This is a genomic window from Kluyvera sp. Awk 3 (assembly GCF_028069715.1).
Taxonomy (GTDB): domain Bacteria; phylum Pseudomonadota; class Gammaproteobacteria; order Enterobacterales; family Enterobacteriaceae; genus Kluyvera; species Kluyvera georgiana_A.
In genome coordinates this window covers 1-57671 of sequence record NZ_JANEWH010000001.1, presented here as the reverse complement: position 1 = coordinate 57671, position 57671 = coordinate 1, and the positions used below count along the sequence as shown (strand labels likewise).

The following is a 57671-nucleotide window of genomic DNA, read 5'->3' as shown; positions in this document are numbered from 1 at the left end:
CGGCTAATCCCCGACTGCCGTAGACCGTGTCGCCCGCCGTCCTGCAAGGTGGTGCTCATCCCTGCGCGAATAATCTCTAACACACGCCCTCCTTAGACGGCACAAAACGAACCCGATCGCCTGGCTGTAGTAGCGTCGCAGGCTCTCGCTGCGGGTCGAACAGGCGTAAATCGGTACGGCCAATGATTTGCCAGCCACCGGGGGTCGGCAGCGGATAGATTCCCGTCTGACTGCCGCCAATTCCCACCGATCCCGCGGGTACGGCAAGGCGCGGTTCCGCCCGTCGCGGCGTCGCCAGTTCAGTTGGCAGGCCGCCAAGATAGGGGAAACCAGGCTGGAAGCCGATAAAGTAGGTGATGTAGTCCGCCGACGCGTGGCGTTCAACAACCTGCTGTTCACTCAGGCCAGTATGCCGCGCCACATCCGCTAAATCAGGGCCGTGCTCACCGCCATAAATCACCGGGATCTCTATCTGCCGTGAGTCCAGAGTCACCGCTTCGCTCTCTTCCCACCAGCGCTGTAAACGCTCGATGGCATCCAGCGCCAACGACGCCGGGTTACGAAGCATCACGGTGATGTTGTTCATCCCCGGAATCACTTCAACCACTTCGGGCACTCCCGCCAGACGTTGCGCCAGCCCCCAAATCCGTTGCTGGCTTTCCAGCGTCAGCGGCGGTTCCAGCTCCAGAACCACCGCGCTCTCTCCTAACAGATAACACCGCGCTCGCTGCACGTTTTCACCTTTACTCATGCTGGGTTGCAGAGGCCGATGGATGTTAAAGTCGGCCACCATTTCCATTTACAATTCAGCAATAATGCAAATGTGTCAATGTCTTCAGTTTGGATCTGTACGAGCGAATCCGGTTATCTGAACGACGAGCAGTAAAAAGCCCGCATTATGCGGGCTTGATATATTTGGCAAATTCGCGCTTAGCGTGAACGCTTACTTGCTTTTCTTAATGTGTTTAATCAAACGCTTACGTTTACGCATCTGAGTCGGCGTCAAGGTATTGCGTTTATTCGCATACGGGTTCTCGCCTTCCTTGAACTGAATGCGGATAGGGGTGCCCATCACGTCCAGCGATTTGCGGAAGTAGTTCATCAGATAGCGCTTGTAAGAATCCGGCAGGTCTTTTACCTGGTTGCCGTGAATCACCACAATCGGCGGGTTATAACCACCGGCGTGGGCGTATTTCAGCTTCACGCGACGACCGCGCACCAGCGGCGGCTGGTGATCTTCAGCAGCCATGGTCATGATGCGGGTCAGCATCGCTGTCCCCACGCGGCGGGTGGAGCTGTCATAAGCTTCACGAATAGATTCAAACAGGTTACCAACACCGCTGCCGTGCAGCGCAGAGATGAAGTGCACGCGCGCAAAGTCGATAAAGCCCAGACGGTAGTCGAGGGTCTCTTTCACCTGCTCTTTCACTTCCATGCTCAGGCCGTCCCACTTGTTGACGACGATGACCAGTGAGCGCCCACTATTGAGGATAAAGCCGAGCAGAGACAGATCCTGATCGGAAATGCCTTCACGCGCATCAATCACCAGCAGACAGACGTTAGCGTCTTCAATGGCCTGCAATGTTTTGATAACCGAGAATTTTTCTACCGTATCCGTCACTTTACCGCGCTTACGTACCCCGGCGGTGTCGATGAGCACGTATTCACGCTCATCGCGTTCCATCGGGATATAGATGCTGTCACGGGTGGTGCCCGGCATGTCATAGACCACCACGCGGTCTTCGCCGAGGATACGGTTAGTTAGCGTTGACTTACCTACGTTCGGACGGCCAACGATAGCGATTTTGATCGGCAGATCCTGCGGATTGAAGTCGTCTTCCGGCTCTTCTTCGCCTTCGCCATTTTCCGCCTCAAACTGCGCCCAGTACTCTGCGTCTTCGTCCACCTCTTCTGGCGGATTAACGTCATCCACGAATGGCAGCAACACCTGCTCCAGCAACGTGGTTACGCCACGGCCATGAGAGGCAGCGATCGGGTGAATGTCACCGAGGCCCAGCGACCAGAAATCGGCGACGGCCTGATCCGGATCGATACCATCGGTTTTATTCGCCACCAGGAAAGTCGGCTTTTCACGCGCGCGCAGATGGTTAGCAATGGCCTGGTCCGCCGGCATCAGCCCGGCGCGCGCATCAACCATGAACAGTACAACGTCGGCTTCTTCAATCGCCAGCAGCGACTGTTCCGCCATGCGCGTTTCCACGCCTTCTTCCGTGCCGTCGATACCGCCGGTATCGATACAGATAAATTCACGCCCTTCAACTTCAGCACGACCGTACTTACGGTCACGAGTCAGACCCGGGAAATCCGCAACCAGCGCATCACGAGTGCGCGTCAGGCGGTTAAATAGCGTGGATTTTCCAACATTAGGGCGCCCGACAAGCGCGACCACAGGTACCATGTTAAAGCCTCATTTACTCAAAATCTAAAAATAGCAAACGGCCCCTGATTAAACAGGAGCCGCCAATAGAGTTACGACAGCCGAAATTAACGCGTAATCGCGTAAACCGTGCCGTCTTTTGCCTGAATCAGCAGTTTACCGTCGGCGACCACCGGTTCCGTCAGGAAGCCGGAGCTGTCAACTTTCTGCTGCGCTTCAAAGCGCCCGTCTTCCGGGTTAACCCAATGCATGTAGCCTTCGCTATCGCCGACAACCAGGCTGCCGTTATACAGCGCCGGTGCGGTCAGCAGACGGTGCAGCAGATCGCTCTGCGTCCACAGGGTCACGCCGCCGTCGGTGGTCAGTGCCAGAATACGGTCATTCTGATCGACGATGTAGATGCGGTTGCCGTCAACGATGAAATCATTCACCGAACCCAGCTCGCGTTTCCACAGAATCTGGCCGCTGCGCAGATCCAGCGCCGTCAGGTTACCATTGTAGGCTAAGGCGTAAACCACGCCATTCACGATAACCGGCGTGGTATCCACGTCGCTCAAACGGTCGATTTCGGTCGTGCCGGTCGCCTGGGAGATACGCTGCTGCCAAATCAGCTGGCCTTGCTGCATCAGGACCGCGCTCACGCGACCGTTATCGCCGCCAACAATCGCCGCGCCATAGGCCACAGCCGGTGCAGATTCGCCGCGCAGAGAGAGCGCTGGCATATCCAGGTTCACCGTCCACTTCACGACGCCACTGTTTTCATCCAGCGCCTGCAGCTGGCCGTTACTGGTGTGAACCAGCACCAGGCCATCGCTCGCCGTTGGGCGAGAGAGAACTTCACCCGCCGCGGTGGTCTGCCAGACGATAGAACCGTCGCCCGCGTCCAGCGCATAAACCTGCGCTTTTTCGCTGCCGACGTACACGTGGCCGCCGGAAACGGTCAGACCGCCGGAAAGCAGCGCCGGTTTACGAGAGAACCAGCCGTCTTTTTCCGCCAGATTCACGGACCAGACTTCTTTACCGTCATCCGCATTGACCGCTTTCACGGTGCCTTTACGGTCGGCGGCATACACCACGCTATCCGCATAAGCCGGATGCAGGTTGGAGTAGAAATCGCCAATCCCGCTACCGACGGAAACGTCCCAGGCGGTAGACGGAGTAAACTGGTTCTCTACGGTCGGCAGCGGAGACATTTTCACAACGTCTTCTTCGCCGCTGAACAATGAACAACCACTCAACAGAGTGACAGAAAGCAGTCCTGGCAAAAGTAGTTTACGCAATTGCATCGGGTCCCTCTCAGACGGACAAATTATTAATTTTCATGCGCATCATTTCACTGAGCGCCGGAGATGCATCGCTCTTAGCGCCAGCTTCCCACGCTGCACGCGCGCCCTGCTTGTCACCTTTACTGAGCAGGATTTCCCCGCGTAAATCAGCAACAATCGCCGTCCAGCCTTCGCCCTTCACGCCTTCCAGCGTTTTCAGCGCCGCATCAGCCTGCTTCATTTGCAGCTGAACGCGCGCCAGACGCAGGTTGATAACCGACTTCAGGTTGTCATCAGAAGCGGCAGCCAGCCCTTGCTGCAGCTGCTTTTCCGCCTGTGCCAAATCGTTTTTATCGACGAAGACCTGCGCCAGTTCCAGAGAAGCAAACGACCCGTAGGTGTTTTTGGTTTCGGCGGCGAATTTCTCTGCCGAGGCCAGCGCTTCCGGTTTCCCTGAGCTAAGTGAAGAAACGGCATTTTCGTAGGCCATGGAAGATTCCCGGGCCGAGTCTACCTGATGAGAGTTCCAGTAGCGCCAGCCGACTAGCGCACCGATCCCCAAAATTACCCCAACGGCCAGCGCTTTGCCATTTTCGGCAAAGAAGTTTTTAATCGCTTCAACCTGATCGTTTTCGTTATGAATTTCCACGCAGCCCTTCTCCTGATAATGATGTCCTGGAGATTAACCCAGAATAGTGCGCAAATGCGCGGCAACGCCTTCCTGCGTTACGGTTGTCTGCTCGCCAGAGCGCAAATCCTTCACGACAACAGTGGCTTGCTCAACCTCAGACTCACCCAGAACCAGGGCAATACGAGCACCCCATTTATCCGCGCGGGCAAACTGCTTCTTAAAGTTGCCGCCGCCATGGTTCGTCATCAGCTTCACGTCCGGTAACGCATCACGCACCTGCTCGGCCAGGCGCATTGCGGCTGACTGAGTTCCGGTACCTGAGGCGACCAGGTATATATCGACAACAGGATCGGCTTTAAATTCCGGATTAACTGCCTGAACTAATAAAACAAGTCGTTCCAGGCCCATAGCGAAGCCTACGGCTGGGGTCGCACGACCGCCCAGTTGCTCAACCAGACCGTCGTAACGGCCACCTGCACAGACGGTACCCTGTGAGCCCAGGCTGTTGGTGACCCACTCAAATACGGTGCGGTTATAGTAATCCAGACCACGTACCAGACGCTGGTTCACGGTATAGGCAATACCGGCGGCATCCAGCTGCGCGCACAGGCCAGCAAAGTGCTCGCGGGACTCTTCATCCAGGTAGTCGCCAAGCTTCGGCGCATCGTTTAACAGCGCCTGCACGTCCGGATTTTTAGAATCCAGCACGCGCAGCGGGTTGCTGTACATACGGCGCTTGCAGTCTTCATCCAGCACTTCAACGTGTTGTTCGAGGAAGGCGACCAATGCATCGCGGTAATTGGCGCGCGCGTCCAATGAACCGATAGAGTTCAGTTCCAGATTAACGTGTTCAGCAATACCCAGCGCACGCCACCAGCGCGCGGTCAGCATGATCAGCTCCGCATCAATATCCGGCCCCTGCAGACCAAACACTTCCGCCCCCAGCTGATGGAACTGGCGGTAACGGCCTTTCTGCGGACGCTCGTGGCGGAACATCGGCCCGATGTACCACAGACGCTGCTCCTGATTGTACAGAAGACCATGTTCGATGCCGGCGCGTACGCAGCCCGCAGTCCCTTCTGGACGCAGCGTCAGGCTATCGCCATTGCGGTCTTCAAAGGTGTACATCTCTTTTTCAACCACGTCGGTCACTTCACCGATTGCGCGCTTGAATAACGGGGTCTGCTCTACAATCGGCAAACGGATTTCGCTGTAACCGTAGCTGCCGAGCACCTGCTTAAGTGTGCCTTCAATGCGCTGCCAGATGGCGGTTTCGCCAGGCAGATAATCGTTCATGCCGCGAATGGCTTGAATGTTTTTTGCCACGTTAATTCTCTTTATATATAAAAATGAACCCTCGGCGCAGAACACGCCCGCGGGGTTCAATCATACACGGGAAGCAAGCGGCTTCCCATCTCGTTATTTTTCAACCTGCTGAACGTCGATACGGCGAGCTTCATCCAGCACCGACGCTTTCGCGCGAATTCTGGCTTCAAGCTGGCTAATCATATCATCGTTGTCCAGGCGGTCTTTACGCACGCCGTCTTCATACAGGCCGCTTTTCTTATTGCCGCCGGTGACACCCAGCGTCGACACCAGCGCTTCGCCAGGGCCATTCACCACGCAGCCGATGATGGAGACGTCCATCGGGGTGATGATATCTTCCAGGCGCTGCTCCAGCGCGTTCACCGTACCGATCACGTCAAATTCCTGACGGGAACAGGTTGGGCAAGCGATGAAGTTGATCCCACGCGCGCGGATGCGCAGCGACTTCAGGATATCGAAACCGACTTTGATCTCTTCAACCGGATCGGCTGCCAGCGAAACGCGAAGCGTGTCGCCGATGCCTTCGGACAGCAGCAGCCCGAGGCCGATTGCGGACTTGACCGCACCGCTGCGCGCGCCGCCCGCTTCGGTGATCCCAAGATGCAGCGGCTGATCGATCTGTTTAGCCAAAAGACGATAAGACTCCACTGCCAGGAACACATCGGAAGCCTTCACGCTGACTTTGAACTGATCGAAGTTCAGACGATCGAGATGATCGACATGGCGCATCGCCGATTCCAGCAGCGCCTGCGGGGTTGGCTCGCCGTATTTTTCCTGAAGATCTTTTTCCAGCGATCCGGCGTTAACGCCGATACGGATCGGGATGTTTTTATCGCGCGCACAGTCAACAACCATGCGGATACGCTCTTCGTTGCCGATGTTGCCCGGGTTAATACGCAGGCAGTCGACGCCGTACTCCGCGACTTTCAGCGCAATACGGTAGTCAAAATGGATATCGGCGACCAGCGGAACGTTCACCTGCTGTTTGATAAGCTTGAACGCTTCTGCGGCGTCCATCGTCGGCACGGAGACGCGGACAATGTCCGCACCCACGCGTTCTAACGCTCTGATTTGATTAACCGTCGCTTCGACATCCGTCGTACGCGTATTGGTCATTGACTGGACGGCGATAGGTGCCCCATCGCCGATCGGCACGTTCCCAACGTAAATGCGTGTGGATTTTCTACGTTGAATAGGAGCCTGGTTGTGCATGAAAAATCTCCCGCATTACGCGTCTGTTATTGTGCCGGTGATTGTTCAGCACTCACGGTCAGGCGCGCAACCTGGTTAGTTCTGATAAAACGACTCAGATCGACCGGTTTACCCTGGAATTCGATCTGCACTGCAGCCGGTGCGCCAATTTTCAGTTTATAAGGCGTCTGACCGGTCAGATTCAGATTGCCACCTTTACGTTGCAGGCCGCTGAACAGTTTTTTACCGGTGGCGTCGGTCACTTCCAGCCAGCAGTCGGCGGAGAAGTTCATGACCAGCGCGTTAGCGTCAGCCACCGGCGCGGCGGTTTGTGCCGGGTCGGTCGGCAGCGCGCCAGGGGTCGCGGTCTGCGGTGCAGGGGTGGTCTGCGCGGTGGTGGTATCAACGTTAGCCTGAGACGGCGCCACCACGGCATTATTCTGGGCGGTTGCGGCTGGCGCAGCGGTGTCTGCCGGCGCCTGCGCGGAAGTATCCGCCGGTGCAGCGGCGCTGGAATTCGGCGCGCCCGCGGTATCGGTGGTTGCCGGAGACGAGGTCGCATCTGCGCCCGTATTCAGCGGAATATTTTGTGAATCGCTGCCGTTGGCCTTCAGCTCAACGGAGGATTGGTCAGCCATGGTCGAGATTTCTTCCTGCTGCGCTTTGTGGTTCTGCCACCACCAGGCGACGGTTAATCCCACCACCACGAACAGCACCAGCCAGGTAAAGCTCATCAGCCAGCCATCGCGTTTTTTACGACGTTTGCCCAGAGAGAAGCTCTGCATCGGCGCGACTTTCGCTGCGCGAACCGGCGCCTGCTTTTCCATCATCGGCAGCAGCTCTTCCTCAGGAATATGCACGAGGCGAGCGTAAGAGCGGATATAACCACGCAAGAATGTTGAAGCGAGTTCAGCAGGCGCCTTATCTTCTTCAATATCACGAACGGTGGAAACCTTCAGGCACAAGCGTTCTGCGACGGCTTGCTGGCTGAGTCCGAGTTGTTCACGGGCATTACGCAAACGGACACCCGTAGTTTGTGCTTCTTGTTGGTCGTGGTTGGTTTCAGTATTCATTCGCTACAACTGCTGATTCGTGAAATTTAAGGTTCTGATGCGAAGCCGTTCTCGCACCGCGAAACATCCGGTCGTGTTATCGAACAGACAGACAAGCTGCCCGGTATACCCTACTCCAAAACAGCGTCAAAAGCCCTATTCACGCTGTCGATGTAACGCTACATACTGCCTCAATACTTGATGAAACGCACCGTAATTATTAACCAGATCAGTACGTTTCGCCTAATCCTTAAGCACTTAACTTTGCGTGCGCCATTTCTGACGCACGCGGCGCGGGATTACACCGTTTTCACGGCGATGGATTCACCCTGCATACGCTTGCGCATGGTACGTTTGGTACGGTCAATAACATCACCGGCCAACTGGCCGCAGGCGGCATCGATATCGTCACCGCGGGTCTTACGTACGATGGTGGTAAAGCCATAACCCATCAGTACCTTACAGAAGCGATCGATGCGGCTGTTGGAGCTACGACCATACGGCGCGCCCGGGAACGGGTTCCACGGAATCAGGTTGATTTTGCACGGCGTGTCTTTCAGCAGTTCAGCCAGCTCATGCGCGTGCTCGGTACCGTCGTTGATATGGTCCAGCATGACGTATTCGATGGTCACGCGGCCCTGGTTGGCGTTGGACTTCGAAATGTAGCCGCGAACGGACTCCAGGAAGGTGGCAATATTGTACTTTTTGTTGATCGGTACAATTTCATCACGAATGGTGTCGTTCGGCGCATGCAGAGAGATAGCCAGCGCAACGTCAATCATGTCGCCCAGTTTATCCAGCGCAGGCACTACGCCAGAAGTAGACAGCGTCACGCGACGTTTAGACAGACCAAAACCGAAATCATCGAGCATGATTTCCATGGCCGGGACCACGTTGGTCAGGTTCAGCAGCGGTTCGCCCATCCCCATCATCACCACGTTGGTGATCGGACGTACGCCGGTGGTTTTGACTGCGCCGACGATTTTCGCCGCGCGCCACACCTGGCCGATAATTTCCGATACCCGCAGGTTACGGTTGAAACCCTGCTGAGCCGTAGAGCAGAATTTACACTCTAACGCGCAGCCGACCTGTGAGGAGACGCACAGGGTCGCACGATCGTCTTCCGGGATATAAACGGTTTCAACGCGCTGATCGCCGACGGCAATCGCCCATTTGATGGTGCCGTCCGAAGAACGCTGCTCTTCAACCACTTCCGGCGCGCGAATTTCAGCGACTTCTTTAAGCTTACCGCGCAGGACTTTGTTGATGTCGGTCATTTCATCAAAGTCGTCGCAGCAGTAGTGGTACATCCACTTCATCACTTGGTCGGCGCGGAAGGGTTTTTCGCCTAAGTCTTTAAAAAACTCGCGCATCTGCTGACGGTTGAGATCCAGCAGGTTAATTTTTCCATCTTTGTTGGGAACCGCCGGGATGGCGCTCTCAGGCGTGACAATTTGTTCAGACATTTTCTATTCCGGCCTCGTTGTTACACGTTATGGCCCCTGGAGGGTTGATAAAAAGAAGCGCCCCTGGACAGCGGTCTGCTCGTCCGGGGGCGCTGCATTGTACAAATTCTGGCGCATGGATGCCACGTCTGCACGCGGCATTCACGAAATAAAGTGTAAACGCCCCCTTAACGGGTACGTGGGCACACTTCGCCTTCGCCGAAGAAGAAGGCGATTTCACGCGCGGCGGATTCAACGGAGTCGGAACCGTGGGTACCGTTCTCAGTGAAGCTGTCCGCGTAGTCAGCGCGCAGCGTGCCCGCCAGTGCGTTGGCCGGGTTAGTTGCGCCCAGCAGGTCGCGGTGACGCTGAACGGCGTTTTCGCCTTCCAGCACGGAAACCACGATCGGACCGGAAGTCATAAATTCAACCAGGCCATCGAAGAACGGACGACCGTCGTGCTCAGCGTAGAAGCCGCGAGCCTGTTCAACGGTCAGGTGCAGCATTTTGGTGCCAACAATCTTAAACCCTGCTGCTTCAAAGCGAGAGAAGATGCTGCCAATAACGTTTTTTGCCACCGCGTTTGGTTTGATGATGGAAAAAGTACGTTCAATAGCCATGATTACCTCTAATAAAATTTATTCTGTTGTCGTGCATACGCATTGTATGATCTGGCGCGGATTATAATGAGCCTCTGCGCCGTTGCCTATGGATGAAGGTAACATTTTTTTAAAATAAAATACTTTTAAGCAACAGATCTGCTACCGAGCCTATCATCGGCATGGTGCGCCCGTTGTGCCCGATGGCGCTACGCTTATCGTGCCTACCCGATTACGCCGCCCGACAATATCCATCACTGTAGCGTAAAGTTAGCCACCGACATTTGCCCCGCATCATCCATCACCACCAACTGATAGGCTCCGGTTTTCTCCAGCGTTAACACCAGACGGTCGTCCGCATCCGCCTGCGGGTCGCCGTTAAGGAACCACCAGCGCCGACCTTCTCCGCCATGGGCCTGTAGCACCACCTGCGCGCTACGCGCGCCCGGCAGGCGGCGAATGACCGCGTCATCCCGCACGCCAGTGAGCATCAGCGGTGCGACATTTTGCAACTGTCTCGGCGGGCAGATTGCTGAAACTGGCGGCAGTCGCGCCGCGCGGCGCTCCGCGGCGGGGAGCCACGGCTCCAGCGGGAGCGGCCAAACGTTAAGGGTGACCTCGCGAGCATCCGGGCAGTCCGCCGCCACCCGCTTGCCTGCGGTGTCCAGCCACAGCGGGAAACGGATACCCTGCATCCCCTCCTGTTCCGGCAACAGCAGCGTGGGCGGCAGGCTATTATCCAGCACCCAGGTCGATAACCGACGACGACAGTTACCGTCTCCCGCCGGCAGCGGCTGACCACCCGGCCAACAGATTTCCGCCGCGCTCACTGAGGCCGGCCTCGGATCGCGTCCTTCCTGCTGACGCACACCACGCGAAGCCAGTAGATTGTTCACCTGATTGAGCAGCGGGATGGCGCTGGCAAAACCAAATTGTCCGGCGACCGGTGTGCCATCGGGTCTGCCGGTCCAGATTCCGATGCTGTAACGCGCGTTGACGCCAATCGCCCAGGCATCGCGATAGCCATAGCTGGTGCCGGTTTTCCACGCCAGCGACGGCACCTGCGGTAGCGAAGCATCCGGCACAGGCTGCGCTTCCCCCGCCAGAATACGTCGAGTAATCCACGCCGCGCCTGGCGACAGCAGCGGGCGTTCAACCAGCGGATCGCTTGCCAGCATCCGCAATTTACCCACTTTCCCGTGACGAGCGAAGGCGCTATAGGCGGCGGTAATATCGGCCAGACGGGCGCCCGCACCGCCGAGAATCAATGACAAATTCGGCTCCGCCCCTGCCGGTAAGATCAGCGGCAACCCCGCATTACGCAAACGTGCGGCAAACTGTTTCGGCCCATAGGCGTCCAGCACCTGTACTGCGGGCAGGTTAAGCGATCGCACCAGCGCGTCGCTCATACTCACCGGGCCGTGGAAACCGCTATCGAAGTTACCAGGGCGATAATCGCCGATCCGCCGCGGCACATCCTGTAGCAGGGACGCCGGATGAATCAACGCGCTGTCCAATGCCATGGCATATAAGAATGGCTTCAACACCGAGCCGGGCGAACGAATTGCGGTGACCATATCCACGTGGCCAAAACGGCTGTCATCGGCGATATCCGCCGAACCGACCCAGCCGCGCACCTTCATGTCGCGATTATCCACCACGATCATCGCCAGCGAGCTGCGTGGCGGCAGCCGCGATTTCCAGTTCAGCGCTAAATCTTCCAGCTGCCGCTGTAGCCCGGCATCCAGCGTAGTGACAATTTTCTCTTCCCGGCTGCGGGCCAGCATCGCGCGGGCAAACAGTGGCGCCAGCTGTGGCATCTGACGCGGGAACAACCAGACCGGCTCTTCTTTCGCTTCGTTAACCACATTGGCAGGCCAGACGCCCTGCGTCAGCAGACGATCAAGCACTTTATTGCGTGCCGCCTGCGCCCGCTCGGGCCAGCGATCCGGACGCAGCCGACTCGGCGCCTGCGGTAAAACTGCCAGCAGCGCGGCATCAGCGTAGCTCAGATCGGCGGGCGGTTTGCCGAGATAGGCCCAGCTTGCCGCGCCGATCCCCTGTAACGTGCCGCCGAACGGCGCCCGGTTGAGATATAGCGTAAGAATGTCGCGCTTAGAGAGGTGCCACTCCAGCTGGAAAGCGCGCCAGAGCTGGCGAAACTTACCGCCGAAAGTGCGCGGATGCGGGTCCAGCAGCCGCGCCACCTGCATGGTGAGCGTGCTGCCGCCAGAGACCACGCGCCCGGCAGTGAGATCCTGCCAGGCGGCGCGGGCGATAGAAAACGGATTGACGCCGGGATGATCCCAGAACCAACGGTCTTCATACTGAATGAGGGCGTCGAGGTAACGCGGCGAGACCTCTTCAATCGTGACCGGGTAGCGCCAGATCCCCTCGGCGTCGGCAAAGCGCCACAGCGGGCTGCCATCTTCGGCGACCACGACCCGCGCGGGGGACACTTCATGCAGCGGCAGCGGCCACTGCTTATCCGCCAGCACAATCGCGCCGCAAAACAGTACCACCGCCCCGGCCAGCCAGCGCCAGACGGAGCGTTTCAAGCAGACGATCCGCATCTTACGGTACGACGATCAGCATATCGTCCGCCGCGCCAACTGCACGCCAGGCTGGCACATACATCGATTCCACCTGCGTTGGCGGCACCTGATAGGTCCCCGGCATCACCGCCCGCGCCAGATAGACCACCGTCACCGGCTGATTGGCATTCACTGCCACCGCGGCCACAAAGCGATCATCACGGAATTCCATATGTTGAATATCTGCCTGCTGCATCTGGTTTAGCCACTCCTGCACTTCGCTGCCGTTATCCTGCAGGTTCGCGCTACTGTTGGCCAGATTCTGGTTTTCCAGTTCCAGCCCGGCAGGCAGCATATCCACCACCAGCGCGTCCGGCACATTTTGGCTGGCATTGATATCCAGTTTCACCAGCACCAGTTCACCGCTGCGCAGCGAAGAGAGCGATTTACGCTGCCCATCAGTGCCATAGAACTGGCGTTCAATATGCAGCACGTTGCTGCTGGCCGCCGGAGCGTGTTCCGGGTAGCCGGTGCTATCGAGGCGCAGCCACAGCGGCTGCTGGCCGCTGTTGGTCACTTTCAGCGCCGAAAGCTGTTCAGCATCGATGTTACGCGTCAACGCCTTATCGCCCTGCAACGGCTGGCTGTCCAGCGTCGTTTGCGCCTGCCAGTTACCCGGCAGGTCCAGCACGCTTCTCGCCGCGAGAAACAGCGCATTATTCTCCTGTGTTGACAGCCAACGTTCGCTAAATGCCTGTTCGGAGAGGGTTTGCAGCAGCGCATTCTGCGCGTCCGGCAGCAGTTTGTTCTCTTCCAACAGGGCCAGCATCAGCGCGTTATCTCGCAGGTCGCTACCGTAGTCTGCCAACCAACGGGTCTGGTCCGAGCGTTTGGTGGTCAGCGCCAGCTGTAATGCCTGTTCACTGCGCGGCGCGTCGCCCATCGCCTTCAGCGCGATACCTAACTGCATCAGCGGCAGACCGGAGCGCGCCTGCTTGCGGCGTTCCCATAGCTCGCGTAACGCGCCCAGCGGCGCTTTTTGCTGTCGGGCCAGCACCAGCCCGGCATAGGACTGAATGGCGAAGCGGCTGGCGGCATTATCGTCGGTGTAGCGAACGCTCATCAGCCCCGGCTCCTGAAGATAGCGCAGCAGCCGGTTGTTGCCGTTGTTAATCGCCTGCGCCGGAACGCTATAGCCTTGCTCCGCCGCGCGCACCAGGAAGTCCATAGCATAGGCGGTCAGCCAGTACTCCTCCGGCCCTTCTTTATCCCACAGCCCAAAGCCGCCGCTCTCTTTTTGCATTTGCAGCAGCCGCGAGATACCGATGTCCACCGCCGCACGGCGTTTGTCATCACTGTCACCCGCAATGCCCAACGTTTTTAGCTGCGCGGCGTTGGTATAAAGCTGCGGGAACAGGCCGCTGGCGGTTTGTTCCAGACAGCCGTACGGATAGGCTTTCAGCTCTCGAATATAGCGCGCCAGGTTCAGCGGGGGTTTCCCGCTGAGCAGGAGCTGGCCCTGCTGTGTCACCGGCGAGAAGAGCGCGTTCTGGTTAGCCGGCACGCTCCAGCTTTCACCGGGTTGCAGCACCGCGCCGTTGTTCACCGTTTGCGCCGGGAAGGCCGGACGCACGCCAATTTTCCACTGCTTGTGCAGGTCGGCCAGCGTTTCGCCCGGCAGATTCATCCCCGATACGGTGACGTTCACCTCACCATCGCCGAAGCCATCACTGGCGCTGACGGGCACAAATAGCGTGGTGCGCACGCCCGGCTCCAGCGTCACCGACGACGGTTGACCGCTTTTCAGCGTCAACAGGCCCGTAGCCGCAATCTTCACGTTCAGCGTTTGAGGTTTATCGGTAAGGTTAGTGACGTCCAGCGTCAGTCGCGCGCTATCGCCACCGGCCATAAAGCGCGGGGTGTTCAGCTCGGCCACCACCGGCGCAGCCACCACCACTTTTTGTTCTGCGCTGCCGAAATCTTCGCTCGTCCACGCCTGCGCCATCACCCGCAGCTCGCCGTTAAAATCGCCGATTGGCAGAGTGATGGTACCTTCACCGTTGTCATCAAGGGTTACCGGCTGCGCCTGCTGGGCGATAATCATGACGTGATTCACCGGCGGTTTGCCGCCGCGGTTCAATTCATCGCCGTCGCCACCGAAGCGCAGGCTGGCAAGCCGCCCCTGACCTTCAATGACCTGGCCGTAGATATCATAGATGTCCGCGCCGTAACGTTTCTGGCCGAAGAACGCCTGCCACGGATCCGGCGTGGCGTAATCGGTGATATTCAGCACCCCGCTGTCAACCGCAGACAGCAGCACATTTACCTGCTTCGGCGCCGCGCCTTCCTTGCGATTCACTTTCACTTTGACGCTCAGCGGCTGGTTTGGCCGCATTTTTTGCGGGCTTTCCAGCGCCACGTTCAGTCGACGCTGTTCATCGCCCAGCGGCAGATGCAACACGCCAACCGCACGTTTCGGCGTCGCGGAACGTGATTTATCCCCCGGACGAACCACCAGCGTGCTCAGATAGAGGTCGTGACGATTCCAGCTTTTATCGACCGGAATAGACAGATCCAGCCCCTGAGCCGGGACGTCAATTTCTTGCCACCACAGTGGGCCATCGCTGGACTCTACCATCGCATAGCCCTTACCGGCCGCCGGAGCAGCTACGTGCAGCTTGATGGTATCCCCCGGCTGATAGCTCGGTTTATCAAGTTTTAAGGTCACGCGATCCGGTCGCGCCGCGCCGCTACCGTCGCTGTTATCCTGCCAGCTATAGCCTGCCCAGAAGCGCACGCTGCTGACCGCGTCATTCGGCGCTTTCACTTCCAGACGGTAAGCGCCCCACTCCACCGGGAAGCTGACTTTACCGGTCTCATCGGCTTTGAGATCCAGCGTCTCTTCGCCTTCCACCAGATCTTTTTGATCGAAGCGAGACTGCCAGCCGTCGCTTTCCGACCAGTTCCAGTAGTAGTCGCGGCGTTCGCGGATCAGCCGCACCTGCAGGCCGGAAACGGCTTTTTTGTCACCGGCAGCGTTGCTGTAAACAATGTCAAACGCGGCCTGGCTATTTTCTTCGACGATCGGCTGATTCACCGTGGTGTCGGTGCGGTAGTCATAGACCGCCTTGCTGGCGAACTGCGGGCGGATCCCCGGCAGTTCGGCGGCGGGCCAGATAGCCTGGCTCACCCGACGGGTTACCGGGCGACCGCCAGACTCCAGCAGGCTGGCCTGAAGAATCACCTGCAGCGGCGAGTGCGTTTCCTGCCACTGGCTGGCGGTGGTCACTTCTCCCCGCCCTTTGTCATCCAGCGTCAGATTCATTTCATCCAGGCTACGGGAAGTATTGTCTTGCGCAATATCGCCAAACTGGAAGCCCGGCAGCGCCGCGACCGCATCGCGCAGCGGGCGCAGGAACAATTTCCCCTGCAGACTGTTCCCGCTGGCGGGCGCGCCGTACAGATAGTAGCCGGAAACGGCGAATTTGACGTCGTCAGCGGGGGCCAGCGGCGTCGTCTGCGGCGTCAGGCTCAGCGCCATGCGCTCGGGCATAAAGTCTTCGATGTGGAAATCCCACTCGCGCAGCTGGTTATCGCCGGTGTTGGCGCGGATATGCCACATGCCGGTCGCCGCGCCGCTATCCAGCGGGTAGGTCAATTGATACAGGCCGTTCTGCGGCTGGCTCACCACGCTGCGAACCACCTGGCCGTCCGGTTTCACCACTTCCAGCTTCACCGGCTGGTCGGGCAGCGGCTTGCCGTCGCTGTCGCGCAGCAGGCCGTTGAGGATCACCGTTTCGCCGGGACGATAGAGATCGCGCGGGCCAAACATAAAGAACTGCTTGCGATAACCAGGATCGCCGGCAACATCGAACTCAGCCAGATCCAGCGCGGGCAGTTTCAGATCCAGCAACGTCGTCTGCCCGTCTTTACGTGCCAGCATCAATGCCGCGTCTTTGTCGGTTTGCAGCGTGGCGTGACCTTTGGCGTCGCTGGTCGCCTGCGCCAGCGTCTGACCTTTGTCGTTTAACAGCGTCAATTCAACTGCTGATTGAGCAGCGCCGTTTTCCAGGCTTTGGGTAAACACATCAAGTTGGCCGTGATAACGGTGCAGCGATACGCCGACGTCGCTCAGGGTAAACAACGTCGCGGCGTTACTGTAGCTGTATTGTCCCGCCGGGTTCATCACCGCGATGTAGACGCCAGACTGCTGTAGCGGCGCGATATCTTTCAGCGGCAGCAGCAGTTTTTCCCGGGTGTTGCGCGCCGGATTAAGGTCAAATCGCCCGGTGTAGACCAGATCGGCCATCTTCAACAGCTCATCCGACTCCCAGTTGCTCAGCGAACTGCGGTATTCCCACTGGCTGACGAACGCGGCCAGCGATTCCGGCTTCACGCGGAAGAAGTTCACGTCAACGTGCGGCACGTTGAGCACCATCACCGGTAGCCCTTCCACCACCTTGCCCGGCAGCAGCGATCCGCGGCTGGCAAAGCCGACGCTCGGCGCAATATCGCGGGTGGTCAGCGTTTTTTCGACGCTGGTGCCAAAAGTCGACTTATTCAGCGCCGCCAGCTCAGGATCGACGGTCACAATCAAGTCGCGTTTCGGTTCCAGATGGCGCAGCCGCAGCTCTTTGAGATTCGGCGCCAGCTCCCATGCGCCGTCAACCTTACCGTTCTTTTTGTCTACCAGGTGGACCGTTTTGCTGAAATCCTGATCGGGGTTAAGCGGTATGGAGAAAGTGAGCACCAGCGTTGCCGCGCCGTCGAGCTGCACTTCGGAGGCATCGAGCAGGGTAAGCGTTTTGCCCTGGCTCTGCCGGGCGAGTTTTTCAAGCTGGGCGGCATCGGGTTTTACCGGTGCGGCAGCGGCTGGCGTCGAAGGGGCTGCGGGTTTGTCGTCGTTTTTATTGTCGCAACCGGCCAACGTGAACGTCATTGCCAGCGCGAGTGCCAGCGTAGCCAAACGAAAGGGTTTCATCCTGTAACCTCTGACTGGTGAAGTCTGTTTGAGTCATCAACACAGTATTATGCCCCAGGGAGGCGTTTGCCAGTAGCTAAGGATCACATTGCTGGCCATCTCTCTGGGATGTTACTGCGATCACAACTCATAACGTAACATGTAACGTTATGCGTACTTTGTTTTTAAAACAATAAGATAGCTGGATTCCCCCGCCCTTCTGCTGCTACCTTTTGCCGGTCATGAGGTCTCATCTACGCGGTTCAACGTTGGAGAAAATAATGAAAAGAGCCGTTAATGCCCTACAAAATTTTGGTAAATCCCTCTACGGCCCGGTCCTGATTCTGCCGATTGTCGGGCTGTTTATCGCCTTCGGCAACGTGCTGGGCAACGGCAGTCTTGCAGAGTACGTCCCTTTTCTGGGCTACTCTGCGGTCCAGCATCTGGGGCAGCTGATCGCCAAATCCGCCGTTTCGCTATTGGTGAATCTGGCGATGATCTTTGCTGTCGGTATTCCCATCGGCCTCGCCGCTCGCGATAAAGGCTATGCCGCTCTGCTGGGGCTGGTGACGTTTATTGTGTTTATCAACGCCATGAACTTCACGCTGCAATGGCAGGGCGAACTGGCCCCGGCTGACCAGATGCGCACCGCCGGGCAAAGTATGGTGCTGGGCGTACAGGTGCTGGAGATGGGCGTTTTCGCCGGGATCCTCACCGGCGCGCTCACCGGGTATCTCTACAACCGTTACTCCGGCGTGCAGTTCTCCGGGGCGATGGCTATCTACTCCGGTCACTGTTTTGTCACCATCATCATTCTGCCGGTGGCGATTATCCTTGGCGTGGTGATGAGCGAACTCTGGCCATGGGCGCAGCACGGTATCAGCGCGCTGGCGCTGGCGATTAAAGGCTCCGGCCCGTTCGGGGTGGCGATTTACGGTTTCCTCGAACGTATTCTGGTGCCAACCGGCCTGCACCACCTGGTCTATACCCCATTTTTGTATACCGAACTGGGCGGTTCGCACGAGGTCTGCGGCAACCTGTACCAGGGCGCGCGCAATATCTACTTCGCTGAAATGGCCTGCCCTGACGTCAAACAGTTGAGCAGTACCGTGGTGTGGGACGCGCGCGGCATCAGCAAAATGTTCGGCTTACCTGCCGCCGCGCTGGCGATGTATGTCACCGCGAAACCGGAACGCAAAGCCGCGGCGAAAGCCATTTTGATCCCAGCGGCGCTGACATCAATGCTGGTCGGCGTGACCGAGCCGATTGAGTTTTCCTTCCTGTTCGTCGCGCCGCTACTGTTCGTGGTGCACGCCGTGCTGACCGGCATCGGCATGATGCTGTTCTCGCTGTTCGGCGTCCACGCCATCGGGGCCAACGGCATTATCGATTTTATTCTCTACAACCTGCCGCTGGGGACGGAGAAATCCAACTGGCCGATGTACATCGTGGTCGGGCTGATTATGTTCGCGCTCTACTTCGTCATCTTCCGCTTCCTGATCCTGCGCTTCAACATGAAAACGCCGGGCCGCGAAGAGGATGACCAGCAAACGAAGCTCTACAGCAAGCAGGAGTATCAGGCGAAGGGCAATAACGATGGTCTGGGCACCAGCATCATCGAGGGATTAGGCGGGCGCGACAACATTGAGGTGGTGGATAACTGCTACACCCGGCTGCGCGTCACCGTGAAGGACATCGCACGAATTAACGAGCCACAGCTCAAGGCAACCGGTGCGAAAGGCATTATTAAACAAGGTAATAACGTTCAGGTGGTCTACGGGCTGCACGTCAAAAAAATGCGAGAAGCCGTTGAGATGTTTCTCTGAAGGAGGCTATAACATGTTGAAATCCCCATTTATTCTGGCTATCGCCGGCGGTGGCAGCACCTACACGCCGGGCATTGTCAAAAGCCTGATGGTACGCCTGAGCGACTTCCCGCTGGCGGAAATTCGCCTCTACGATATTGATGAAGCGCGGCAAAACACCATCGCCCCGGTGGTGGAAAAGGTGATTCGCGACCATAGCCAGAGCATCAAATTTACCGTGACCACCTGCCCGGAAACGGCATTTAGCGGCGCGCACTTCGTCTTTGCCCAGATGCGTGTCGGCCAGTACAAAATGCGCGAGCAGGATGAAAAAATTCCGCTACGCCACGGCGTGGTCGGCCAGGAGACCTGCGGCCCTGGCGGCCTGGCCTACGGCCTGCGCACCATTCTGCCGATGGTAGAGCTGATTGACCTCGTTGAGCGCTATGCCGATCCCAAAGCGTGGATCGTCAACTATTCCAACCCGGCGGCGATTGTGGCTGAAGGCATTCGCCGTCTGCGACCACAGGCGCGGGTGCTGAATATCTGCGATATGCCGGTGGCAGCCATGCGCAATATGGGGGCGATTCTCGGCGTCGACCGCCACAAGCTCGATGTGGATTACTTTGGTCTCAACCACTTTGGCTGGTTTACCCAGGTTCGGGTCGATGGCGAAGACAAACTGCCTGAGTTACGTCGCCACGTGGCGAAATTCGGCCTGCTGACCGAAGACGCCGCGCAAACGGACCCGCAGCATGCCGATCCATCATGGGTGAAAACCTGGCGCAATATCAAACCAATTATGGATTGCTTCCCGGAATATCTGCCGAACCCGTATCTGCAGTATTACCTGATGCCTAACCAAATCGTCGAGCATCAGAACCCGGACTACACGCGCGCCAACGAAGTGATGGACGGGCGAGAGAAGAAGCTGTTTGCAGCAGCCGTGGAGTATCAGCAAACCGGTATTCTGCCGGATGCTTTCCACGTTGGCGTGCACGGTGAGTTTATCGTTGAAGTGGCCCGGTCTCTGGCCTTTGATTTACGCCAGCGCCATTTAGTGATCGTCGAAAACCAGGGCGCCATCGCCAATCTGCCGGACGATGCGATGGTAGAAGTCCCGGCCTACATCACCGCCAATGGCCCGGAGCCGGTGCGGATGGGCAATGTGCCGCTGTTCCACCAGACATTGTTGATGCAGCAACTGGCCTCGGAGCAGCTGTTGGTTGAAGCCACGCTTGAGGGCAGCTATGAAAAAGCGTTGCAGGCCTTTACCCTCAACCGCACCGTGCCGACAATGGAACACGCGCGCGCCATTCTTGACGAGATGATTGTCGCCAACCGGGATTACTGGCCGCAGCTGCAACATGCCTGGCAAAATGGTGAGGCAACGCGCTAATAAACCGCGGGTCGCTTGTCGGTGTGAGCAAAAACACCGACAATCTCTCTATGATTCATCAATGGAGGGTACCATGACCACTTCGTTTTTTGTTGCCGCCGACTGGCTGGCTGAGCACGTTGATGACCCGGAAGTACAAATTATCGACGCCCGTATGGCGCCGCCGGGACAAGAACATCGCGATCTGCACGCGGAATACCGCGCCGGGCATCTGCCGGGCGCGGTATTTTTTGATATTGAAGCCCTCTCCGACCACACCTCGCCGCTGCCGCATATGATGCCGCGCCCGGAAGCATTCGCCGTCGCCATGCGCGAGCTGGGCGTCAGCCGCGATAAACACCTGGTGATTTACGACGAAGGCAACCTGTTCTCCGCACCGCGCGCGTGGTGGATGCTGCGTACCTTTGGCGCAGAGCGGGTCTCTATTCTGGCCGGGGGGCTGGCCGGCTGGCAGCGCGACGATCTGCTGCTCGAGCAGGGAGACGTACAAAGCGCTGAGGGCGAGTTTGAGTCTACATTCCATGCCGAAGCAGTCAAACGACTGACCGACGTGCTGTTGGCCAGCCATGAAGGCTCCGCGCAAATCGTCGACGCCCGTCCGGCGCCGCGCTTCAATGCCCAGGTTGATGAACCGCGTCCTGGACTGCGTCGTGGGCACATTCCCGGCGCGCGCAACGTGCCCTGGGGCGATCTGGTGGTGGACGGTGAGCTAAAAACCACTGACCAGCTCGAAGCTATCTTTGCTCGTCAGGGTGTCGACTTACATCAGCCGATTATCGTGAGCTGCGGTTCCGGTGTGACGGCGGCGGTGGTCGCACTGGCGCTGGCCACGCTTGAGGCCGACGACGTAACCCTGTACGACGGGTCCTGGAGTGAATGGGGTGCCCGCGCCGACCTGCCGATAGAGCCTGTGCAGTAATGGATAATCGCCTGGCAACGCTGCTGACGCGCGGAGCGTCCTTAACCCGCGCGGAGTATCGGGTGCTGGCGCATTTGACAGAGCATCCGCTGCTGGTAGGCAAGATCACCGTCCGTCAGCTGGCGCAGGCGACATTTGTCTCCACGGCAACCATTATGCGGCTGTGTCAAAAGCTGGGCTTTAGCGGCTACAGCGAGTTTATCTGGCACTGTAAAAGCCTGCTGGCGGAAACGCCGCATATTGCGGCGCATCGCACTGAGTCCTGCGCGGAATTTCCCGAACTGTTCAACCGCTTTATCGCCAACTACCAGCAGTCTTTTCAGTGGGCAACGGCGGACAAGCGGCAGCAGTTTACCCGCCTGCTGCGCGAGCAGGAGAGCTTCTTTCTCTATGGCGCAGGATTTTCTTATCTCTTTGCCGAGTACCTGACGAAAAAGCTGCAGGTGCTTGGCAAAACGGCCTTTATTTCCGGCCCGGGCGATAGCCGGAACATCTTTCTCAGTAACGCCGCGCGCTACCAGGTGTTTATCGCGGTGTCGCGCAGCGGCGAAACCGAGCAGGTGCTGGATAAAGCGCGTATCGCCCGCAACGTGGGCATGACGGTCGTCGCCTTCACCCGCGCCTCCGCCAATACCCTGGCGGGACTGGCGGATCTGCATTTTGCGCTGTATGACGAAGCCGCGCATTTTGCCGCCGAAGCGGCGGATATCACGTCATTTGAGTCCAATCTGGTACTGTTGATGGATTTACTGCTGCTGGAGGCGACGGGATAAATTTCCCCGCTCGTCGGATATTTCACGTTTTTCAGCCACAAAAAAACCGCCTGTAACAGCGGTTATTTTGTGCTGGTCCGGTTCGCGGCCTTTCCAGCAAGCTACATTGCTAAAGCAATGCAGGCACACCATAGTGTGCATCATAGTGGCTTTAAAATCGGACAAAGTCAAGGTAGTAACAAGAGTGACTATTTGGCTGTTGATGTATAATCCATCCCGGCCCTTTCCGCCGTCTCGCAAACGGGCGCTGGCTTCGGGAAAGGATGTCCCATGGCCGTAAATGCAGGCACACCATAGCGCTTGCTATCGCAACATTATCGCCAGCGGTGCTGCTGTGATGCGGTCTTCGCATGGACCGCGCAATGAACAGACGATACTTCTGTATCGTGCTGATTGTTACTGCCGTCTTGTTTCTTCGCACCGACAGCGAACGGAGTCACTCCGTCAGCGCTGTTAGCGTGATAAGCAACGCGCAGGGCAAGTAAGCCAGGATGCCGCCCTTCGGGGCGGCTTTCCTCGGGTCAGATAATCCGGTTCTGCTTAAAATCGCGCAGGAAGCTGCCCCAGCGTTTTTCATAGAACGGCGTAATATGCGCCAGCATAAAGTGGCTGATGCCCTTCTCGCCTTCCACCACCTGGCAGATATCAATCGGCTCATCACCCGGCAGGGTGTCGGTGGCGACGCTGCCCGCGGCGTGGATAATCTCTTCGATATCCCCTTCCGCTTCAATGCCGATCAGCAGGTTTGGCTGCTCGTCCGCATGCTCTTTAATCGAGCACAGGAACGCGCGTTTGACCGTTTTCAGGGTTTTGAACAGCGTGGTGAGCGATTCCACCATCTGTGCCGGTGGCTCCGCCACTTCAGAAAGCAGCAGCGCGCTACCGCCTTCCAGCACTTCCTGGGTGCTCAGCGGGTTACCCTCTTCACCAATCAGGTGGCTGATTTCACGCGGGGTGAACTCTTTGCCGGTCGGCAGTTTGGCGTTGAGGAACAGCGTCTCGCCGAGGGTCATTTCAAACAGCGAGCGTACTGGCATGACGACGAACGACTGCTCGATGGTTACCGCCTGTTTCAGGGCTTCCAGTGAGGTGAAGAACGGGATAACGGAGGTGCCGTCATCTTTTTCCCAGTGCTGTAGCTCTAAGGCGCTGTCGTCGACAACCTGCTGGTCATCGGCGGCGGCGCCGGGTACCCAGACGGTAGACTCCAGCAGGGTGCGGAAAAAGGCCGGGCGATGAGCAGGTTCCGTCGCCGCTTGTTCCAGCAGCGTTTCGAGTTCGTTTTTGGTTTCGGACATAGTGGTTCCAGAAGGTATGGGTATCTTCCCCTCACCCCGGCCCTCTCCCCAAAGGGGCGAGGGAGAAAACCGAACAGTCCCCTCTCCCCTTTGGGGAGAGGGTTAGGGTGAGGGGAACAAATTACTCGGCAGTCAACAGGTTAGCAATCGTCCGCACGCCCAGCCCGGTCGCGCCCGCCGACCACTGCTCAACGGCAGCTTTACGGTAGGTCGCGGAGCAGTCGATGTGCAGCCAACCTTCATGATAGTTTTCCACGAAGTGGGACAGGAAGCCCGCCGCCGTGCTCGCGCCCGCCGGGTAGGCCGCGCTGCCGGTGTTGTTCAGTTCAGCAAAGTTAGATGGCAGCTGGTGACGATGGAACTCAGCCAGCGGCAGACGCCAGAAGGCTTCATTTTCCGCACTCGCGCTCGCCAGCAGGCGGTTAGCCAGCTTATCGTCAAAGCTGAACAGCGCGTGGTAATCATTACCCAGCGCGGTTTTTGCCGCCCCGGTCAGGGTCGCCGCATCGATAATCAACTCCGGTTTCTGCGCGCTGGCGTCAATCAGGCCATCGGCCAGCACCAGACGCCCTTCCGCATCGGTGTTCATCACTTCCACATTTTTACCGTTACGGTAGTGGATGATATCGCCCAGCTTGAATGCATTGCCGCTGATCAGGTTGTCCGCACAGCACAGGTACAGTTTTACGCGCTTGTTCAGACCACGGGTGATCGCCAACGCCAGCGCGCCGGTCACGGTCGCCGCGCCGCCCATGTCGGACTTCATGGAGTCCATGAATGCGCTCTGTTTGATGCTGTAGCCGCCGGAGTCGAAGGTAATACCTTTACCGACCAGGCAGGCGTAAACCGGCGCGTCTTTATCGCCCGTTGGGTTGTAATCCAGCGCCAGCAGAACCGGCGGACGTTCAGAACCACGGCCTACGGTATGCAGGCCAGCGTAGCCCTGCTCGCGCAGATCTTCACCTTTGGTGATGCGATAAGAGACGTTGTCGCACGCCACGCCGCACAGCAGATCTACCGCACGCTGCGCCAGTTGCTCCGGGCCTAACTCTTCCGCCGGGGCGTTGATGGTATCGCGAACCCAGTCGATGTAGGTCAGACGGTTATCCAGCTCCTGGCGTTGCGCATCGTCAAGCTCTGGCCATGCAACCTGACGGGTGCCTTTCGGCCCTTTGTAACCCGCCCAGAAAGCCCAGGCGAGGTCAACGTTCCAGCCTTCACCGCTTAGCGCAACATGCTTGATGCCCATGCCGTCGATTTTACGCGCCGCGCGCTGGATAAGGCCCGCATCGTCGCGGCCGGTCAGGTGCAGGGTAATCCCTTCATCATTAATGCTATAGGCCGCTTTGTCACCCCAGCGCGCATCGGCTGGCTGGGTAGACAGGGTAATTTTCATCGCTTCTGTCATTTTATTTATCCTTATTAGCAAACGGGCCGCCGAATGGCAGCCCGTTAGATCTTTTGCTAAATGATTCGCGTTGCAGGAAGGCGGCAAGTGAGCGAATCCCCGGGAGCATAGATAACTATGTGACTGGGGTGAGCGAACGTAGCCAACGCACCTGCGGCGCGAATCATGACGCAAAAATTATTCTGCTTCATCCAACCAGACTAGCAGAATTGCCTCAAGAATTTTTTCATTTGATGCCTGAGGATCGTCATCAAAGTCTTCGAGGTCGCAAATCCACTGGTGCATGTCGGTGAAACGTACCGTTTTCGGATCGGTATCCGGGAAGGTATCGTAAAGCGCTTCACCGATTTCACGGCTATCAGTCCACTTCAGTCCCATACTATCCTCTTAGTGCTCGCGCGCGTGGTTAATTGTGTAACGCGGAATTTCGACCACCAGGTCTTCATCCGTGACGCGGGCCTGGCAGCTCAGGCGGCTATCCGGTTCCAGCCCCCAGGCTTTGTCCAGCATATCGTCTTCGTCTTCGGTGCTTTCTGGCAGCGAGTCGAAACCTTCACGCACGATGCAGTGGCAGGTGGTGCAGGCACAGGATTTTTCACAGGCGTGTTCAATCTCGATACCGCTACGCAGCGCGGCATCCAGAATGGTTTCACCGGTCTCAGCTTCCACAACTACGCCATCCGGGCACAGGTCCTGGTGGGGCAGAAAAACAATCTTTGGCATATTAAACCTCGTCCACGGATTGGCCTTTCAGCGCGACACGAACGGATTGGTCCATGCGGCGAGCGGCAAATTCCTGGGTTTGTTTGTCAACGTTTTTAATGGCTTGTTCGATGGCGTCAGTGTCATTGCCCTCAGCTACCGCGCTCAACGCCGCAGCGGCCTCGTCAATTTCCTGACGCTCTGCGGCACTTAACAGCGCGGCATCGGCGGCAAGCGCACTGTGCAGGCTTTCCAGCACGCGCGCCGCTTCCACTTTCTGCTCGGCCAGCATACGTGCTTTCACGTCCTGCTCGGCATAGCTCATGGAATCCTGAATCATGGTGGCGATTTCACCGTCGGTCAGACCGTAGGACGGTTTCACCTGGATAGACGATTCCACGCCGGTGGATTTTTCCATCGCCGTGACGCTCAGCAGACCGTCAGCATCCACCTGGAAGGTGACGCGAATGTGCGCACCGCCCGCCGGGAGAGCCGGAATACCGCGCAGCGCAAAGCGCGCCAGCGAACGACAGTCCTGCACCAGTTCGCGTTCCCCCTGCATCACGTGGATGGACATCGCGGTCTGGCCGTCTTTAAAGGTGGTGAATTCCTGCGCGCGGGCCACCGGGATGGTGGTGTTACGCGGGATAACCTTCTCTACCAGGCCGCCCATGGTTTCGAGGCCCAGAGAAAGCGGGATCACATCGAGCAGCAGCATTTCGCTGTCCGGCTTGTTGCCGACCAGAATATCAGCCTGCACGGCGGCGCCAATCGCCACCACTTTATCCGGGTCGATGGAGGTCAGCGGCGTACGGCCAAAGAATTCGCCCACGCGCTCGCGCACCAGCGGTACGCGGGTCGAACCGCCCACCATCACCACTTCCAGCACCTCTTCGGCTTCCACGCCCGCATCTTTCAGCGCACGGCGGCAGGCCAGCAGAGTGCGCTTCACCAGCGCGGAAATCAGATCGTTAAACTGTTCGCGGGTCACTTCGCCTTTCCAGCCAGCCACCTCAACGGTGACGCTGTCGGCATCGCTCAGGGCGATTTTGGCAGCGATGGCGGCATCAAGCAGCTCACGCTGTACGCGGTTGTCGCTGCGATCGGCAATGCCTGCCTGTTCGCGAATGTAATCTGCCAGCAGGTGGTCGAAATCGTCACCGCCCAGCGCGGAGTCTCCGCCGGTGGCCAGCACTTCAAACACACCGCGGCTGAGACGCAGAATCGAGATATCGAAGGTACCGCCGCCCAGATCGTAGACGGCAATCACCCCTTCCTGACCGGAGTCGAGGCCGTAGGCAATCGCCGCGGCGGTCGGTTCGTTGAGCAGGCGCAGCACGTGCAGGCCAGCCAGACGCGCGGCGTCTTTGGTGCCCTGACGCTGTGCATCGTCAAAGTAAGCGGGAACGGTAATCACCACGCCGTCGAGTTCGCCATCAAGCGTTTCGGTGGCGCGCGCCGCCAGCGCTTTGAGGATATCAGCCGAGACGCGGATCGGGTTGAGTACACCGGCGTTGGTTACCAGCATTGGCAGGCCGTTTTCACTGGACTGGAACTGGTAAGGCAAGTGCGGGTAACGCGTCTGGATATCCGCCAGCGAGCGGCCCATCATGCGTTTTACGGAGCTAATGGTGTTGGCCGGGTCCAGCGCGGCGTTGGTACGCGCATCATAGCCGACCACGTGGCCCTGCGCCTGATAGTGCACAACAGAAGGCAGCAGGTGACGCCCCTGATTGTCGGCCAGCGTTTCCGCCTGACCGCTACGCACGGTAGCAACCAGGGAATTGGTGGTGCCTAAGTCAATGCCAACCGCCAGACGACGCTGGTGCGGCGCGGCGCTCAGACCCGGCTCACTAATTTGTAATAAGGCCATGTTAAGCTTCCAGAATCAGAAATCGAGCAGCTTTTCTTCGAGTAATTCAGCGCTGCTTTGGAGTTTATCGAGAAAACGCAGTTTACGTACGGTATCCGCCGCCGCGTCCCACGTCTGCGAATCAAGTTCCGCCACCATCTGCTGCTGGCGTTGGCTGTACATCGCTTTGATGCGCTTAAGCAGCGCTTCCAGACGGTCAGCGTCTTTCGCCTGTTCAATCTCGTCCAGCTCTTCACGCAGCTCCAGCTGTTCCATCAGGAACGCGGTATCGCGTACGGTATGCTGTTCGGAGGCCAGATCGAAGCCGTGCAGGGAGAGCAGATATTCGGCGCGCGTCAGCGGGTGACGCAGCGTTTGCCATGCCTGGTTGATATTCGCGGATCGCTGGACCGCCGCGAGCTGTTCAGCTTCGCTGGCGCTGGCAAAACGGTCGGGGTGATTCTGACGCTGCAGGTCCTGGAAGCGTGCCGCGAGGGCCTGAGTGTCTACGTGATAACCGGCTGGCAATCCAAAGAGAGTGAAGTAATCCATGACGTTCTCAGGGTTAACTATTTAAAACAAACCCCACGCACAGCAGTGGCGCTATGGTGGGGTTGGCAGGACACAAAATCAGACGTTAAAGCTTTCGCCGCAACCACACTCGTCTTTCACGTTCGGGTTAGTAAATTTAAACCCTTCGTTGAGACCTTCTTTGACGAAGTCGAGCTGCGTACCATCAAGAAATTGCAGGCTCTTACCGTCGATGACCACCTTCACGCCCTTGTCTTCGAAAACGGTGTCTTCTGCCGCCGGCTCGTCAACAAATTCCAGTACATAGGCCATACCTGAACAGCCGGACGTTCTGACGCCCAGACGCAGACCAAACCCTTTACCGCGGTTTGCCAGGAAGGTATTGACTCGCGCTGCTGCACTGTCGCTTAAGGTAATCGACATAAAAACCTCAACTCTTCTTAATTATTTTGCTTCACGTTTGCTTTTGTAATCCGCAATAGCGGCTTTAATCGCGTCTTCTGCCAGAATAGAACAGTGAATTTTCACCGGCGGCAGTTCAAGCTCGTCGGCGATATCGGTATTTTTAATCGCCTGTGCTTCGTCCAGGGATTTCCCTTTGACCCACTCGGTGACGAGGGAGCTGGAAGCAATGGCGGAACCGCAGCCGTAGGTCTTGAAACGCGCGTCTTCAATGATACCTTCATTGTTGACTTTAATCTGCAACTTCATCACATCGCCGCAAGCCGGCGCACCGACCATACCGCTGCCGACGCTCTCGTCGCTGTTGTCGAAGGAACCTACGTTACGTGGGTTCTCGTAATGATCGATTACTTTTTCGCTGTAAGCCATGATGAATTCTCCTTATCGGTACCGATTAATGATGTGACCATTCAATGCTGTTCAGATCCACGCCCTGCTTGAACATTTCCCACAGCGGAGAAAGGTCGCGCAGACGGCCAATGGAGTTGCGAACCAGATTGATGGTGTAGTCAATCTCTTCTTCGGTAGTGAAACGACCTAAAGAGAAACGAATGGAGCTATGCGCCAGCTCATCGGTCATGCCCAGTGCGCGCAGCACGTAGGATGGCTCAAGGCTTGCGGAAGTACATGCGGAACCGGAGGAAACCGCCAGGTCTTTCAGCGCCATAATCAGCGATTCGCCTTCAACGTAGTTAAAGCTCACGTTGAGGATGTTCGGTGCGCCCTGCTCAAGGTCACCGTTCAGGTAAACCTCTTCCATATCCTTCACGCCGTTCCACAGACGGTTACGCAGACCGCGCAGACGGGCCATTTCGGTCTCCATCTCTTCTTTCGCGATACGGTAAGCTTCGCCCATGCCGACGATCTGGTGAACAGGCAGGGTGCCGGAACGCATGCCGCGCTCGTGACCGCCGCCGTGCATCTGCGCTTCGATACGGATACGCGGTTTACGACGAACGTACAGCGCGCCGATACCTTTCGGACCGTAGATTTTGTGACCGGAGAAGGACATCAGGTCAACTTTCAGCTGGCTCAGGTCGATAGGCAGTTTGCCCACGCTCTGGGTGGCGTCAACGTGATAGATGATGCCGCGCGCACGGCACATTTCGCCGATAGTCGCGATATCCTGCACCACGCCGATTTCGTTATTCACGTGCATGATGGAGACGAGGATGGTGTCGTCACGCATCGCCGCTTCGAGCTCTTTGAGATCGATAATGCCGTTGCGCTGCGGTGCCAGGTAAGTGATTTCGAAACCTTCACGCTCGAGCTGACGACAGGTGTCCAGCACGGCTTTGTGTTCGGTTTTACTGGTGATGATGTGCTTGCCTTTTTTCTGATAAAAGTTGGCTGCACCTTTAATCGCCAGGTTGTCAGATTCTGTCGCGCCGGAAGTAAAAACGATCTCACGCGGGTCGGCGCCCACGAGGTCGGCAATCTGGTTACGGGCGATATCTACCGCCTCTTCAGCCTGCCAGCCGAAACGGTGTGAACGAGAAGCCGGGTTACCAAAGGTCCCGTCCAGGGTCAGAAACTGCATCATTTTCTCGGCAACACGCGGGTCCACCGGCGTGGTTGCGGAGTAGTCGAGATAAATCGGTAATTTCATTGCTCTTTAACTCCGTACATCACTCAATGCAAGGAGTCAGGCAACCGGCTGGATGTACGACCGCGTTGACGGGAGAGTGTCCCGGCCTGACTCTGAAATCTCATTGTTATCTATAACTCGCTCTGCGCAGTACCCAGCAGAGCGGTTGGATTATGCGCGTAACTTAACGTCGATTGCGTCTTGTACGCGAGTCGTGCGGGAGGTGTCGTGCGAGTGCTGACGGCCGGACACGTCCAGAACTTCCTGGTTGTTTACCAGTTCACCAAGGGTGATGTTGTTCAGGAAACCGGTCAGACGGTCGCTCAGATCGCGCCACAGAGCGTGGGTCAAACATTTATCGCCGCCCTGGCAGCCACCTTTCCCCTGGCAGCGGGTCGCGTCAACGGACTCGTCCACTGCGCTGATCACTTCGCCAACGGCGATATGGTTTGCTTCTTTACCCAGCAGATAACCGCCGCCTGGACCACGTACGCTGGACACTAAGCCATTTTTACGCAGACGGGAGAACAGCTGCTCCAGATAGGAGAGTGAAATTCCCTGACGTTCAGAAATATCAGCCAACGGCACCGGGCCCGCTTCGGAGTTGAGTGCAACGTCCAGCATCGCGGTTACGGCATAACGCCCTTTAGATGTCAGTCTCATGTCTTACTTAACCTCAAACTCGCCCCTGCCCGGGGTTTTTAATAATATTGTGGGTATTGCATAGCAGGAGCAAGTCTGACATTCCCGACTAAATCAGTCAACTATTTACTTGAGTGATTTAGTCAGGTATTTGACGTTCCGTGCGGTATTGATCTGCCGGATGGCGCTTCGCTTATCCGGCCTACCGGCCGCTCGAGTTGTAGGCCGGATAAGCGAAGCGCCATCCGGCATTTACGCGATTACTTGCCTTTGTTCTGCTGCTCAATAGACGCCAGAATCCCACGCAGGATGTTCAGCTCCTGGCTTTCCGGACGCGCGCGGGTGAACAGACGACGCAGCTTGTTCATCACCTGCCCCGGATGGTTTTCACGAATGAAGCCCGTGGAGAGCAGGGTCTGCTCCAGGTGACCGTAGAAACGTTCGAGATCGTCCACCAGCGGGTACGGTGTTTCTTCGTGTTCCACCTTCGGTTCAGCGCTTTCCTGCGCCGCCAGCCAGGCCATACGCACTTCATAAGAAATGACCTGTACCGCCATCGCCAGGTTTAGCGAGCTGTATTCCGGGTTAGCGGCAATCGCCACGTGATAGTGACATTTCTGCAGTTCGTCGTTAGTCAGACCCACACGCTCACGACCAAACACCAGCGCGACTGGCGCGTGTTCAGCTTCAGCGACGCTTTTCAGGCCGCATTCACGCGGGTCAAGCATCGGCCACGGCAGAGTGCGGGAACGCGCGCTGGTGCCGACCACCAGGCTGCAACCGGCCAGCGCTTCGTCGAGTGTGTCGACGATCTGCGCGCTGCCAATGACATCGCTGGCGCCTGCCGCCAGGGCGATGGCCTGGGAGTCTGGTTTCACCAGCGGGTTAACCAGCCACAGGTTCGTTAAACCCATGGTTTTCATAGCGCGGGCAACGGAGCCCATGTTGCCGGTATGGGAGGTTTCGACCAGCACGATTCGGATATTTTGCAGCATTGTCATTCTTCGTCTAAAGATTATTCGGCCATATTACCATAAAGCTGAGACAGAATCCGAATTCGCTGCTATGATATGCGCCGTTTTCCCGTTCTTTAACATCCAGTGAGAGTAACCTGATGCATCCGATGCTGAACATCGCCGTGCGCGCAGCGCGCAAGGCGGGTAACCTGATTGCCAAAAACTACGAAACGCCAGAAGCTGTTGAAGCGAGCCAGAAAGGCAGCAACGATTTCGTGACCAACGTTGATAAAGCAGCCGAAGCGGTAATTATCGACACCATTCGCAAATCTTACCCGCAACACACCATCATCACCGAAGAAAGCGGTGAACACGTTGGCGAAGATCTGGATGTACAATGGGTTATCGATCCGCTGGATGGCACCACCAACTTCATCAAACGTCTGCCACACTTCTCTGTTTCCATTGCCGTACGCATTAAAGGCCGTACTGAAGTGGCTGTCGTTTACGATCCGATGCGCAACGAACTGTTCACCGCCACTCGCGGCCAGGGCGCACAGCTCAACGGTTACCGTCTGCGCGGCAGCACTGCCCGCGATCTGGATGGCACCATTATCGCCACCGGTTTCCCGTTCAAAGCCAAGCAGCACGCGACCGCTTACATGAACATCCTCGGCAAAATGTTTACCGAGTGCGCGGACTTCCGCCGTTCCGGTTCCGCCGCGCTGGATCTGGCCTACCTGGCCGCTGCGCGCGTTGACGGTTACTTCGAAATCGGCCTGAAGCCGTGGGACTTCGCCGCGGGCGAGCTGATCGCACGTGAAGCGGGCGCGCTGGTTTGCGATTTCGTTGGCGGTCACAACTACATGATGACCGGTAACATCGTTGCCGGTAACCCACGCGTGGTGAAAGCCATGCTGGCAAACATGCGCGACGAACTGAGCGAAGCGCTGAAGCGCTAAGTTCATACCGCGTGTCATTAAGAAGCCCGTTCGCGGGCTTCTTTTTTATCCCCTTCCCCAGAATTATCTCTATTCCCGTTGCCGCCAATTCCGTCGTCTATACTTAGCCTTTTGTTAGCCAAAAGGAGAGCGAACATGACAATTCACAAGCACGGGTCCGCACACTGGTCAGGTGATATCAAACACGGAAAAGGGACGGTTTCTACCGAAAGTGGCGTTCTTAACCAGCAGCCTTATGGCTTTAATACCCGTTTTGAAGGCGCTAAAGGAACCAACCCGGAAGAACTGATTGGCGCGGCTCACGCGGCCTGTTTTTCGATGGCGTTATCATTGATGCTGGGCGAAGCAGGCTATACCGCAGATTCTATTGATACCACGGCGGACGTGTCGCTGGATAAAACCGACGGTGGCTTTGCCATTACCAAAATCGCGCTGCAAAGTAAGGTGGCGGTCCCTGGTATTGAAGCGCAACAGTTCGATGGCATTATCCAGAAAGCGAAAGCCGGTTGCCCGGTATCGCAGCTGCTAAAAGCGGAAATTACGCTGGATTATACGTTGAACTAACGCGAAACCGCTGATTCTGGCGCCTCTGATAAAAGAGGCGCAGATGAGGTATGCCACAGAAGAACTACCCTCAATGCCCTGTTTTCGGGCTCAGACCGTTTTATGTCCCTCGACATCAACGCTAAAACGGTCTCAGCCCTCTGCCCACCGGCACCGCGCTCAGCCACATCACCACCGCCGCGGCAATCAGAATAACGCCGCCCGCTAAGGCCAGCGTCGTCCAGCCCACCTGCCGCCACAGCACCGGTGTTTTATTGCCGCTCAGCTTCACCGCCAGCGTACGGAAACCGTGAACCAGCAGCGCCAGCGACGAGATGGTGAGTGACGTCCCTGCCGCCATCGCCAGCGCCGAAGCAACGCCCCAGCTAAAGACGCCGATCACTTTACTGAACAGCAGTACCATAATGGCGCCGGAACAAGGGCGCATTCCCATCGAAAGAATAATCATCAGCCGCGCGCGCCAGTCGTCGCTCTGTTCAAGCTGCTGCGGGTTCGGCAAATGCTGGTGTCCGCAGCCACAGCCGTCATGGTGAACATGATGCGGCGTAAAGGCGGTGAATTTCGGTTTACGCAGCAGTAAGCGCAGCTTTTTCAGCGCCCGCCAGCACAGCAGTAGCCCCAGTACGCCTACCAGCGCGTAACTCCCCTTTTCCAGCCAGAAGCTGCTGAGATGCAGCTGCCGCGCCGGAAGCCGTAATACGGTGAGCACAATAACCACCAACGCAATCGCCACCAGCCCCTGTAATAATGAGGAAGCCAGCGTCAGACCGATGCTCGACTTGAGTTTTGACGGATGGGTCGCCAGCCAGGTGGTAATCACCACTTTGCCGTGTCCCGGCCCCAGCGCGTGCAACACGCCGTAGGCAAAGCTGAACAGCAGCAGCGCGCCGCCCGCCTGGGTGGGATTATCAGCCACCGCTTTCAGTAGACCGCTCATCTGCTGGTTCACGTCACGCTGCCAGATAACGCTTTTCAGCATCACCTGCGGCCACGCCTGCCACAGCCAGACCAGCCCTACTGCAGCGGCAACAAGAAACAGCGCCAGCGGCCAGAGCGAGACCCAGCGGCGCGGCGGACGGCGTCGGTTAACGGAAATCACTGACATTGCACGGTCACCTTCTGGGCAAACTGTTTTCCCAGCTCCATATCCTCCTCCGGCGCGTCTTCTTTATCGAGCGACTGCGCGTAGGAGAGCATCTCTTCGTTAGGCTGCGGCGTGTGCACACGAACCTTGCACGCGCCTTTAAAATCTGCGGCAAACGCCACGTCGCGGTCTTTTTCGTAGCTCATATCGACATAATAGGTCGGGTCAAAGGTGGAGAACGTATAGGTTTGCCCCGCCAGCGGTTGCGGTGAGGCCAGCGGCAGCGTGAAGGTCAATACCGCCTGATGCCCCTGACGCGCCAGACCGTAGTCTTCAGGCAGATTGTTAAACTTCACCTTTTTTCCGTTGTGCCAGAACTCGGTGAAGTAATGCTGCCCCAGCACGTTGGCCATCACCTCCGCCGCCAGTTTTTTCCATACCTCATCCCCCGGCTTTGCATTACCCGCGTCGTACAGCAGGTCGGCCGAGGTGAGTTCATCCATCACCCAACGCATTTTCATGCCGGTAAGCGCGCCATCGCTCACCACCAATTGATTGGTGATGGTGATAAAACTGTGCGGATGCGCCCTGGCGTTTAATGATAAAAACGCAAGAAACACCATTACCGCGCATTGTTTCACTCTCTTCATCCGTTCCTCAGTGAAAAATTCTGTGAGCGTCGCCAGCATTCCTTAGCGAAAGCGCCGTGGTCGCCGCTATCTTTTGTCTATCCTTAATCCTGGTTACCTAAAACTGGATCTAGCTGATGATGACCGTACTTGAACCGCCATCTGTGCTTTCCAGTCCCCAGCGCCGCTGCCAGGCGCTGCTGATGCTGTATCTCCCAGGGCATACTATTACCGCGGAATACATTGGCATGGTGAATAATGTCGATGTTTCAACCGCCCGGCAAGATATCGTTGACGCCGGCGAGGAGATTGAGCGTTACCATCGTCTGGCAATCGCCACTCAGGCGGATGGCAGCTATCGGATTGAAGGCACCACCCTCGACCTGCGCCTGTGTCTGCTGCATTGGCTGCGCCGTGCGCTGCGGCTATGCCCGCAGTTTGTCGCCAACCATTTTACACCGGCTATCAAAACGCAGCTGAAACAGCTGAAAATTGCCCGAACGCTGTATGATGAAACCAACCTCCAGGCGCTGGTTAACCGCTGTGCCCGCAGTCTGGAGCGCGAGTTTGAGTGCCGGGACGGTCAGTTTTTACGCCTGTATTTACAATATTGTCTGCTGCAACATCATCAGGGTGTCAGCCCCCGGTTCACAACATTGCAAAGCGCCTGGACCCAGTCGACCGACGAATACCAGATGGCGGCGGATATCGTGCGCCACTGGCAGCGCCGTGTTATGCAGACGCCTGACCCTTATGAACAGCATTTCCTCGCCCTACTCTTTATGCTGTTGAAAATCCCCAATCCGCACGACGATGGCCGCCAGCAGGAGCAGCAGCTACATCTGGCGATATCCCATCTGGTCGATCGCTTCCAGCAGCTTGCCGGATGTCACTTTACCGACGAACGCGCGCTGCACAACCAGCTTTATGTTCATTTATCGCAGGCGCTCAACCGGTGTGTGTTCGGGATCGGCATCGATCATCATCTACCGGAGGAGATCCATCGCCTCTATCCGCGTTTGATTCGCACCACCCGCAGCGCGCTGGCTGATTTTGAAACACGTTACGCCCTGCGCTTCAGCGATGACGAAGCGGCGCTGATTGCGGTGATTTTCGGCGCGGGGTTAATGCAGGAGAGCGAGCTGCACGAGAAACAGGTGGTATTACTGACCGGCGATAACCCGGCGCTGGAACAGGAGATTGAGCAGCAGTTGCGGGAGCTGACCCTGCTGCCGCTTAACGTGAAATATCTGGCGGCACATATTTTCCAGAAAGAAGGGGCGCCAAAGGACAGCACGCTGGTGATATCGCCTTACGCGATTGTGCTGCCGCTGTTTTCGCCGCCACTGATCCACGCCGAGCAGTCGCTCAGCGAACATCAGCAGCAGCGTATCTGCCAGATCCTCGAAACCTAGCGGACGACGGCTTTTGGCCGCAGCACCAGCGCAGGCAGGGCCACCAGCGCCATCACCCAGAACAGCCCCTGGTGCAGATGCTGGTAGAGGAAGCCCGCAAACATGGTCATCACCGCAATGCTGCCGCCCATTGCCACCGCCGAGTAGACCGCCTGCAGGCGAATCACTTCGCTGCCCTGGCGCGCGGCAATGTAGCGCATAGCCGCCAGATGGCAGACGGTGAAGGTGCCGCAGTGGAGGATCTGAATCAAAATCAGCCACGGTAAGCTGGTGGTCCAGCCCATCAGCCCCCAGCGAATCACGCCGCAAATGGCGGAGAGCAGCAGTAAATCCCGCGCGCTAAAGCGACGAAACACTTTTTTGCTCAGGGCAAAGGTCAGCACTTCCGCCACCACGCCTAACGACCAAAGATAGCCAATTGCCGACGCCGAGTAGCCTGCGCCTTCCCAGAAAATCGCGCTAAAACCGTAATAGGCGGCGTGCGCGCCTTGCAGCAGGCTAACGCAGGCAAGGAAACGCCAGTTTTGTACCACCAGCGCGCGCCAGGCCGGCCAGCCCACTGATTCCTGGTGACGGGACTCGCCGAGCGGCATCACCGACGGCTTCAGCAACATGCCCAGCAGCATCGAAGCAACGCCCAGACTCAGCATCAGCAGAATCACATGATAGTCAAACAAGCTCACCAGCTTGCCGGTCAACGCCGAGCCAATCACAAAGGCAATCGACCCCCACAGGCGCACCCGGCCATAGTCCATGGTTATCTGTTTTTGCCAGGTATTGGCCAGCGCATCGGTCAGCGGCACCAGCGGTGAGAAAAAGAGGTTGAACCCGATCATCACCACCATCAGCCACGCTACGTTGCTGCCCGCCCAGAAGGCCAGCGCGAACAGCAGCGTCATCAACGCCAGAATGCGCAGAACGCTAATCAGTTTCGAGGGGTCGCTCACGCGCGGCGCAATCAGCAGGCTGCCGAGAAAACGGGCCACCAGCCCGGCGCCGAGCAGCAAACCGATGGTTTCGGGAGAGAGCCCCGCGCCTTTGAGCCAGACGCTCCAGAAAGGCAGAAAAATACCGTAGCTAAAGAAGTAGGTGAAGTAACTGAGCGCCAGCCAGCGCGTGGAGTGCAAAACCATGGGTTCCTCCCGTTATGGAGGCGATAGTCTAATGACTCTCTCCATATTCTGGAGAGTACTAACGCAGGTAGTTACCAGAAAATTGTGACGAGCATCACCTTCCTTCTTTATCACTCCAGAGTTGTCCGCCCAAACGGCAGCCGCTGAGAAGCACGCCCGCGTTAAGCTTCAACCAACGGTCTTTGCGCCAGCTCGATAAAATCCCTTAGGGCGGGCTTTAGCTCGCCCTTTTTCCACGCCATCAGCAGCGCCAGCGTCGGCGCTTCGCCTTTAATTGGCCGAAAAACCACCTGTCCGGTATTAAAATTATTCATATAACCGGGTATCAAAGTGGCCCCCAGTCCCATACCAACGAGGTTCATGGTCACCAGGATATTGGTCGCCACCTGTACGATATTCGGCTGGCTGCGCTCTTTCTCAAACCACGCGTTGACTACCGATGAAAGTTCGCCGGAATAGTCCGGGTCGGTGGTGACAAAGTTCACACCGTGTAACTGCTGGGCGGAAATACTCTCCTCGCGGGATAGTGGATGACCTACCGGCAGCACCACCACCAGCGGTTCATGAAACAGCTCAATAAATTCAATATCCTGCCCGTGAACAGGATAACGCATCAGCCCGACGTCCAGTTCACCGCTCCGCAGCTTCTCTTCTTGCTGCGTGGTAATCAGGCTTGCCAGCTCGATATGGGTTTCAGGCTGACGCAGACGCAGCATCGGCAGCACCTTTGGCAGCAGATTCACCTCGGCGGAGGGGACAAAGCCAATCGCCAGATGGTCGTTATTCAGCGCCGCTTTACGCGCCCGCAGCTTGGCCTGTTCCGCATTGTCCAGAATGGCCTGCGCATCCTGCAAGAAACACTCACCGGCTGCCGTGAGGGTCACTTTGCGCTTGTCGCGTTCCAGCAACGCGACGCCCACGCACTGCTCCAGATCGCGTATTTGACTACTCAGGGAGGGCTGCGAGGTGTGCAATTTTTCTGCAGCTCGGGTGAAGTTTAACTCCTGCGCCACCGCGACGAAGTAGCGTAGGTGCCTCAGTTCCATGTCCCTCTCCTTGTTATCGAAAAAACGTCTCAGCTGGTAGATATTTACTATTTCACAGATTGATAACCAACCAGCAACATCCTTAGGGCACAAAAAAAGAAGGTCAATACATCTTAGCTTTCAGGATTAAAAAATATGACCACACCCTCAAATTTAGACATCTACCAACTGATTGATACCCAACACGGTCGCGTAACCCCACGAATTTATACCGACCCTGACATTTACCAACTGGAGCTGGAACGCATCTTCGGACGCTGCTGGCTGTTTCTGGCCCACGAAAGCCAAATCCCCAAACCGGGCGATTTCTTTAACACCTATATGGGCGAAGACGCTGTGGTGGTGGTGCGCCAGAAGGACGGCAGCATCAAGGCGTTTCTCAACCAGTGTCGCCACCGCGCGATGCGCGTGAGTTACGCCGACTGCGGTAACACCCGCGCCTTCACCTGCCCATATCACGGCTGGTCGTATGGCATTAACGGCGAGCTGATCGACGTGCCGCTGGAGCCACGCGCCTACCCGCAAGGGCTGTGCAAATCCCACTGGGGGCTGAACGAAGTGCCGTGCGTCGAGAGTTACAAAGGGCTGATTTTCGGTAACTGGGATACCAGCGCGCCGAATCTGCGCGATTATCTCGGCGACATCGCCTGGTATCTCGACGGCGTGCTGGATCGCCGTGAAGGCGGCACCGAAATCGTCGGCGGCGTGCAGAAGTGGACCATCGACTGTAACTGGAAATTCCCCGCCGAACAGTTCGCCAGCGATCAGTATCACGCGCTGTTCAGCCACGCTTCCGCCGTGCAGGTGCTGGGGGCGAAGGATGACGGCAGCGATAAGCGCCTCGGCGACGGTCAGACCGCCCGCCCGGTGTGGGAAACCGCCAAAGACGCGCTGCAGTTCGGCCAGGATGGACACGGCAGCGGCTTCTTCTTTACCGAGAAACCGGACGCCAACGTCTGGGTCGACGGTGAAGTCTCCAGCTACTATCGCGATACCTATGAAGAGGCCGAGCAGCGTCTGGGCAAGGTACGCGCGCTGCGTCTCGCCGGTCACAACAACATTTTCCCCACCCTCTCCTGGCTGAATGGCACCGCCACGCTGCGCGTCTGGCACCCTCGCGGGCCGGACAAAGTCGAAGTATGGGCGTTCTGCATCGCCGATAAAGCCGCTTCTGATGAAGTCAAAGCCGCTTTTGAAAACAGCGCCACCCGCGCTTTCGGACCGGCGGGGTTCCTTGAGCAGGACGATTCGGAAAACTGGTGTGAAATTCAAAAATTGCTCAAAGGCCACCGGGCACGCAACACCAACCTGTGCCTGGAGATGGGGCTCGGCCAGGAAAAACGTCGTGAAGACGGCATTCCAGGGATCACCAACTACATCTTCTCGGAAACCGCCGCCCGCGGCATGTATCAGCGTTGGGCCGATTTATTAAGCAGCGAAAGCTGGCAGGAAGTGCAGGAAAAAACCGCCGCATACCAGCAGGAGGTGATCAAATGAGCGCGTTAGTCTCCCCTGAGCTGCATCACCGCATCAGCCAGTTCCTGTATGAAGAAGCGCGTCTGCTGGACGACTGGCAGTTTCGCGACTGGCTGGCGCAACTGGATGAAGAGATTCGCTACACCATGAGTACCACGGTGAATGCCCAGACGCGCGACCGCCGTAAAGGCGTACAGCCGCCGACCACCTGGATTTTCAACGACAATAAAGACCAGCTTGAACGCCGTATCGCGCGACTGGAAACCGGCATGGCGTGGGCGGAGGAGCCGCCTTCCCGCACCCGCCACATGATCAGTAACCTGCAGGTGAGCGAAACCGACCAGCCGGATGTGTTCGCCGTACGCCTTAACTACCTGCTGTACCGTGCGCAAAAGGAGCGTGATGAAACGTTCTACGTCGGTACACGCGTGGATAAAGTCCGTCGTCTACCTGACGACACGTGGCGTCTGCTGGCACGAGAGATCGTGCTCGATCAGGCGGTGATCACCTCCCACAACCTGAGCATTCTTTTCTGATGAACCGTATTTTGGCCTGCTCCGCCACGGAGCTACCGGAGGGGGAAGCCCTCCGCCTGGAGACCTCGCCCGTCATCGCGCTGTTCCATATCGGCGGCGAGTTTTATGCCATCAACGACCGCTGCAGCCACGGCAACGCCTCTATGTCAGAGGGCTATCTGGAAGACGATGCGACGGTGGAATGCCCGCTGCACGCCGCCAGCTTCTGCCTGAAAACCGGCAAAGCGCTGTGCCTGCCCGCCACCGATCCGCTGACCACCTATGCGGTGCATGTGGAAGGCGGCGAGGTGTTTATTGATTTACCCGAGGAGGCCTGATGAGCGATTTACGCGATAACGTTGTGTTTATTACCGGCGGTGGCTCCGGGCTGGGGCTGGCACTGGTCGAACGCTTTATTGATGAAGGTGCGAAGGTTGCCACGCTGGAACTTTCGCCAGCCAAAGTCGCCAGCCTGCGCCAACGCTTTGGCGATCATCTGCTGGCAGTAGAAGGTAATGTCACCTGTTATGCAGACTACCAGCGCGCGGTAGATCAGATCCTCATCAATTTTGGCAAACTGGACTGCTTTATCGGCAATGCAGGGATCTGGGATCACAACGCTTCCCTGGTGAATACGCCTGCGGATGCGCTGGAGAGCGGCTTCCACGAGCTGTTTAACGTTAACGTGCTGGGCTATCTGCTGGGCGCGAAAGCCTGCGCTCCCGCACTTATCGCCAGCGAAGGCAGCATGATTTTTACCCTCTCTAACGCGGCCTGGTATCCGGGCGGCGGCGGGCCGCTGTATACCGCCAGCAAGCACGCGGCCACCGGGCTGATTCGCCAGTTGGCCTACGAGCTGGCGCCGAAGGTGCGGGTGAACGGTGTCGGCCCATGCGGCATGGCCACCGATCTGCGTGGCCCGCAGGCGCTCGGTCAGAACGATACCTCAATAATGCAGTCGCTGACGCCGGAGAAAATTGCCGCCATTCTGCCGCTGCAGTTCTTCCCGGAACCGGCTGACTTCACCGGCCCGTACGTGATGCTGGCTTCACGCCGCAACAACCGTACGCTAAGCGGCGTGATGATCAACGCCGATGCCGGGCTGGGGATCCGTGGGATCCGCCACGTGGCCGCCGGTCTGGATCTGTAAGGAGCGAGCATGAGCGAACAGATTATTGCCATTATCGGCGGCGGCCAGGCGGGGGCGATGGCCGCCGCCGCGCTGAGACAGCAGGGGTTTAGCGGGCCGCTGCATCTTTTCTCCAACGAAATGCATTTGCCTTACGAGCGCCCACCGCTCTCGAAGGCCATGCTGCTGGACGATAACCCACAGCTTCAGCCCGTTCTGCCCGCCAACTGGTGGCAGGAACACAACGTGCAGTTGCATATGGGCGTCACGATACGCGCGATCGATCGCGCTACCCGCACGCTAACGCTCGCCGATGGGCAAACCTACCGCTGGTCACAGCTGCTGCTGGCTACCGGCGCCGCCGCCAGGCCGTTGCCGCTGCTGGATGCGCTGGGCGAGCGCTGCTTTACCCTGCGTCATGCCGGCGATGCCGAGCGTCTCCGGGCAGCGCTACAGCCGGGAAAATCGATCGTCATCGTCGGCGCAGGCACCATCGGCCTGGAGCTGGCGGCCAGCGCCACCCAGCGCGGTTGCCGCGTCACGGTAGTCGAACTGGCGGATACGGTGATGGGCCGCAATGCTCCTGCTCCGGTACGCGATTATCTGCTGGCACGCCATCAGCTAGCCGGCGTGCGGGTGCTGCTCAACAACGCCATTGAGCACGCCGAAGCGGGCGAGTTCCTCTCGCTCACCCTGCAAAATGGCGAAACGCTACAGGCTGATGCCGTGGTTTACGGTATCGGGATCGTGGCCAACGATGCGCTGGCACGCGAAGCGGGGCTGGAAACCGCTAACGGTATTATTGTCGATAGCACCTGTGCCACCGCCGATCCGGCCATTTTCGCCGCCGGTGATGTGGCGCTCACTCGTCAACCAGACGGCTCGTTAAGACGCATCGAAAGCTGGGAAAATGCCAACTTCCAGGCTCAGGTCGCCGCCGCTGCCATGCTCGGTTTACCCGTGCCGGATGCCACGCCGGGTTGGTTCTGGACCGATCAATACAGTGATAACCTGCAGTTTGTTGGCGAAATGCAGGGAGAAAACTGGTTATGTCGTGGTGAACAGGGCGACAGGAAAGCCATTTGGCTTCAGCTACGTGAAGGCGCGCTGGCAGGCGCGGTAGCACTGAACAACGGGCGCGAAGTACGCGTGCTGCGTAAGCTGATTCAGTCAGGACGCGTAGTCAGTGAAGACGCCCTTTGTGATGAAAGCGTACCCTTAAAATCGCTATAGCAGGTGCGCATGACGGCCCCTTCTTATCGCTACGGCGAAGGGGCCATACCAAAGTACCATCCAATCTACTGATTTTTCGCCCCTGTGTGGCAGGCCACAAAATTGTGTATTACGTTTAAATCAAACGTACTTACCCAAAGGAACTGCCATGAACTCGCTTCGCTATCTCGACTTTGGCGCTTCGCGCGATCTGCTGCTGCTGATTGCCCGTATCGCTATCGTGCTGCTATTTATTCTCTCCGGCTATCCCAAAATGCTCCACTACAACGGCACGGTGCAGTACATGGCCTCCATTGGCACACCGATGCCGGCGCTGGCGGCTATCATCGCGATCGTGATGGAAGTTCCCGCCGTTATTCTGGTGATTCTGGGGTTCTTTACGCGTCCGCTGGCGGTGATTTTTCTGTTCTATACGTTGGGGACAGCGGTGATTGGCCACCACTACTGGAACATGACCGGCGATGCGGTGATGCCAAATATGATTAACTTCTACAAAAATATCAGTATCTCGGGGGCGTTCCTGCTGCTGGCGATCGTCGGGCCGGGCAGAATTTCGTTAGATAAGCGCTGATGGTTTGCCTGATGGCGCTACGCTTATCAGGCCTACGAGTAGGACCGATAAGCGTAGTGCCATCGGGCAGAAAAAAAGGCCGCATACGCGGCCTTTTTCACATCACACGATTAACGCTTACGCGTAAACCGGGAAGCGTGCACAGATATCCAGCACTTTCGCTTTCACGCGTTCAATGGTGGCTTCATCATTGATGTTGTCCAGCACGTCACACATCCAGCCAGCCAGCTCTTTCACTTCCGCTTCTTTGAAGCCGCGACGAGTAACAGCCGGGGAACCGATACGGATGCCGGAGGTCACGAACGGGCTCTTCGGATCGTTCGGGACGCTGTTTTTGTTCACGGTGATATTAGCGCGGCCCAGGGCTGCGTCAGCTTCTTTACCGGTCAGGTTTTTATCCACCAGGTCCAGCAGGAACAGGTGGTTCTCAGTACCGCCAGAAACCACTTTGTAGCCGCGGTTCAGGAACACTTCTACCATCGCTTTCGCGTTTTTCGCAACCTGCTGCTGGTAGACTTTGAATTCCGGCTCCATCGCTTCTTTCAGCGCGACTGCTTTACCGGCGATCACGTGCATCAGCGGGCCGCCCTGCGCGCTTGGGAAAACAGCAGAGTTCAGTTTTTTATACAGCTCTTCATCGCCGCCCTTCGCCAGGATCAGGCCGCCGCGCGGACCCGCCAGAGTTTTGTGGGTGGTGGTGGTAACAACGTGAGCGTGCGGAACCGGGTTCGGGTACACGTCAGCGGCAATCAGGCCAGCCACGTGCGCCATGTCGACGAACAGGTATGCGCCGATGCTGTCAGCGATTTCGCGCATTTTTGCCCAATCAACCACGCCGGAGTAGGCAGAGAAACCACCGATAATCATCTTCGGCTTGTGCTCTTTGGCCAGCTTCGCCATTTCGTCATAGTCGATTTTACCGGACTCATCGATACCGTAAGGGACGATGTTATACAGTTTACCGGAGAAGTTGACCGGGGAGCCGTGAGTCAGGTGGCCACCCTGCGCCAGGTTCATACCCAGAACGGTATCACCCGGCTGCAGCAGCGCGGTGTAAACAGCGAAGTTAGCCTGAGAACCGGAGTGTGGCTGCACGTTAGCGTAGTCGGCGCCGAACAGTTCTTTCGCGCGGTCGATAGCCAGCTGCTCAACGATATCAACGTACTCGCAGCCGCCGTAGTAGCGCTTGCCCGGATAACCTTCAGCGTATTTGTTGGTCAGCTGAGAACCCTGCGCCTGCATGACGCGCGGGCTGGTGTAGTTTTCGGAGGCGATCAGTTCAATGTGCTCTTCCTGACGTACTTTTTCTTGCTCCATAGCCTGCCACAGTTCGGCATCATAATCGGCAATGTTCATTTCACGCTTTAACATCCGCATCTCCTGACTCAGCTAACAATAAAATTTTGACCTGAAAAAGGCAGTCCTGTTGGACAACGGCCCACAGTATAACTGATTAGTTCTGTGATAACAGGTCTTGACAAACGAAATTACGCAAACGTTTACCTTCAAGCCACACAAGGGATTGAGCAATAAAGCGCTTCAGGGCGCAAACGGATTTCTTTTCAGGATTGTGATGCGAATTATTCATGTTGTAACCAGGAGACCCCATTAAAACAAAGAACCATTTACAAAGCAGGGGTATTTTTATAAGATGCATTTAACATGCAACAATTAATAACACGAAAGGAAGACCTGCCATGCTTGATGCTCATACTATCGCCACCGTTAAAGCCACGATTCCGCTGCTGGTGGAAACCGGCCCAAAGCTTACTGCCCACTTTTATGACCGGATGTTTGCCCATAACCCGGAGCTGAAAGAGATTTTTAATATGAGCAACCAGCGCAACGGCGATCAGCGTGAAGCGCTGTTCAATGCCATTGCCGCCTACGCCAGCAATATTGAAAACCTCCCTGCCCTGCTGCCGGCGGTGGAGAAAATCGCCCAGAAGCACACCAGCTTCCAGATTAAACCTGAGCAGTACAACATTGTCGGCGAACACCTGCTGGCGACTCTGGATGAGATGTTCAGCCCTGGCCAGGAAGTGCTGGACGCGTGGGGCAAAGCCTACGGGGTACTGGCAGGCGTGTTTATCAAGCGTGAAGCAGAGATCTACCAGGATAACGCCGGCAAAACCGGTGGCTGGGAAGGCACCCGCGCCTTCCGTATCGTGAAGAAAACCCCGCGCAGCGCGCTGATTACCAGCTTTGAAATGGAACCCGTAGACGGCCAGCCGGTAGCGGATTACCAACCGGGCCAGTATCTGGCGGTATGGCTGAAGCCCGAGGGCTTTGAGTTTCAGGAAATTCGTCAGTATTCACTGACCCGCAAGGCAGATGGCAAGGGTTACCGCATTGCGGTGAAGCGCGAAAATGGCGGCCAGGTATCAAACTGGCTGCATAACGAGGCAAAAGAAGGTGATATTGTCCATCTGGCCGCGCCGGCTGGCGACTTCTTCCTCGACGTGTCGCCACAAACGCCGGTGACCCTGATTTCCGGCGGCGTCGGCCAGACACCGATGCTGGCGATGCTCGACACGCTCGCGAAGAATCATCATCCGGCGCAGGTGAACTGGTTCCACGCCACGGAAAACGGCGAGGTTCACGCCTTTGCCGATGAAGTCAACGCGCTGGGCGCAGAGCTGCCGCATTTCACTTCACACCTGTGGTATCGCGCGCCTACCGAGGCAGACCGTCAAGCCGCCGCTTTTGATAGCGAAGGGCTGATGGCGCTGGAACCACTGGCCGCGAATCTACAGAACCCAGAGATGCAGTTCTACCTCTGCGGCCCGGTTGCCTTTATGCAGCACGCGGCCAAACAGTTAGTGGCGCTAGGCGTCAGCAGCGATCGTATTCACTATGAATGCTTCGGTCCGCATAAAGTACTGTAATCTTTTCTTTCCAGACGGGCATATTTTGCCCGTCTTCCTCCCCCATCGTACGCTCTGCAAGGTCAAAAAACCGGACAGCGAATTGTGTTATGATTAATCTCCTGTCCCATTTTTTATCCTTTGGCGATTCATTTATATGCAACAACCGGTTGTACGCGTTGGCGAATGGCTGATCACGCCTTCTATTAATCAAATCAGCCGCGCAGGCCGACACCTCACTCTGGAACCGCGATTAATCGATCTGCTGATGTACTTTGCCCAGCATCCGGGGGAGGTACTGAGCCGTGATGAACTGATCGATAACATCTGGATGCGGAACATCGTGACCAGCCATGTGGTCACCCAGAGCATTTCTGAGCTGCGCAAATCGCTGCGTGACGGCGACGATGGGCACATTGATTATATTATTACCGTTCCCAAACGCGGCTATCAGCTCACGGCTGAAGTCACCTGGCTTGATGAAACAGAAGAGAATCAAACACCTGAGGCACCGGTCGTTTCGCCAGCCCCCACGGCTGCGCCGGCAAACGCGTCAGCGGCCCCGCGACTCAAAGCGAAACGCCGCTGGTACTCCAACGTCTGGACTCAGTTTGCCTTCCTACTTTCGTTGGGCGTGCTGATAGCGATGGTGTTACTGACCGTCATTCGTCCCCATCCGCAGATCACCCGCTCACATCTGTTGCTGAACCCGCGCGACATCGACGTACGCTTTGAGCCGGGCGCATCGTGCAATAACTGGGTATCACAGCAGGCCTACGCCATTGGGCTGGGAACGCTGATCACCACCTCGCTGAATACCTACTCCACCTTTATGGTGCATGACAAAACCAACTACAACGTCAATGAGCCCAGCAGTTCCGGGAAAACGCTGACCATCAGCTTCGTCAACCAGCGTCACTACCGCGCCCAGCAGTGCTTTATGTCGGTACTGTTGGTGGATAACGCCGACAGTTCAAAGATGCTTGATAAGCGTTATTTCGTCACCGACGGAAACCTGGTGTCTATTCAGCGCGATCTTTTTGACAGCCTTTCTACCGCGCTGACGCAGCCATGGCCAGCACAGATGCAAACCATGCTGGCACATCTGGATATGCCCCAGCCGATGTCACTCGCCCAGTTCTATCAGGCACTGTTATTAATTTCCCAGGGCGACGCGCCGTCTTTAACTAAGGCGAGCGCCATGCTCGACAGTATTATTAAGCTGTCGCCCGATTTCGCCTATGGCTATGCCCAGAAAGCGATGGTGGATGTATTACGCCATTCGCAGCAACCGTTTGATAGCAGCCAACTGGTGGCGTTAAGCCATGAATTAGATCACGTGGCCAACATGCCGGAACTGCAAAATAGCGCAGTGCTTTATCGAATTCAGGCAATTGATGCGTTAGGCAAAGGCAGTATTGATAACGCGTACGAGGCTATTAATAAAAGCATTGAGCTGGAAATGTCATGGCTTAATTATGTGGTGCTGGGAAAAGTGTACGAAATGAAAGGTGAGAGTCGGCTTGCCGCTGATGCCTATATCACCGCCTTTAATTTACGCCCCGGCGACAATACGCTGTACTGGATTCAGAACGGAATATTCCAGACATCGATAGAAAAAATTGTTCCTTATCTGCAAACCTTCCTGTCTAAAACCGCTTAGCGGGCGTTGACCGTCATTATCATGGTTAAATAAGGGCACGCAAGATGTAATATTGATGTTGTTGCAAGGTTTTAATTGTTACCTTGTAGCAACATCTCCCCTCCAGCAAGGACAAACCCTACTCCATTGTAATTATTAAACATTTACCTTTTCGTGATATAAACTTTTTATCCTGACATGTTAATGCAAAAAGCTAAACACCTCATCTTTTCGATGTTTGTGTTTATTTCACTTTAACTTTAGGACTTCTCTTAGCCTGCTCAGTAATATTGCCGTCAGTTGGTCGGGTCGCTCGCCATAGCTCACCTCGCGGTCCGCACTTAAAAATACTGCTCAGGAGAAACGAACATGAGTTCCGCTAAGAAGATTGGGCTATTTGCCTGCACCGGCGTTGTCGCCGGGAATATGATGGGGAGCGGCATTGCCTTATTACCTGCAAACCTCGCCAGCATCGGTGGTATTGCAATTTGGGGCTGGGTAATTTCTATTATTGGCGCAATGTCGCTGGCATATGTTTATGCCCGACTGGCGACCAAAAACCCGCAGCAGGGTGGCCCAATTGCCTATGCGGGTGAATTATCTCCGGCATTTGGTTTCCAGACCGGCGTACTTTATTACCATGCCAACTGGATTGGTAACCTGGCAATCGGGATTACCGCCGTCTCTTATTTATCGACCTTCTTCCCAGTATTAAACGACCCGATTCCAGCGGGTATCGCCTGTATTGCCATCGTCTGGCTGTTCACCTTCGTGAATATGCTCGGTGGAACCTGGGTAAGCCGTCTGACGACCATTGGTCTGGTGCTGGTGCTTATCCCGGTTGTCATCACCGCCGTTATCGGCTGGCACTGGTTTGATATGGCAACCTATCAGGCTAACTGGAACACCTCGGCAACCACCGATCCGCACGCGGTGATCAAAAGTATTCTGCTGTGCCTGTGGGCGTTCGTCGGCGTGGAATCTGCCGCTGTCAGTACCGGTATGGTGAAAAACCCGAAACGTACCGTACCGCTGGCCACCATGCTCGGTACCGCGATTGCGGGCGTGATTTACATCGCCGCAACCCAGGTGATCTCCGGTATGTATCCGGCTTCCGTGATGGCCTCTTCCGGCGCGCCGTTCGCCGTCAGCGCCTCGACTATCATGGGTAGCTGGGCTGCGCCAATGGTGTCTGCCTTTACCGCCTTTGCGTGTCTGACTTCTCTGGGCTCCTGGATGATGCTGGTTGGCCAGGCAGGCGTTCGTGCCGCTAACGATGGTAACTTCCCGAAAGTGTACGGCGAAGTCGATAAAAACGGCATCCCGAAAAAAGGCCTGCTGCTGGCCGCCGTCAAGATGACCGCGCTGATGATTATCATCACCATCATGAACTCCAGCGGCGGTAAAGCCTCTGACCTGTTCGGTGAACTGACCGGTATTGCGGTTCTGCTGACCATGCTGCCGTACTTCTACTCCTGCGTTGACCTGATTCGCTTCGAAGGCTTCAACATCCGTAACTCGGCGAGCCTGGTGTGCTCCGTGCTGGGCTGCGCGTTCTGCTTTATCGCGCTGATGGGGGCCAACTCCTTCGAGCTGTCCGGCACCTTTATCGTCAGCCTGGTCATCCTGATGTTCTATGGCCGCAAAATGCATCAGCGTCAGCATGACGACCACGACAACAAACCGGCTGAAGCGCTCTAACCGCTAACTCCCCTATTTCTACAGGCCCTTCCTCCCCTGCCGCTAACGCGGTGGGAAGGGCCTCCTTTACCTGGAAACATGACTATGACTATGAACGTTATTGCTATCATGAACCACATGGGCGTCTACTTTAAAGAAGAGCCTATCCGTGAGCTTCACCGCGCCCTGGAAGGCCTGAACTTCCAGATTGTTTACCCGAATGACCGCGAAGACCTGCTGAAGCTGATCGAAAACAACGCCCGTCTGTGCGGCGTGATCTTCGACTGGGACAAATATAATCTCGAGCTGTGTGAAGAGATCAGCGCGATGAACGAGTACATGCCCGTTTACGCTTTCGCGAACAGCTACTCCACCCTCGACGTGAGCCTCAACGATCTGCGCATGCAGGTTCGCTTCTTCGAGTATGCGCTGGGCGCCGCCGACGATATCGCCGCGAAAATTCGCCAGAACACCGACGAGTACATCGACACCATTCTGCCGCCGCTGACCAAAGCGCTGTTCAAATACGTTCGCGAAGGAAAATACACCTTCTGTACGCCAGGCCACATGGGCGGTACCGCCTTCCAGAAAAGCCCGGTCGGCAGCATCTTCTATGACTTCTTCGGCCCGAATACCATGAAGTCTGACGTGTCGATTTCCGTTTCCGAACTGGGTTCTCTGCTCGATCACTCCGGCCCGCACAAAGAAGCGGAAGAGTATATTGCCCGTGTCTTTAACGCCGAACGTAGCTACATGGTGACCAACGGCACCTCTACCGCCAACAAAATCGTCGGCATGTACTCCGCGCCGGCGGGCAGCACCGTACTGATTGACCGTAACTGCCACAAATCGCTGACCCATCTGATGATGATGAGCGACATTACGCCAATCTACTTCCGCCCGACCCGTAACGCCTACGGCATCCTGGGTGGAATTCCGCAAAGCGAATTCCAGCACGCGACGATTGCTAAACGCGTGAAAGAGACGCCGAACGCCACCTGGCCGGTACACGCCGTTATCACCAACTCCACCTACGACGGCCTGCTGTACAACACTGACTACATCAAGAAAACGCTGGACGTGAAATCCATTCACTTCGACTCCGCGTGGGTGCCTTACACCAACTTCTCGCCGATTTATGCCGGTAAATGCGGGATGAGCGGCGGCCGTGTGGAAGGTAAAGTGATCTATGAAACCCAGTCTACGCACAAACTGCTGGCCGCGTTCTCTCAGGCTTCGATGATTCACGTGAAGGGTGACGTCAACGAAGAGACCTTCAACGAAGCCTACATGATGCACACCACCACCTCTCCGCACTACGGTATCGTGGCCTCCACCGAAACCGCCGCGGCGATGATGAAAGGTAATGCCGGTAAGCGCCTGATTAATGGCTCTATTGAACGCGCGATCAAGTTCCGTAAAGAGATCAAACGTCTGAAAGGCGAATCCGAAGGCTGGTTCTTTGATGTCTGGCAGCCGGATCATATCGATGGCCCGGAATGCTGGCCGCTGCGCTCCGACAGCCCGTGGCACGGTTTCAAAAACATCGATAACGAGCACATGTACCTCGACCCGATCAAAGTCACCATTTTGACCCCGGGGATGAAGAAAGACGGCACCATGGACGAGTTCGGTATTCCGGCAAGCCTGGTGGCGAAGTATCTCGACGAGCGCGGCATCATCGTTGAGAAAACCGGCCCGTACAACCTGCTGTTCCTGTTCAGCATCGGGATCGATAAAACCAAGGCCCTGAGCCTGCTGCGCGCGCTGACCGAGTTCAAACGTGCGTTCGACCTGAACCTGCGTGTGAAAAACATCCTGCCGGCGCTGTACCGCGAAGCACCGGAGTTTTATGAAAACATGCGTATTCAGGAACTGGCGCAGAATATCCATAAACTGGTTGAGCATCACAACCTGCCGGACCTGATGTTCCGCGCGTTTGAAGTGCTGCCTGAAATGGAGATGACGCCGTATACCGCGTTCCAGAAAGAGCTGCACGGCGAAACCGAAGAGGTTTATCTGGAAGAGATGGTTGGCCGCGTCAACGCCAATATGATCCTGCCGTATCCTCCGGGTGTTCCGCTGGTGATGCCGGGTGAAAAAATCACCGAACAGAGCCGTCCGGTGCTGGAGTTCCTGCAGATGCTGTGCGAAATCGGCGCGCACTATCCGGGCTTCGAAACCGACATCCATGGCGCTTATCGTCAGGCTGACGGCCGTTACACCGTAAAAGTACTGAAAGCTGAAAACAGCAAATAATAAAAAAGTAGAGGGAAGCGGCGTGCCGCTTCCCTTTTTTCACGCCGCAAGGAGTTCACATGAAAACACCCTCACAACCGCGCGCGATCTATTACATCGTGGCGATTCAAATCTGGGAATACTTCAGCTTTTACGGCATGCGCGCCCTCCTCATCCTTTATCTCACCCACCAGCTCGGCTTTAACGACAGCCACGCAATCAACCTTTTCAGCGCTTACGCTTCTCTGGTCTATGTGACCCCTATTCTGGGCGGCTGGCTCGCCGACCGCCTGCTCGGCAACCGCACGGCGGTAATTGCCGGTGCGTTATTGATGACGCTCGGCCACGTGGTGCTCGGTGTCGAATCTGACGCGACCTGGAGCCTGTATCTGGCGCTGGCGATAATTATCTGCGGCTACGGCCTGTTTAAATCCAATATCAGCTGCCTGCTCGGCGAGCTTTACGCGCCGGACGACCATCGCCGCGACGGCGGTTTCTCGCTGCTGTATGCCGCGGGTAATATCGGCTCCATCGCCGCGCCGATCGCCTGCGGGCTGGCGGCGCAGTGGTATGGCTGGCACGTCGGTTTTGCGCTGGCGGGCGTCGGGATGTTTATCGGCCTGATGGTGTTCTTAAGCGGCCACCGTCACTTCCGCCACACGCAGGGCGTGAACCAGCCGGCATTACGCGCAGTCAGGTTCGCGTTACCGACCTGGGGCTGGCTGGTGCTGATGCTGTGCATCGCGCCGCTATTCTTTACGCTGCTGCTGGAACATGACTGGTCAGGCTATCTGCTGGCGCTGGTCTGTGCGATTGCCGCCGGCATCGTCGCGCGAATCATGCTGCGTTTTCCGCAGCACCGCCGCGCGCTGTGGCAAATCGTTCTGCTGATGCTCACCGGTACGCTGTTCTGGGTACTGGCGCAGCAGGGCGGCAGCTCTATCAGCCTGTTTATCGACCACTTCGTCAACCGCCGCTGGCTGAATATCGAAGTGCCGACCGCGCTCTTCCAGTCGGTCAACGCGATCGCAGTCATGGCGGCTGGCGTGCTGCTGGCCTGGCTTGCGCGTCCGGAAGGCGGCGCCAGTTCGACGCTGCGAGTGTGGCTGAAGTTCGCCTTTGGGCTGGCGTTGATGGCCGCAGGCTTTATGCTGCTGGCGCTGAACGCGCGTGGCGCCCAACTTCACGGACAGGCGTCGATGGGGATGATGATCGTAGGTCTGGCGCTAATGGGGTTCGCGGAGTTGTTTATTGACCCGGTAGCGATGGCGCAGATTACCCGTCTGAATCTGCCCGGCGTTACTGGCGTACTGACTGGTATCTACATGCTGGCGACCGGCTCCGTCGCTAACTGGCTGGCGGGCGTGGTGGCGCAAAAAACCACCGAATCACAGATCAGCGAAACGGCGATCGACGCCTATGGGCACTTTTTCTCACAGATGGGGGAATGGACGCTGGGTTGCGTGGCGCTCATTGTGGCGCTGGTCGCGCTGCGCCGCCTGCTCGGTAGCCCGGCAGCAGCATTAACGGAATAACGTGATGAGCTGCCTGCATATCGCCGCAGGCAGCTGACTACGGGCTTAGATAGCCGCGTCGTCCTCTTCGCCGGTACGGATACGAATCACGCGCGCCACATCAAAGACGAAGATTTTACCGTCACCGATTTTGCCGGTCTGGGCGGTACGGATAATGGTATCCACACAGGTATCGACGATATCGTCGGTGACCACGATTTCAATTTTTACTTTCGGCAGAAAGTCGACCATGTACTCGGCGCCGCGGTACAGCTCGGTGTGGCCCTTCTGGCGACCAAAGCCTTTCACTTCCGTTACCGTCATCCCGGTGATGCCCACTTCCGCCAGCGCTTCACGGACGTCATCCAGTTTGAAGGGTTTAATAATCGCATCAATCTTTTTCATGGTGTTCCTGTCGTTTTTATCGCGTAACCGGTTGCTTACCGTATCATAAATCACTCGTATGTACGGTGCTACTCTTTAAAATCGTTGGCGTCCAGTTCATGGCGCGAGAGTAATTTATAGAACTCAGTGCGGTTGCGGCCCGCCATCCTCGCGGCGTGGGTAACGTTACCTTTGGTGATTTGCAGCAGCTTGCGCAGGTAGTTGAGCTCAAACTGATTACGCGCCTCAACAAAGGTCGGCAGCGCGGTGTTTTCCCCTTCCAGCGCCTGTTCCACCAGCGCATCGCTGATCACCGGCGAAGAGGTCAGCGCCACACACTGCTCAATCACGTTCACCAGTTGACGCACGTTACCCGGCCAGTTGGCCGCCATCAGGCGCTTCATCGCATCGGTAGAAAACGCGCGCACAAACGGTTTGTGCCGGTCGGCGGCCTGGCGCAGCAGGTAGTTCGCCAGCAGCGGGATATCTTCGGTACGTTCGGCAAGCGTTGGAATCTTCAGATTCACCACGTTCAAGCGATAGAACAGATCCTCACGGAACTCGCCGCGCGCCATCGCCTTCGGCAGATCGCGATGGGTGGCGGAAATAATCCGCACGTTAATGTCCAGATCGCGGTTGCTGCCCAGTGGGCGCACCTTACGCTCCTGCAGCACGCGCAGCAGCTTCACCTGCAGCGGCGCGGGCATATCGCCAATTTCATCAAGAAACAGCGTGCCGCCCTCAGCCGCCTGGAACAGCCCCTCACGATTGCTGACCGCGCCGGTAAAAGCCCCGCGAGCGTGACCAAATAGCTCGGACTCAAGTAGCTGTTCCGGCAACGCGCCGCAGTTAATCGCCACAAACGGCTTCGCGTGGCGCGGGCTGGCATTGTGAATCGCCTGCGCCAGAATTTCTTTGCCGGTGCCGCTCTGGCCGTTAATCAGCACGCTGACGTCCGATTGCGCCACCATTTGCGCCTGCTCCAGCAGGCGCAGCATCAATGGGCTACGGGTAACGATGGCTTCCCGCCACTGCTCATCATTGGCAGGCGAAGAGCGTTCTAACGCCTCGTCGATAGCCTTATAGAGCGCGTCTTTATCCACCGGCTTGGTTAAGAAGCTGAAGACGCCTTGCTGAGTGGCGGAGACCGCATCCGGAATAGAGCCATGCGCCGTGAGGATAATCACCGGCATACCTGGCTGTACTTTTTGAATTTCGCTGAACAGCTGCATGCCGTCCATTTCGTCCATGCGCAAATCGCTAATCACCAGGTCGATACGTTCTTTTGCCAGTACGCGAAGCCCCTGCTGACCGCTTTCCGCCGTATCCACCCGGTAGCCCTCGCTGACCAGGCGCATTCCCAGCAGCTTAAGCAGGCCGGGATCATCATCCACCAGCAGCAGGTGCGCAGGTTTACGGTTACTCATGTTTATCCTCATCAGATGCCGCCGGATGTGACATATCAGCGCCCGGCTTACGGCTGGAAAGCTGGCGTTCAATGTCCGTCAGGTTTTGCAGTTTGCGGGTGGTGAGGTCCAGCTCAGCCTGGAGCTGCTGCTGTTGCAGACGCAGCGCGTCCAGCTGACCATCGCTGGTTTCCTGCAGTTTGCTATAGCGCAGGCGCTCTTCGGATAATGACAATTGCAGCGCCTGACCATCGCGCCATACCTGGTAGAGCGGACGAATGCGAGTAGGAATTTGCGGGCTCAGCGCGTCAATATCGTTGACCAGTTGACGCCGCTCTGCGGGGGCAATTTTGGCATTCGCCAACAGGATGCCGCGCTTAAACGCGCCCTGCCAGCTGTCGGCAGCCAGAGAGCTCGCTTCAGAACGGGCGCGGGCCGCCGTTAGACGGTCGGCACAGTCCATACCGCGCAACCAGTAGAGTGGATTGTTTTCGGCAGTACCGCCGTTTAGCGACCAGATATCATCGCAATCGGTCGACAGGTAATCCGCCACCTGCTGGCGCGGTTCGCTGACCTCGCCGCTGGCCCCCGCATTGTGCGGTAGAAGCGTGGCGTTACATCCGGAGAGCATCAGACAGGCCAGGCCTAACAGGCCGTCTCGCCACTGCCGTCGTCGTTGACCCGTACGTGCTAATCGTTGGGGCATAGTCACTCGATATCGATTCAGGTGATTGTTTTTTCAAGCCCAGGGGCCGGAAGCTCGATGCGAAAACAGACGTTGCCGTCCTGAGGATCAAGAAGATGCAGTTCGCCGTGCATTTTGCGCACGGAATCGCGCGCAAGGCTTAACCCCAGACCGCTCCCTTTCACCGCGCCTTTGCGCTGTTGGCTGCCCTGGAAGAAAGGCTCGAAAATCATTAATTTTTCTGCGTCCGGGATAGGTGAGCCGGTATTGATAACATCAATATAGACCCGAGTCCCTTCCCGACGGCTTCGGAGATAAATGTTACCGGATTCAGTGCCGTAGTGCACCGCATTCGAGTAGAGATTATCCAGCGCATTCATTAATAGCGTTGGCTCCGCCAGACAGCCTGCCGCCTGCAGGTCGACCTGCGTGTGCATCATTTTAGCTCGCGCTGGCAGGCTGTGCGCGGAAACCACCATCTCAACCAACGGCGCCAACGCCACATACTCCATCCGCACCGCGGTTTCACTGAGTTTACGGTTATAGTCCAATAGCTGCTCGATCAGCGTTTGCAGGTTACGGCTGCTGCTATCAAGAATGGCTACCACTTCTTTTTGCTCGGCGCTGAGCGGCCCTACGACCTGATCGGCCAGCAGTTCGGTACCTTCACGCATGCTGGCCAGCGGCGTCTTTAGCTCATGGGAAAGATGACGCAGAAACTGATGGCGCTGGGACTCCAGCCACGACAGACGCTCGCTGAGCCAGATAATACGCTGCCCGACGGATCGCAGCTCGCGCGGCCCACGGAACATCACCTCGCCGTCCAGCGATTGCCCTTCCCCTAATCGGTTAATCATACTCTCAATGCCCTTCACCGGCCCGATAATCATGCGGGTGAACAGCAGCACCATGGCCAGACTCACCAGGAACAGCACCAGCGCCTGCCAGCCAAAGAACTGACCGCGCTCGGCAATCGCCTGCTGTAGCTGCTGCCCACGGGAGAAGACCACGGTGCGAGTGGCCTGCACCATCTCGGCGTTAGCGGTAGAGAATGCTTCCAGCCGGGCCAGCGCCGCCTTCTCCGGGCCGCTGTTGGTACACTGAAGCTGCGTCAGGTCGTGCAGATTCTGGCGCAGCCGCTGGTAGAGGGTTTCATCAGGCAGCACGCCCGCGTGTGCGTCCAGCATATCGCTATAGCGCTTACGTTGATTCTGATACACCTTTGCCAGCGTCGGGTCATCCAGCACGCAATACTGACGGTAGCTCCGTTCCATATCCAGCGCGACGTTAGCCATCGCTTCGCTACGACGAGCATCGATAAGCGTGGTACGGTTAGTCTGTTCAGCCTGCGCGCTCAGTATGTTCAGGCTCTGCCAGGCCTGCCACGCCAGTACCAGCAGCGGCAGCAGAATCAGCAGAAAGGCCAGCGTCACCAATTGGCGCAGCGATCGGGGCGAAAGAGAGAGGCGTTTCAACGGAGGTGTCTCAGTAAATCAACGTACCGGCATGCTAACTGAGGATATCAGCGAGGGAAAGGCCAGAAATAACAAAGCCGGGCAAAAGCCCGGCTTTGTATGGAATAAGGCGGTGCCTAACTCAACGTTTCGCCCGATGGTTGATAAAGCAGCGCTATTATCAGTTGCTGGACGGCAGGCACCTTGTTGTGCGTCATTCGAAGTTTATGTAGCACGTCCCGAAGGGGCTGACATAAGAAGGTGAATGAGCCACTGGTTAATATTATGCACGATGTGTGCCAATATAC

At 57.1% G+C, this 57671-nt stretch carries 51 protein-coding genes (1 of these 51 running past the window's edge); 19 read left to right on the top strand and 32 right to left on the bottom strand.

What is annotated here, in order from left to right; all coding sequences use genetic code 11:
• The 12 genes from pxpC to NNN71_RS00200 form a co-directional block, all read right to left on the bottom strand.
• Nucleotides 1–83: the 5' end (the start) of a 5-oxoprolinase subunit PxpC gene (gene pxpC, locus NNN71_RS00255; RefSeq protein WP_167575244.1), read on the bottom strand. The gene continues 850 nt to the left of window position 1, outside the view; the window shows 83 of its 933 coding nt (coding positions 1–83); the start codon lies at nt 81–83; its stop codon lies off the left edge, out of view.
• Nucleotides 77–733: a 5-oxoprolinase subunit PxpB gene (gene pxpB / locus NNN71_RS00250; protein ID WP_064543672.1), complete on the bottom strand. Its 657-nt coding sequence runs from the start codon at nt 731–733 to the stop codon at nt 77–79. The genes pxpC and pxpB overlap by 7 nt, the downstream gene beginning before the upstream one ends.
• 210 nt (nt 734–943) lie before the next feature.
• On the bottom strand, nt 944–2419 hold the full coding sequence (der, locus tag NNN71_RS00245; protein ID WP_163448270.1) for a ribosome biogenesis GTPase Der: 1476 nt from the start codon (nt 2417–2419) through the stop codon (nt 944–946).
• Between the two features lie 86 nt (nt 2420–2505).
• Complete coding sequence (gene bamB / locus NNN71_RS00240) at nt 2506–3684, bottom strand: outer membrane protein assembly factor BamB (protein WP_163448271.1); 1179 nt, start codon at nt 3682–3684, stop codon at nt 2506–2508.
• Nucleotides 3685–3694: 10 nt separating this feature from the next.
• Nucleotides 3695–4312, bottom strand: coding sequence for a YfgM family protein (locus NNN71_RS00235; RefSeq protein WP_064543551.1), 618 nt, complete (start codon nt 4310–4312; stop codon nt 3695–3697).
• 33 nt (nt 4313–4345) lie between these two features.
• Nucleotides 4346–5620 (bottom strand): histidine--tRNA ligase, encoded by a 1275-nt coding sequence (gene hisS, locus NNN71_RS00230; protein WP_167575243.1) that lies wholly within the window; start codon nt 5618–5620, stop codon nt 4346–4348.
• 93 nt (nt 5621–5713) lie between these two features.
• Entirely contained in the window at nt 5714–6832 is a 1119-nt protein-coding gene (ispG, locus tag NNN71_RS00225) for a flavodoxin-dependent (E)-4-hydroxy-3-methylbut-2-enyl-diphosphate synthase (protein WP_065355919.1), read from the bottom strand.
• A 26-nt stretch (nt 6833–6858) separates the two neighbouring features.
• Complete coding sequence (gene rodZ / locus NNN71_RS00220) at nt 6859–7884, bottom strand: cytoskeleton protein RodZ (protein ID WP_249022899.1); 1026 nt, start codon at nt 7882–7884, stop codon at nt 6859–6861.
• Nucleotides 7885–8162: 278 nt separating this feature from the next.
• The gene (locus NNN71_RS00215) at nt 8163–9329 is read right to left on the bottom strand and encodes a bifunctional tRNA (adenosine(37)-C2)-methyltransferase TrmG/ribosomal RNA large subunit methyltransferase RlmN (protein ID WP_163448274.1); all 1167 of its coding nucleotides are present in this window, start codon (nt 9327–9329) and stop codon (nt 8163–8165) included.
• 167 nt (nt 9330–9496) lie between these two features.
• Nucleotides 9497–9928, bottom strand: a complete 432-nt coding sequence (ndk, locus tag NNN71_RS00210; RefSeq protein WP_064543541.1) for a nucleoside-diphosphate kinase — start codon at nt 9926–9928, stop codon at nt 9497–9499.
• A 233-nt stretch (nt 9929–10161) separates the two neighbouring features.
• Nucleotides 10162–12480, bottom strand: coding sequence for a peptidoglycan glycosyltransferase PbpC (gene pbpC, locus NNN71_RS00205; RefSeq protein WP_271457631.1), 2319 nt, complete (start codon nt 12478–12480; stop codon nt 10162–10164).
• Between the two features lies 1 nt (nt 12481).
• Nucleotides 12482–17422: an alpha-2-macroglobulin family protein gene (locus NNN71_RS00200; protein WP_271457630.1), complete on the bottom strand. Its 4941-nt coding sequence runs from the start codon at nt 17420–17422 to the stop codon at nt 12482–12484.
• Between the two features lie 260 nt (nt 17423–17682).
• On the opposite strand from NNN71_RS00200, the gene NNN71_RS00195 reads away from it, so the two are divergent.
• From NNN71_RS00195 to timP, 5 genes are all read left to right on the top strand, one after another.
• Entirely contained in the window at nt 17683–19227 is a 1545-nt protein-coding gene (locus NNN71_RS00195; protein ID WP_249022896.1) for a PTS transporter subunit EIIC, read from the top strand.
• A gap of 13 nt (nt 19228–19240) precedes the next feature.
• Nucleotides 19241–20605 (top strand): 6-phospho-alpha-glucosidase, encoded by a 1365-nt coding sequence (locus tag NNN71_RS00190; RefSeq protein WP_167575239.1) that lies wholly within the window; start codon nt 19241–19243, stop codon nt 20603–20605.
• Nucleotides 20606–20678: 73 nt separating this feature from the next.
• Entirely contained in the window at nt 20679–21524 is an 846-nt protein-coding gene (gene sseA / locus NNN71_RS00185) for a 3-mercaptopyruvate sulfurtransferase (RefSeq protein ID WP_271457629.1), read from the top strand.
• The gene (locus tag NNN71_RS00180) at nt 21524–22297 is read left to right on the top strand and encodes a MurR/RpiR family transcriptional regulator (protein ID WP_163448280.1); all 774 of its coding nucleotides are present in this window, start codon (nt 21524–21526) and stop codon (nt 22295–22297) included. Before sseA ends, NNN71_RS00180 begins: the two co-directional genes overlap by 1 nt.
• A gap of 362 nt (nt 22298–22659) precedes the next feature.
• The gene (timP, locus tag NNN71_RS00175) at nt 22660–22782 is read left to right on the top strand and encodes a small toxic inner membrane protein TimP (protein WP_271457628.1); all 123 of its coding nucleotides are present in this window, start codon (nt 22660–22662) and stop codon (nt 22780–22782) included.
• A 36-nt stretch (nt 22783–22818) separates the two neighbouring features.
• On the opposite strand, the gene sseB is transcribed toward timP, so the two are convergent.
• The 11 genes from sseB to trmJ form a co-directional block, all read right to left on the bottom strand.
• The gene (gene sseB / locus NNN71_RS00170) at nt 22819–23595 is read right to left on the bottom strand and encodes an enhanced serine sensitivity protein SseB (protein WP_249022892.1); all 777 of its coding nucleotides are present in this window, start codon (nt 23593–23595) and stop codon (nt 22819–22821) included.
• Nucleotides 23596–23716: 121 nt separating this feature from the next.
• A complete protein-coding gene (pepB, locus tag NNN71_RS00165) occupies nt 23717–25003 on the bottom strand; it encodes an aminopeptidase PepB (protein ID WP_223803129.1) in 1287 nt (428 codons plus the stop codon).
• A 177-nt stretch (nt 25004–25180) separates the two neighbouring features.
• Nucleotides 25181–25381: a Fe-S cluster assembly protein IscX gene (iscX, locus tag NNN71_RS00160; protein WP_064543522.1), complete on the bottom strand. Its 201-nt coding sequence runs from the start codon at nt 25379–25381 to the stop codon at nt 25181–25183.
• 9 nt (nt 25382–25390) lie between these two features.
• Complete coding sequence (fdx, locus tag NNN71_RS00155; protein WP_015963427.1) at nt 25391–25726, bottom strand: ISC system 2Fe-2S type ferredoxin; 336 nt, start codon at nt 25724–25726, stop codon at nt 25391–25393.
• A gap of 1 nt (nt 25727) precedes the next feature.
• Nucleotides 25728–27578: a Fe-S protein assembly chaperone HscA gene (hscA, locus tag NNN71_RS00150; RefSeq protein ID WP_163448283.1), complete on the bottom strand. Its 1851-nt coding sequence runs from the start codon at nt 27576–27578 to the stop codon at nt 25728–25730.
• 15 nt (nt 27579–27593) lie between these two features.
• Nucleotides 27594–28109, bottom strand: a complete 516-nt coding sequence (gene hscB, locus NNN71_RS00145) for a co-chaperone HscB (protein ID WP_064543518.1) — start codon at nt 28107–28109, stop codon at nt 27594–27596.
• A 78-nt stretch (nt 28110–28187) separates the two neighbouring features.
• A complete protein-coding gene (iscA, locus tag NNN71_RS00140) occupies nt 28188–28511 on the bottom strand; it encodes an iron-sulfur cluster assembly protein IscA (RefSeq protein ID WP_004104506.1) in 324 nt (107 codons plus the stop codon).
• A 21-nt stretch (nt 28512–28532) separates the two neighbouring features.
• Nucleotides 28533–28919 carry a Fe-S cluster assembly scaffold IscU gene (gene iscU / locus NNN71_RS00135; protein ID WP_005120408.1) on the bottom strand — a complete coding sequence of 129 codons (387 nt, stop codon included), beginning with the start codon at nt 28917–28919 and terminating at the stop codon, nt 28533–28535.
• A gap of 25 nt (nt 28920–28944) precedes the next feature.
• Entirely contained in the window at nt 28945–30159 is a 1215-nt protein-coding gene (gene iscS / locus NNN71_RS00130) for a cysteine desulfurase (protein WP_035891364.1), read from the bottom strand.
• Nucleotides 30160–30309: 150 nt separating this feature from the next.
• Entirely contained in the window at nt 30310–30801 is a 492-nt protein-coding gene (iscR, locus tag NNN71_RS00125) for a Fe-S cluster assembly transcriptional regulator IscR (RefSeq protein ID WP_064543514.1), read from the bottom strand.
• A 239-nt stretch (nt 30802–31040) separates the two neighbouring features.
• The gene (gene trmJ / locus NNN71_RS00120; RefSeq protein ID WP_163448285.1) at nt 31041–31775 is read right to left on the bottom strand and encodes a tRNA (cytosine(32)/uridine(32)-2'-O)-methyltransferase TrmJ; all 735 of its coding nucleotides are present in this window, start codon (nt 31773–31775) and stop codon (nt 31041–31043) included.
• A 119-nt stretch (nt 31776–31894) separates the two neighbouring features.
• Between trmJ and suhB the strand changes: the two genes are divergently transcribed.
• Entirely contained in the window at nt 31895–32698 is an 804-nt protein-coding gene (gene suhB, locus NNN71_RS00115) for an inositol-1-monophosphatase (RefSeq protein ID WP_163448286.1), read from the top strand.
• A gap of 135 nt (nt 32699–32833) precedes the next feature.
• Nucleotides 32834–33262, top strand: coding sequence for an OsmC family protein (locus NNN71_RS00110; protein WP_271457627.1), 429 nt, complete (start codon nt 32834–32836; stop codon nt 33260–33262).
• Nucleotides 33263–33383: 121 nt separating this feature from the next.
• Here NNN71_RS00110 and NNN71_RS00105 read toward each other — a convergent pair whose 3' ends face one another.
• A complete protein-coding gene (locus tag NNN71_RS00105; RefSeq protein ID WP_163448288.1) occupies nt 33384–34367 on the bottom strand; it encodes a nickel/cobalt transporter in 984 nt (327 codons plus the stop codon).
• A complete protein-coding gene (locus NNN71_RS00100; protein WP_271457626.1) occupies nt 34358–34996 on the bottom strand; it encodes a DUF1007 family protein in 639 nt (212 codons plus the stop codon). The genes NNN71_RS00105 and NNN71_RS00100 overlap by 10 nt, the downstream gene beginning before the upstream one ends.
• Nucleotides 34997–35112: 116 nt before the next feature.
• Between NNN71_RS00100 and csiE the strand changes: the two genes are divergently transcribed.
• On the top strand, nt 35113–36390 hold the full coding sequence (csiE, locus tag NNN71_RS00095) for a stationary phase inducible protein CsiE (protein ID WP_271457625.1): 1278 nt from the start codon (nt 35113–35115) through the stop codon (nt 36388–36390).
• On the opposite strand, the gene NNN71_RS00090 is transcribed toward csiE, so the two are convergent.
• Both NNN71_RS00090 and hcaR read right to left on the bottom strand, forming a co-directional pair.
• On the bottom strand, nt 36387–37523 hold the full coding sequence (locus NNN71_RS00090) for a 3-phenylpropionate MFS transporter (RefSeq protein WP_163448291.1): 1137 nt from the start codon (nt 37521–37523) through the stop codon (nt 36387–36389). The two genes, csiE and NNN71_RS00090, sit on opposite strands and share 4 nt — an antisense overlap.
• A gap of 161 nt (nt 37524–37684) precedes the next feature.
• Nucleotides 37685–38569 (bottom strand): DNA-binding transcriptional regulator HcaR, encoded by an 885-nt coding sequence (hcaR, locus tag NNN71_RS00085; RefSeq protein ID WP_167575234.1) that lies wholly within the window; start codon nt 38567–38569, stop codon nt 37685–37687.
• A gap of 135 nt (nt 38570–38704) precedes the next feature.
• Between hcaR and hcaE the strand changes: the two genes are divergently transcribed.
• The 6 genes from hcaE (at nt 38705) to NNN71_RS00055 (ending at nt 43493) form a co-directional block, all read left to right on the top strand.
• Nucleotides 38705–40066, top strand: a complete 1362-nt coding sequence (gene hcaE / locus NNN71_RS00080; protein WP_163448293.1) for a 3-phenylpropionate/cinnamic acid dioxygenase subunit alpha — start codon at nt 38705–38707, stop codon at nt 40064–40066.
• On the top strand, nt 40063–40581 hold the full coding sequence (gene hcaF / locus NNN71_RS00075) for a 3-phenylpropionate/cinnamic acid dioxygenase subunit beta (protein WP_271457624.1): 519 nt from the start codon (nt 40063–40065) through the stop codon (nt 40579–40581). Before hcaE ends, hcaF begins: the two co-directional genes overlap by 4 nt.
• The gene (gene hcaC / locus NNN71_RS00070) at nt 40581–40898 is read left to right on the top strand and encodes a 3-phenylpropionate/cinnamic acid dioxygenase ferredoxin subunit (RefSeq protein WP_163448295.1); all 318 of its coding nucleotides are present in this window, start codon (nt 40581–40583) and stop codon (nt 40896–40898) included. Before hcaF ends, hcaC begins: the two co-directional genes overlap by 1 nt.
• Nucleotides 40898–41710, top strand: a complete 813-nt coding sequence (hcaB, locus tag NNN71_RS00065) for a 3-phenylpropionate-dihydrodiol/cinnamic acid-dihydrodiol dehydrogenase (RefSeq protein ID WP_271457623.1) — start codon at nt 40898–40900, stop codon at nt 41708–41710. Before hcaC ends, hcaB begins: the two co-directional genes overlap by 1 nt.
• A 9-nt stretch (nt 41711–41719) precedes the next feature.
• On the top strand, nt 41720–42922 hold the full coding sequence (hcaD, locus tag NNN71_RS00060) for a phenylpropionate dioxygenase ferredoxin reductase subunit (RefSeq protein ID WP_271457622.1): 1203 nt from the start codon (nt 41720–41722) through the stop codon (nt 42920–42922).
• Between the two features lie 148 nt (nt 42923–43070).
• Nucleotides 43071–43493 carry a DoxX family protein gene (locus tag NNN71_RS00055; protein ID WP_271457621.1) on the top strand — a complete coding sequence of 141 codons (423 nt, stop codon included), beginning with the start codon at nt 43071–43073 and terminating at the stop codon, nt 43491–43493.
• A 117-nt stretch (nt 43494–43610) separates the two neighbouring features.
• Here NNN71_RS00055 and glyA read toward each other — a convergent pair whose 3' ends face one another.
• On the bottom strand, nt 43611–44864 hold the full coding sequence (glyA, locus tag NNN71_RS00050) for a serine hydroxymethyltransferase (RefSeq protein WP_163448298.1): 1254 nt from the start codon (nt 44862–44864) through the stop codon (nt 43611–43613).
• A 326-nt stretch (nt 44865–45190) separates the two neighbouring features.
• Here glyA and hmpA point away from each other — a divergent pair, with 326 nt between their 5' ends.
• From hmpA to dtpD, 5 genes are all read left to right on the top strand, one after another.
• Nucleotides 45191–46381, top strand: a complete 1191-nt coding sequence (gene hmpA / locus NNN71_RS00045) for an NO-inducible flavohemoprotein (protein ID WP_271457620.1) — start codon at nt 45191–45193, stop codon at nt 46379–46381.
• A gap of 136 nt (nt 46382–46517) precedes the next feature.
• A complete protein-coding gene (gene cadC, locus NNN71_RS00040; protein ID WP_271457619.1) occupies nt 46518–48023 on the top strand; it encodes a lysine decarboxylation/transport transcriptional activator CadC in 1506 nt (501 codons plus the stop codon).
• 348 nt (nt 48024–48371) lie between these two features.
• Nucleotides 48372–49703 (top strand): cadaverine/lysine antiporter, encoded by a 1332-nt coding sequence (gene cadB / locus NNN71_RS00035; protein ID WP_163448301.1) that lies wholly within the window; start codon nt 48372–48374, stop codon nt 49701–49703.
• Nucleotides 49704–49793: 90 nt separating this feature from the next.
• Nucleotides 49794–51941: a lysine decarboxylase CadA gene (gene cadA, locus NNN71_RS00030; RefSeq protein ID WP_163448342.1), complete on the top strand. Its 2148-nt coding sequence runs from the start codon at nt 49794–49796 to the stop codon at nt 51939–51941.
• A gap of 59 nt (nt 51942–52000) precedes the next feature.
• The gene (gene dtpD / locus NNN71_RS00025) at nt 52001–53455 is read left to right on the top strand and encodes a dipeptide permease DtpD (protein WP_271457618.1); all 1455 of its coding nucleotides are present in this window, start codon (nt 52001–52003) and stop codon (nt 53453–53455) included.
• 45 nt (nt 53456–53500) lie between these two features.
• On the opposite strand, the gene glnB is transcribed toward dtpD, so the two are convergent.
• The 4 genes from glnB to qseE form a co-directional block, all read right to left on the bottom strand.
• The gene (glnB, locus tag NNN71_RS00020) at nt 53501–53839 is read right to left on the bottom strand and encodes a nitrogen regulatory protein P-II (protein WP_002914032.1); all 339 of its coding nucleotides are present in this window, start codon (nt 53837–53839) and stop codon (nt 53501–53503) included.
• Between the two features lie 68 nt (nt 53840–53907).
• Nucleotides 53908–55245, bottom strand: coding sequence for a two-component system response regulator GlrR (glrR, locus tag NNN71_RS00015; protein WP_163448303.1), 1338 nt, complete (start codon nt 55243–55245; stop codon nt 53908–53910).
• A complete protein-coding gene (qseG, locus tag NNN71_RS00010; RefSeq protein WP_163448304.1) occupies nt 55238–55930 on the bottom strand; it encodes a two-component system QseEF-associated lipoprotein QseG in 693 nt (230 codons plus the stop codon). The genes glrR and qseG overlap by 8 nt, the downstream gene beginning before the upstream one ends.
• Nucleotides 55931–55947: 17 nt before the next feature.
• Complete coding sequence (gene qseE, locus NNN71_RS00005) at nt 55948–57384, bottom strand: two component system sensor histidine kinase QseE/GlrK (protein ID WP_271457617.1); 1437 nt, start codon at nt 57382–57384, stop codon at nt 55948–55950.
• Nucleotides 57385–57671: the final 287 nt, after the last annotated feature.

Excerpts from the sequence above, each read along its gene's own strand:
- der (WP_163448270.1), bottom strand. The coding sequence starts at position 2,419 with ATGGTACCTGTGGTCGCGCTTGTCGGGCGCCCTAATGTTGGAAAATCC.
- bamB (WP_163448271.1), bottom strand. The coding sequence starts at position 3,684 with ATGCAATTGCGTAAACTACTTTTGCCAGGACTGCTTTCTGTCACTCTG.
- ispG (WP_065355919.1), bottom strand. The coding sequence starts at position 6,832 with ATGCACAACCAGGCTCCTATTCAACGTAGAAAATCCACACGCATTTAC.
- rodZ (WP_249022899.1), bottom strand. The coding sequence starts at position 7,884 with ATGAATACTGAAACCAACCACGACCAACAAGAAGCACAAACTACGGGT.
- NNN71_RS00215 (WP_163448274.1), bottom strand. The coding sequence starts at position 9,329 with ATGTCTGAACAAATTGTCACGCCTGAGAGCGCCATCCCGGCGGTTCCC.
- ndk (WP_064543541.1), bottom strand. The coding sequence starts at position 9,928 with ATGGCTATTGAACGTACTTTTTCCATCATCAAACCAAACGCGGTGGCA.
- pbpC (WP_271457631.1), bottom strand. The coding sequence starts at position 12,480 with ATGCGGATCGTCTGCTTGAAACGCTCCGTCTGGCGCTGGCTGGCCGGG.
- NNN71_RS00200 (WP_271457630.1), bottom strand. The coding sequence starts at position 17,422 with ATGAAACCCTTTCGTTTGGCTACGCTGGCACTCGCGCTGGCAATGACG.
- NNN71_RS00195 (WP_249022896.1), top strand. The coding sequence starts at position 17,683 with ATGAAAAGAGCCGTTAATGCCCTACAAAATTTTGGTAAATCCCTCTAC.
- NNN71_RS00190 (WP_167575239.1), top strand. The coding sequence starts at position 19,241 with ATGTTGAAATCCCCATTTATTCTGGCTATCGCCGGCGGTGGCAGCACC.
- sseA (WP_271457629.1), top strand. The coding sequence starts at position 20,679 with ATGACCACTTCGTTTTTTGTTGCCGCCGACTGGCTGGCTGAGCACGTT.
- NNN71_RS00180 (WP_163448280.1), top strand. The coding sequence starts at position 21,524 with ATGGATAATCGCCTGGCAACGCTGCTGACGCGCGGAGCGTCCTTAACC.
- timP (WP_271457628.1), top strand. The coding sequence starts at position 22,660 with ATGAACAGACGATACTTCTGTATCGTGCTGATTGTTACTGCCGTCTTG.
- sseB (WP_249022892.1), bottom strand. The coding sequence starts at position 23,595 with ATGTCCGAAACCAAAAACGAACTCGAAACGCTGCTGGAACAAGCGGCG.
- pepB (WP_223803129.1), bottom strand. The coding sequence starts at position 25,003 with ATGACAGAAGCGATGAAAATTACCCTGTCTACCCAGCCAGCCGATGCG.
- iscX (WP_064543522.1), bottom strand. The coding sequence starts at position 25,381 with ATGGGACTGAAGTGGACTGATAGCCGTGAAATCGGTGAAGCGCTTTAC.
- fdx (WP_015963427.1), bottom strand. The coding sequence starts at position 25,726 with ATGCCAAAGATTGTTTTTCTGCCCCACCAGGACCTGTGCCCGGATGGC.
- hscA (WP_163448283.1), bottom strand. The coding sequence starts at position 27,578 with ATGGCCTTATTACAAATTAGTGAGCCGGGTCTGAGCGCCGCGCCGCAC.
- hscB (WP_064543518.1), bottom strand. The coding sequence starts at position 28,109 with ATGGATTACTTCACTCTCTTTGGATTGCCAGCCGGTTATCACGTAGAC.
- iscA (WP_004104506.1), bottom strand. The coding sequence starts at position 28,511 with ATGTCGATTACCTTAAGCGACAGTGCAGCAGCGCGAGTCAATACCTTC.
- iscU (WP_005120408.1), bottom strand. The coding sequence starts at position 28,919 with ATGGCTTACAGCGAAAAAGTAATCGATCATTACGAGAACCCACGTAAC.
- iscS (WP_035891364.1), bottom strand. The coding sequence starts at position 30,159 with ATGAAATTACCGATTTATCTCGACTACTCCGCAACCACGCCGGTGGAC.
- iscR (WP_064543514.1), bottom strand. The coding sequence starts at position 30,801 with ATGAGACTGACATCTAAAGGGCGTTATGCCGTAACCGCGATGCTGGAC.
- trmJ (WP_163448285.1), bottom strand. The coding sequence starts at position 31,775 with ATGCTGCAAAATATCCGAATCGTGCTGGTCGAAACCTCCCATACCGGC.
- suhB (WP_163448286.1), top strand. The coding sequence starts at position 31,895 with ATGCATCCGATGCTGAACATCGCCGTGCGCGCAGCGCGCAAGGCGGGT.
- NNN71_RS00110 (WP_271457627.1), top strand. The coding sequence starts at position 32,834 with ATGACAATTCACAAGCACGGGTCCGCACACTGGTCAGGTGATATCAAA.
- NNN71_RS00105 (WP_163448288.1), bottom strand. The coding sequence starts at position 34,367 with ATGTCAGTGATTTCCGTTAACCGACGCCGTCCGCCGCGCCGCTGGGTC.
- NNN71_RS00100 (WP_271457626.1), bottom strand. The coding sequence starts at position 34,996 with ATGAAGAGAGTGAAACAATGCGCGGTAATGGTGTTTCTTGCGTTTTTA.
- csiE (WP_271457625.1), top strand. The coding sequence starts at position 35,113 with ATGATGACCGTACTTGAACCGCCATCTGTGCTTTCCAGTCCCCAGCGC.
- NNN71_RS00090 (WP_163448291.1), bottom strand. The coding sequence starts at position 37,523 with ATGGTTTTGCACTCCACGCGCTGGCTGGCGCTCAGTTACTTCACCTAC.
- hcaR (WP_167575234.1), bottom strand. The coding sequence starts at position 38,569 with ATGGAACTGAGGCACCTACGCTACTTCGTCGCGGTGGCGCAGGAGTTA.
- hcaE (WP_163448293.1), top strand. The coding sequence starts at position 38,705 with ATGACCACACCCTCAAATTTAGACATCTACCAACTGATTGATACCCAA.
- hcaF (WP_271457624.1), top strand. The coding sequence starts at position 40,063 with ATGAGCGCGTTAGTCTCCCCTGAGCTGCATCACCGCATCAGCCAGTTC.
- hcaC (WP_163448295.1), top strand. The coding sequence starts at position 40,581 with ATGAACCGTATTTTGGCCTGCTCCGCCACGGAGCTACCGGAGGGGGAA.
- hcaB (WP_271457623.1), top strand. The coding sequence starts at position 40,898 with ATGAGCGATTTACGCGATAACGTTGTGTTTATTACCGGCGGTGGCTCC.
- hcaD (WP_271457622.1), top strand. The coding sequence starts at position 41,720 with ATGAGCGAACAGATTATTGCCATTATCGGCGGCGGCCAGGCGGGGGCG.
- NNN71_RS00055 (WP_271457621.1), top strand. The coding sequence starts at position 43,071 with ATGAACTCGCTTCGCTATCTCGACTTTGGCGCTTCGCGCGATCTGCTG.
- glyA (WP_163448298.1), bottom strand. The coding sequence starts at position 44,864 with ATGTTAAAGCGTGAAATGAACATTGCCGATTATGATGCCGAACTGTGG.
- hmpA (WP_271457620.1), top strand. The coding sequence starts at position 45,191 with ATGCTTGATGCTCATACTATCGCCACCGTTAAAGCCACGATTCCGCTG.
- cadC (WP_271457619.1), top strand. The coding sequence starts at position 46,518 with ATGCAACAACCGGTTGTACGCGTTGGCGAATGGCTGATCACGCCTTCT.
- cadB (WP_163448301.1), top strand. The coding sequence starts at position 48,372 with ATGAGTTCCGCTAAGAAGATTGGGCTATTTGCCTGCACCGGCGTTGTC.
- cadA (WP_163448342.1), top strand. The coding sequence starts at position 49,794 with ATGAACGTTATTGCTATCATGAACCACATGGGCGTCTACTTTAAAGAA.
- dtpD (WP_271457618.1), top strand. The coding sequence starts at position 52,001 with ATGAAAACACCCTCACAACCGCGCGCGATCTATTACATCGTGGCGATT.
- glnB (WP_002914032.1), bottom strand. The coding sequence starts at position 53,839 with ATGAAAAAGATTGATGCGATTATTAAACCCTTCAAACTGGATGACGTC.
- glrR (WP_163448303.1), bottom strand. The coding sequence starts at position 55,245 with ATGAGTAACCGTAAACCTGCGCACCTGCTGCTGGTGGATGATGATCCC.
- qseG (WP_163448304.1), bottom strand. The coding sequence starts at position 55,930 with ATGCCCCAACGATTAGCACGTACGGGTCAACGACGACGGCAGTGGCGA.